The organism is Halorientalis marina (genome assembly GCF_023028345.1).
Taxonomy (GTDB): domain Archaea; phylum Halobacteriota; class Halobacteria; order Halobacteriales; family Haloarculaceae; genus Halorientalis; species Halorientalis marina.
Genome location: NZ_CP095487.1, coordinates 3,199,585 through 3,251,864, shown reverse-complemented (window position 1 = coordinate 3,251,864; position 52,280 = coordinate 3,199,585). Strand labels below are relative to the sequence as shown.

Sequence of the window (52,280 nt, the reverse complement as noted above, 5' to 3'; positions counted from 1 at the left end):
TGTTTAGGGGTGGGTGTGAGCGACAGCATAGCCCGGCAATCTACGCGCTACGACTCGTCTGGATGTTCCACCGCTTCCAACCCCGCTTCGATAATCTCCCGATAGGCTTCTTCGAGGCTCACGTCCTGCTGTTCGGCGTAGTCTTTCACACGCCCGTTCAGCGTGTGCGAGATGTCGATGTTCGGTCGCATTGTTTGTGTCCAAAAGACATTTAGACGCAGAACCACAAATGTCTGTTGTCGTGAGGCGAAGCAACACGTTCGCGGTGCGCCCGCTCTCCGAGCAGGACGAGCAACTGCTCCGCGACGTGTTGGACGCCTCCGCCAGCCTGTGGAATGAACTGAACTACGAACGTCGCCAGAACTTCTTCGACAGCGAGTCCGTGTGGGAGACCGCCGACTACCGCAAGCAGTACGTCGGTGTCCTTGGCTCCGCCACCGCTCAACAGGTCATCCGCAAGAACAGCGAAGCGTGGCGGTCGTTCTTCGCTGCCCGAGAGGACGGCGAGAACACCGCCCCGCCGGGCTACTGGGGCAACGAGGAGGACGGTCGGGAGTTGCGGACGTACATCCGCAACGACCAGTACACCCTCGAAACCGGCGGGCGGAGCCGGCTCGAAATTCCGGTCGGCCAAGACCTGAAAGAGAAGTACGGCCTTGGCTACCACGACCGACTGCGCCTCGAAGTCGCTGGTGACCCAAAATGGGAGGGCGAACAGGGCCGGTTGGAACTGTACTACGACGAGGTAGACGACACGTTCAGGGCCATTCAACCCGTCACCGTGCCTGATTCTCGACGGGATTCACCACTAGCCGACGAATCGGCTGCCTTGGACGTGGGCGCAAACAATCTCGTCGCCTGTACCACCACGACCGGCCAACAGTCCCTCTACGAGGGGCGCGACCTGTTCGCCCGCTTCCGCGAAACCACCGAGGAGATTGCCCGCTTGCAGTCCAAACTCCGCGAGGGTCGGTACAGTAGTCGCCGGATTCGATGCCTCTATCGAAAGCGGACACGACGACGCGACCATGCACAGGACGCGCTCGTCCGCGACTTGATGGAACGACTGTACGACGAGGGCATCGCCACCGTGTACGTGGGCGACCTTACCGATGTGCTGTCGGAACACTGGTCGGCGCGAGTGAACGAGAAAACGCACCAGTTCTGGGCGTATCGCTCGTTCATCGACCGTCTTGCCACGACCGCCGAGGAGTACGGCATCACGGTCGAAGTCGAGTCAGAAGCGTACACGACGGCGGAGTGTCCGGTGTGTGGTGAGCGAGACGATACAGAGCGGGACGGCGACGTGTTCCGGTGTTCGTGTGGCTACGAAGGTCACGCCGACCTCGACGCTTCGCGGACGTTCCTCGAACGACAGGCTGGCGAATCCGAAGTCGGGTCGATGGCACGGCCCGTGCGCCTCACGTGGGACGACCACGACTGGTCGGAGATACCACACTCTCCCGAGAGGGCAAGTCCCAACGAGGAGCGCACAAACCAGAGTACCGGCGACGGGAAACTTGCCTCCGTGGGGACGGCATAGCCAACATCTCCACCGGAGGAATCCCACCCCTTCACAGTAGTTGCTGAAGTAGGAGTGTTGCTAGTTTCTACTCCGATTCACACCGGTTCTGAGAGCCGTGCACCGGGTGCACGGCGATTTCACGTTCGTGAGTTCGCACGTCAACAGAGATAGCAGCCGAATCAGCAACAACTGTTCAGGGGTGGGAGGATGTCAAGAGCCGTCGCTCCACCTCCCGTCCGCCAGTTCGCACCCGCTGCCCGGCAGCGATGCTGCCCGCGCGAACAGCGGACAGGCCGTCACCCCCGCCCGCTCGCACTCGCCACTCACGAGCTGTTCCTCGCAGCAGTGCGCCGGCCGGGAATTGAACCGGATGGAGACGGTCGGCCTCGCCCTGCTCAGCCGCTGCGACTCCCAGGGTTCAATCCCTGGCCTGCTCGTAGACGACGCTCACGAGCGTTCGCGTCGGTACTGCGCCGGCCGGGAATTGAACCCGATGCCAGACCTCACTCCGTTCGGTCTGCCGTGATTCAATTCCCGGGAGCGCATCCGCTCCTCACGTTCGTTCGTCGCAGGATGCGCCGGCCGGGAATTGAACCCGGGCTATGAGCTTGGGAAGCTCATGTCCTACCACTAGACCACCGGCGCGCTCACTTCGTTCGCGCCCCGAGGCTCGCGTCACTGCGTTCCGCGAACCACCGGCGCTCGTCACTCTCGCGCCGAGCATCGACGGACTCCGTCCGTCTCAACACCGGCGCGCTCACTTCGTTCGCGCCCCGAGCCTCACCTCGCTCCGCTCGGTGAGACACCGGCGCCCGTGGACTCGTACCTTGCCATCGCACTTGAACGTAGCGCTTCGGGGACATCACCCCCGCTTTCGTCCGGCACTCGCACCCGTTCCCGAACTCGACGTGCGTCCAGAAACCGTCCCGTGACGGATGGGTATTTGTTCGTTCGGCCCCTGTCGTTGGATATGGCAGAGACCGTGAGTATTGCGCGCGCCGACGAACCGCTCGACCTCTCGCTCTCGGCGGCCGAACTCGAGGCACACACTGCCCACATCAGCGAGTTCATCGTCGAACGACTGGACGCCGCGGGGGTCGACGACGCCATCATCGCACTCTCGGGCGGAATCGACAGCACGACGACCGCCTACCTCGCGGTGGAGGCCCTGGGCGCCGACAGCGTCTACGGGCTGGTCATGCCGAGCGAGGTCAACCGCGACCGGAACATGAGCGACGCCGAGCGGGTCGCGGAGACGCTGGGTATCGCGTACGACGTGGTCGAGATCGAGCCCGTCGTCGACGCCGTCCTCGACGCGTTCCCGGGGGTGACGACCGACTCGGAGATCGAGACCGACCCGCTGAAAACCGCCGTCGGGAACGTCCGGGTCAGGGTTCGTGCGGTGGTGAACTATCTCGCCGCGAACCAGCGGGACGCGCTGGTGCTGGGGACGGGCAACCGAAGCGAGGCACAGGTCGGCTACTACACGAAGTACGGCGACGGCGCCGTGGACTGTCACCCCATCGCCAACCTCTACAAGGGACAGGTCCGCCAGCTCGCGAAACACCTCGGCGTCGAGGACGATCTCGCGGAGAAGACCGCGAGCGCGGAGATGTGGTCGGGCCAGACCGACGAGGAAGAACTCGGGATGGACTACCCGACGCTCGATTCGGTTCTCGCCCTCCACATCGACGGCCCGCTCTCGAAGTCGGCGACGGCGCGGGAGATCGGCGTTCCCGAGTCGGTCATCGACGAGGTCCGCGACCTCCACGCGGCGAGCGAACACAAGCGCAATATGCCGCCGGGGCCGGCCCCGCTCTACTGACTCGTCTCGTTCGTGCGGACGACGATCCGGACGTGGTCCCCGTCCTGGGCGTTGGCCGTGCTCTCGGTGCCCTGCAGTTCGTAGGTCGTCGGGTCGACCTCCTCACCGTTGACCGTCACGACGATTTCGGTCCCCGGGTCGCTCTCCGTGTAGAGTTCGCCGTTGTACAGGATCGCCGACTGGTTCATCTGGATGCCGAGGGTCTTCATCCCGTACTCGAGGGTGACGCCGCTGGCGTGTTTGTGCCAGACGTCGCCGTTCCCGCCCTCGAAGTGAAACGCCTGGTACTGCTGTGGGTTCTGGAAGCGCGCCTGGCTGAAATCGAGCGTCTGCCCGTCGATGGTGACGTTGATGGTCCCGTGTTCGTGGACCGCGCCGACGTTGTCGGCGGGCTCTTTGGCGACGCTCGTGATCTCGATGTTGTTCGGCGTGTCGTTCATGAAGATCGTCACGTAGCCGATCACGGCGGCGCTGAACAGGACCAGGCCGATTATGATCAGCGGCCCGGTCGGGAGCCCACCACCCTCGTCGTCGCTGTGTCCCTCGACCCGACGACGGTCGATACGACTGAGTTCCCCCCGCTCGTGGCTCGCGGCAAGGTGATCGAGGTACGCCTCCTCGTCCGCGAACGACTCTTCACAGTAGTTACAGTCCGGCATGGCTGTCCGTCTCGTGGGGCGGGCTACGCCACTCCCCAAGACAACGCTTTCGGTTCGACAGGTAGGCCCCCCGTCGAGCGCCGTCTCGCCGTCAGCGGTCGATGTCGGCCCCCTCGACGAGACGGCCGAACGCCGCGGCTTCGCGCTCCTTCTGCTCGGAGACGGGGGCGTCGTCGCGGAGTCGCGTCTTGAGGACGCGCAGGGTGTCGTGGTCGTTGTCGGCGAGTTCGGTGGCGACGCGCCGGGGGTCGTCGACGACGCGGGAGACCAGCCCCATCCGTAGGGCCTCGTCGGCGTCGACGACCCGTCCGGAGAGGGCGAGGTCCATCGCGTCGGCCTCGCCGACGACACGGGGGAGACGGGCGGTGCCGCCCCAGGCGCCGAAGAGACCGAGGGTGACGCCGCTCTCGGCGAAGGTGGCCCGGTCGGTGGCGATTCGGAGGTCACAGGCGAGCGCGAGTTCGACGCCGCCACCCCGGGCGGCGCCGTCGATCCCGGCGACGACGACGCTGTCGGCAGTCTCGATGGTACGGGCGACGCGCTGGCCGAGGCGGGCGAAGTCGGGGGCCGTCTCGCCGTCGAGGTCGGCGACGATATCGAGATCGGCGCCGGCACAGAAGGCGTCGCCAGCGCCCCGGAGGTAGACGACGGGTTCGTCGGCGTCGTCGACGGCGGCCGCGAGGTCGTCGAGGCCGGCTCTCGTGAGCGCGTTCCGGCGGGCGGGTCGGTCGAGCGTGACGACGCGGACGCCGTCGGCGGCCGCGGTGGTAATCATAGCCTGTCGTGGTTGGTCGTTTCCAAAGGTCTTTGCCTTTCGCTCCGCTAGGCGGTGGTAATGGAGGAAGCCGCTGCGGTCCGGCGAGCGGCGTTGGCAGCCGTCGACGATGTCGATCCGGAGCGTCTCCGCGAACGCATCGCCCAGCGGATCGAGGAGGGGTCGATGGCACCGGGTGCCCTGACACTGCTCAGTGCGGACGCCGTCGACGACTCCATCTCGCGTGACGGACTCGCGGAGCGTGCCGCGGGCGTGCAGTTGATCTACGAGGGGCTGCGGCTGACGCGGTCGCTGTCCCACGCCGAACCCTGGCTCGGGACCGCCGAGAGCGATGGCTGGCGGATAGCCGAGGCCGCCGCTGTCCCCGCCGGCAACGGCAAGGACTCGGCGGCGGCCGCGGCCGACCTCGACATCCTCGTGGCCGACATCCTCGTCGCACGCGGCTTCTACCTGCTCGCCCGGACGGAAGCCGCGGACGCCGCCGTCGGGGTCGTTCGCTCGTTCGGCCGCGACCAGACTGTCCGCCGGGAGACCGACGACCCGTCGCTCGACGGCAACCTCGAGACGGACGTGTTCGAGCTGGCCGTCGTCGCCGGCACGACCGCCGCCGGCGCGTCGGTGCCAGTCCAGGCCGGGGACTTCGCGACCGACCTCGCCGCGACCGACGGCGATCTCCCGCCGGCAGGGGTTGTACTTCCCGACGGCGTCGTCGAACGACTCCACGGGCTGGTCGGTGCCGAACCCACGACGACGGAAGGCGCCCGGACCTCCGCCGACCACTAAATCGAAACGCCTAAAGACAGTCTCCTGCAACCATCAGGTGCGCCTGGGTAGCTTAGCGGTAAAGCGCGTCCTTGGTAAGGACGAGACCCCGGATTCAAATTCCGGCCTAGGCTCTTCTCACGGCACCGACCCGCGAACAGTCGGTCGCCCTCCCACCTGTTTCAATCAGCGATAACGTCTCGAAAGATTCTTATTCTCTCCGGCGTTAGCCTGGAGTAGGCACCGACAAGGTGCCACCCCCTTTCCCCCCACCCCCACCGATCCCCCCACCTTTTCGCGCCACACGACACCGATAACCGATAGGTTCGCCCCCGTCGCGGCCGTGTTTCGGACCGACGCCGTCACCGACTAATTTCCATGCTAGAGAACCTCAATCCCTTATATTCGTTAACCAGGGTTAGGGTGACGGAGCGAATTAATGAGTATTAACATTATAGAACATAACATTTTTCTGTTGACGTATGGTGTGGTGAGGTGCACAGCGGAAGCGCCCTGCCACGGGCGGCGGAAACGAATGGCACTGGCTACCACCCGCGGCGCGACAGGACGAGTGGGTCGTCGAACGATTACGTCGGGTATCGTCCCGACGGCACGTGGTCGCGCGGTGCGTCGTCGCCGCGTAGCGGACGTCCGGTCCGCCGTCGGCAGTGCAGCGGGGGCCGCTTCCGGTCGAACCGATTCGACACACATAAATCGACCCTGCGGTAGAGTCTATACGCATTAACCATGGCACACGATTCAGACGGGGATGACCCCGTTGCGAGCAGTGTTCGGAGTACAGAACCGTTCCTCCGCGATGTCGACAACGAGTCGGCGCGCGAGCTGCGGGACATGCTGAACAACCAGGACTACGTCTTCGCGCCCGGTCTCTATCACGCGCTGGACGCCCGCCTGGCCGAGATGGCCGACCTGGACGCCGCGTACATGTCGGGCTACTCGACGGTCCTCGGTCAGTTCGGCTTCCCGGACCTCGAGATGGTCGACATGCGCGAGATGGTCGAGAACGCGAAGCGCATCGTCGAGGCGACCGAGCTGCCGGTCATCGCGGACTGTGACACCGGCTACGGTGGCATCCACAACGTCCGCCGTGCGGTGCGAGAGTACGAGAAGGTCGGCGTCGCTGCGGTCCACATCGAGGACCAGACGACGCCCAAGCGCTGCGGGCACATCGCCGGCAAGCAGATCGTCTCCCGCGAGGACGCCAAGGCCCGCTTCGAGGCCGCCGTCGACGCGAAGCAGTCCGAGGACACCGTCATCATCGCCCGGACGGACGCCTACGGCTCCGCCAACGGCGACTGGGAGGAACACCTCGAGCGCGGTCGGATGTACGCCGACGCCGGCGTCGACCTGGTCTGGCCCGAGATGCCCGACCCGTCCCGCGAGGACGCGGTCAACTACGCCGAGACCATCCACGAGACCCACCCCGACCTGAAGCTGGCCTTCAACTACTCCAGCTCCTTCGCCTGGAGCGAGGAGGAGGACCCGCTCACGTTCCAGGAACTGGGCGACCTCGGCTACAAGTACCAGTTCATCACGCTGTACGCCCTGCACTCGGGCGCACACGCGGTCTACGAGGACATGAAGAACATCGCCGAGAACGACGAAGAAGCGCAGTGGGACCTCGAGGACCGCTACCTCGGCCACGAGACCGAGAGCCACCACGAGCTTTCCTTCGTCCCGCGCTTCCAGAACATCGAGGCCAAGTTCGACCCCGAGGCCAAGGAGCGCCAGGAGGAGTCCGCCGGCTTCAGCGACGACGAGGAAGAAGCCGTCATCAAGTCCGACCAGGACGACGACTGATCGAGTCGCCTTCGCGGCGGACTTCCGCGTAATTACTCCTTTTTTCGCGCGCTATCCGGGAGCGACAGCTCTCGATCGAAGGGGCGTCGCGTCAGTCGTCGCCCGCGCGCTGGACGCTCGTCACGACCACGTCCCAGTCCGGATGATCGTCCGCGCCGTCGACCTCCCAACCGCCGTCGACGGAAACGCCGTTCCGGTGTGCCGACCGGATCAGTTCCGTGAGCCGCTCCTCGAACACCGCAGCGTCGTCTACGTCGAATTGATCGTCTGTCATCGTGTTTCTACGGCCGGCATCGAATCACGCGACGCCGCTGGCTCCGTCCCGAGAGACATGTAACGAGTACCGTACATCACAAAGGGGGCCTCTACATAAATGAACGACGATAAGCATGGTATGCCATGCTCGACGGTCAGCGCGACACGTGAACGGTCCGGAAACGGACAGATCGCCCCATCGTTTTCCGGCTTGATACCGTAGCCTCGTACACCAAGGCGGCCACATTAGCCCCCGGGCCGAGAACGGGGCCACAACACCGGATATGAGTGTCATCGTGGAACTGCAAGTCACCGCGAGCGCGTTCGAGTTAGGTCGTATTGTCGAAATCCCTCCCAGCACGCGCGTCGAGATGGAGACGATGGTCCCGGCCGGCGACAGGGCGGTGCCACTGTTCTGGGTCTACGACGCCAATGCCGAGGCCTTCGAGGAGAGCATCCGGGACCATCCGGGAGTCCACGACATCACGCGAGTCGACCTGTTCGAGGACCGGGCGCTCTACGCCATCGATTGACAGACGGAACTGGACCACCTGTTCAGCGCGGTCATCGACGCGAAGGGGTCGATCATGGACGCGACGGGCCACGCCGACCAGTGGCTGTTCGAGGTCCGCTTTCCCGACCACGAGTCGCTCTCGGCGTTCAAAACCGCGCTCGACGACGCGAACATCCCCTTCGAGGTGATTCGGGTCTACAACCCCACGAAGCCGGACGCCGGGCCGTGGTACGGGCTGACGCCGACACAGCGGGAGGCGCTCGTTCTCGCGACCGAGTCCGGGTACTACGACATCCCACGGACCTGCACGACGGTCGAACTGGCCGAGGAACTGGGCATCTCCGACCAGGCCGTCACCGAGCGGCTCCGCCGGGCCATCGTCAACCTCGTCTCCCACACCCTGCTCGTGGCCGAGGAGAACGACTGATCGCAGGGCAGGGCTGACGGGCGCGCGGAACGATTCGGTCAGGTTTAATAATCGTGGATGCGACCGTCCGAGTGACTCAGATGACTGAAATCGATACGCGCCTGCACGACCGGAAGTTCGTGCGGACGTTCTTTACGACACCGACGGCGGAGAAGGGAGTCGACGACTCTGCGAAGAAGCTTCGAAGCGCGATCGGCCTGCGCGGAATGCAGGCCCCCGACGTGTGGGTCCCGGACAACGAGGACGCCACCGCGCCGAACATGCGCGACGAGGGTGCCGAGAACATCGCCGAGGTCGTCGCCGAGGACGGGGACGACTTCCCCGGCGAGATTCACCCCCGCGTCGTCTGGCACCGCGACAGCCCCGAGACGCGCTACAAGGGCTTCCAGCACATGCTCGAGATCGCCGACCCCGAGAACGGCGCCGTCGAGAACATCGACGGCTTCGTCATCCCCGAGGTCGGTGACATCGACGACTGGAAGAAGGCCGACGAATTCTTCACCATCGTCGAGAACGAGCACGGCCTCGAGGAGGGCTCGCTCGCGATGTCCGTGATCATCGAGAGCGGCTCGGCCGAACTCGCGATGGGCAAGCTCCGCGAGGAGATGGGCAAGCCGACCAACAACCTCGAACGCATGTTCCTGCTGGTCGACGGCGAGGTCGACTACACGAAGGACATGCGGGCCATCACGCCGACGGGTGGCCTCCCCGAGTGGAAGGAACTGCGCCACAACACCTCCCGCGGCGCGAGCGCGGCCGGACTCATCGCCGTCGACGGCCCGTACGACGACATCCGCGACGTGGAGGGCTACCACGAGCGCATCACGGCCAACAACGCGATGGGCATGCTCGGTATCTGGTCGCTGACGCCGGGCCAGGTCGTCGAGGCCAACAAGAGCCCGCTCCCGCCGGAAGAGGGCTACTGGCTCATCGACGCCGACGGCCGCGAGGTCGAACTCGACAGCCAGGACGGCGTCGAGGTCTACAGCGGCGACCGGATCGAGCTCGAAGCGGAGGACGGCGGCTACGAGCTGGAAGTCGGGAGCGACGAAATCTTCGTCGAGTCCGAGGAGGACCTCGCCGCCGAACTGCTCGACCTCGTCGACTACGTCCCGAGCATGGACGACATCGTCGACTCCATGGAGGAGTTCGAGGCAGCCAAGGAGGCCGGGCAGGGTGCCATCGCGATGACCCGCGCGGCCACCATCGATATCGACGGTGTCCAGGTCGACGTCAGCTCCGACCGTATGTGGGACGAGGCGACCTACCAGGCCCTGATGACGCCGGTCAAGCTGTTCCAGGACGTCTACGAGAACCGGCCGGACCAGCACGAGGACCTCGCGGAGCTGTACAGCGAGGACGTCGTCGAGCGCGCGATGGAAGTCGGGAACTGACGACGCGACGCGGTCACCGTTTTTTCAGAGCCACTCGGAGAGGTCAGCCGCGGGTCCGCCGTTTGCGAACGGCGTCTCGTCGAAACCGACCGGCCGGGGATCCTCGCGGTCGGCGAGCATCGACACCGCCCTCGTGCGGTCGGCGGTCCCGGCGTCGACGACGCCCCAGGGCGGCCAGAACGCGGCATAGACGAACGCGCCGGCGCTGGCCTGCCAGCGCAGGTAGAGGTCGGCAGTGTCCTCGCTCGCGACGAGACAGACGTCGCCGTCGGTGACCCGTACTGCCTCGACGTAGTCGGCGAGGTCGATGTCGCCGGGGTCGGTCGACCCGTCGAGCGTCTCCCAGACCAGTCGACACGGCCGGCTGTCGGAGTGATCCAACAACGCATCGCGGACGGCATCCCGTGCCATGCTATCGTGAGTAAAGTGACCAGTACCCATAAGCCTCCGGGTCCGACCGACCTGCCCTGATCCCGTCCGGGGGATAGCGTTTTTAGGGGTGGTGACATACCACACACGCATGAAGTTCATCATCGTGGGAATCGGTCGAGTCGGGATGCGAACCGCGCGAACGCTCCAGCCGGAGGGACACGACGTGACTATCGTCGAGAACGCGTCACAGAAGATCGAACGCGCGGAGGCGGAGGGGTTCACCGTCGTCGAGGGCGATGGGGCCGAAGAGGACACGCTCGAAGCGGCCGGCGTCGCCGACGCCGACGCCGTCGCCGCGCTCACCGGCGACCTCAACACGAATTTCAGCGCGTGCATGGTCGCCAAACACCACGGCTGCCGGACCGTCCTCCGGATCGACGAGGACTACCGCGAGGAGATCTACGAGAAGTACGCCGAGGACGTCGACGAGATCGTCTACCCCGAGCGCCTGGGGGCGGCCGGTGCCAAGACCGCACTGCTGGGCGGGAACTTCAACGTCCTCGCGGACATCACGGAACAGCTCTCGGCGGCGAGCATCGAGATCCCCGACGGGTCGCCGGCTGTCGGGATGCGCGTCATCGAGGTGGAGCTGCCGGGCGACGCGCGAATCTACGCCCACGGCCGGGCCAACGAACCGATGACGATTCCGCTGCCACAGACCGAGATCGAGGGGGGCGACAGCGTGGCGATCATCGCGGATCCCGAGTCGGTGTCGGCGGCGCGAAAACAGTTACGCGACGAGGCGGCGGCGTGAACCGCGCCCCGGCGCGAACAGTCCGAGTGGGGTGGGGTGGGGGTCGTCGAAACCGGGCGCGCCGGTGAGGATGGGAGACTGAGGCCGTCCGGGGCACGCCCGTACACTCCCTGGCCCCGGATAGCACTTAAATTCACGTCAGACGTTCGCACGACAAAGGGACGACTACCGCCCAGCGACACACAACCGAGCGACACGCCGCCGGTCGCCCGGTTCCAGTGGAATAATCTATTTTGGTTAACGAACCCGTGTCGCGAGACCTGGATGGGTTTCGGACAAGCGTCATGTGGATCGCGTCCGTTAGTCCGTCTCGTGGCAGTTTCGGTCGATACGTGGCTCACCTCACGGTTCGAATTCACGGCGAGCGAGCTCACCGGCGCGCTGGGGGATTCGGTTACGGTCCTCCCGATAGCGGTCGCGCTCGGGGCACTCACGCCGGCCCCGCTAGCGCTCGTGCTCGCTCTCTTCGGCGTCTTCCAGATCGTCTGGGGGCTCCGGTACGGCCTGCCGGTGTCGGTCGAGCCGATGAAGGCGCTGGCGGGGCTCGCCATCGCCGGGACGCTGGCCTACGGCGAGTTCCTGGCGGCGGGGCTGCTCGCCGGCGTCGTCCTGCTCGCGGTCGGCGCGACGGGCACCCTCGGCCACCTCCAGCGGTACGTCGGCCGGCCGGTCGTCCGCGGCGTCCAGTTCGCCGTTGCACTCCTGCTGGCGAGCGCGGGACTCGACCTCGCCGCCGCCGACCTCCGGATGGCGGGACTCGGGGCCGTCGTCGCCGTCGCCGTCGTCGCCGCCGGCTACCGCCGGGCCGCCGCGCTGGCCGTTCTCGGGGCCGGAACCGGGTGGACGCTCTACGCCGGCGGCCTCCCGGCCGCGACCGTCCCCGCCGTCGGCGTGTTTCCGGTCGGGGTGCCCGCACTGACTGTCGGTGCCCTCGAGGGGACGGTCGCACAGCTCGCGATGACCGTCGGTAACGCGGCCGTCGCCACCTCGCTGCTGCTGGACGACCTCTTCGACGCCGAGGTCTCGCCCGACGAACTGGCGACGAGCATGGGCTCGATGAACCTCCTCGCGGTCCCGCTGGGCGGCCTGCCGATGTGTCACGGCAGCGGCGGCCTCGCCGGGAAGTACGCCTTCGGCGCGCGGACCGGCGGCGCGAACGTCATCCTCGGCCTGCTGTATCTCGGCGCGGCCCTCGTCGCCGGCGTCTGGATGGGCTTTCCCATGGCCGTCCTCGGCGTCCTGCTCGGCGTCGTCGCCCTCCAGCTGACCCGCGTGGCCTTCGAGACCGACCGTCCGTTCGTCGTCGGTGCCATCGGCCTGCTCGCCCTGCTGACGAACGTCGGCGTCGCCTTCGTCGCCGGCCTGGCCTACTGGCTCGCGGAGGGCTGGCTGGCCGACCGCTGGGTTTTCCTCGCCGGGGCGCGTGGCGACTGACGTGACCTGGGCCGACCTGTTCGAGCGCGCGAGCGAGTACGACACGAGCCGCGAGGCGATCCGCGAGGCACTGGCGGCCCGCCGCGAGGACGGCGACTGAGCCGTGTCCGACGCACCCACGCGCTTCGTCGCCGACGCGGACGTACTCGCCGCCGACCTCCTCCTCGTCGGTGCCGCCCGCGAGGCCGTCGACCTCGCCCGCGCCCACTCCTGGCTCACGCTCGTCGCGACCGACCCGCTCCTCGACGACGCCGCGGCCGTCGTCGCCGACTGCGCGGACCCCGCGCTGGCCGACGCGTGGCGGGAGAAGGCCGCGACCCTCGCCGATGTCGTCGACCAGCCCGCCGGTGACCACCCGGCGCTCTCTGCCGCGCACAACGGTGAGGCGACGCAACTGCTCTCGTACGACGAGGGGCTGGGAAGCGCGAAGACGGGCGCGACGCTCCGGAAGTACGTCGACGTGAGCGTCCGCACGCCCGAGGCGTTCGTCCGCCTCTTCGACCCCGAATCGATCTACGAGGTGGCCGTCGGCGGCGAGTATCCCGGCCCGGACCGGGACCCGCGGGCGTGAGAGAACGAGGGTCGAGTACTCGCGGTGCGCCCCGTCGTCCCGGTCCTCACCGGTCGGCGTTCTCGTACCACTCCGCGAACTCGGCCAGGGCCTTCCCCCGGTGGGAGACGGCGTTTTTCTCTTCGGGGCTCATCTCCGCGAAGGTCCGGCCGTCGTACTCGAAGATGGGGTCGTAGCCGAACCCCCCCTCGCCCCGCGGCGGGACGATGGTGCCGGGAACGTACCCCTCGAATATCTTCACGGGGTGGTCGCCGTCGGCGACCTGGTCGTCCGTGGTGGCGGTCGCCCGCGTGTCGGCGTCCTGGTCCTGGCCGCGGCGGTCGCGGTCGACCGGTTCGGGCGACGCCGCGAACTCCTCGCCGTCGCAGTAGGCGACGACGCCGCGGAAGGCCGCCCCGTGGTCGTCCTCGGGTTCGGTCAGGCGCCACAGTCGCTCGACGCCGACGGTGTCCTCGACGTACGACGAGTACGGCCCGGGGAAGCCGTCGAAGGCGTCGACGAAGAGACCGGCGTCGTCGACGAACACGGGTTCGCCCGCGTGCTCGTAGGCCTTGCGCGCGCCGTCGGCGGCGACGGTCGCGAGGTCGTCGGCCTGGACCTCCCGGTAGTCGAAGTCCAGTCGCGTGACCTCCTCGTCGAGGTACTCGCGGGCCTCCCGCACCTTCCCCGCGTTGGTGGTGACGAAACGGAGCATACACTGGCGGTGTGGCGGGCCGGAGAAAGGGCCGTCGGTGTTCAGTCGACGATGACTTCGACGGGTTCGTCGTCCGAGTCCGTGCGCTCGCCGTCCTCGCTGTTGCGCTGCTGGTAGTAGAGCCCGCCGGCGACGATGAGGACGAGCCAGGAGCGCCAGTTCGCCAGGTTCAGGGTGTAGCCGATGCCGAAGGGCTTCTCGACGAGCATCCCCTCGCCCGGGCGCCAGTACGACGACAGCAGCCGCTTGATCGACGGCCGCTCGAAGTTGTACGGCACCCCGAAGATCTCGCCTGACTGCGGTTTGTCAGCCATACGACCCGATACGAGCGGCTCCGGTAAGAGGTTTTCCGATACGGCTACCGCCTCGATGCCCTTCCGCCACCGTGGGGTGGAGATCGGCAGTCGGTCCGACAGTGCCCGCGCTCCCCCCGTCACTGGTAGCGCCCGCGCCCCTCGATCTCGCGCAGGTGGTCGACGACCGCGCCGTCGCCGACCGACCGGTAGGCTGTCTCGGCGGCGTCGAGGAGCGCCTCGGGGTCGTCGGCCGTCCCCGCCAGCGACTGGGCGAGGACGTGCAGGTCCATCGCGTAGTCCTCCACGTCGTCGGTGTAGTAGCCCAGCCCGAAGTCGATGAGGTAGGTCCGACCGCCGCCGTCCGCGTCGTCGCTCCCCGCGCCGCCGGTCGCTCCGCTGTCACCGCCGCCCACGCGCACGTTCCGCGTCGTCGGGTCGCCGTGGACGAACCCCGCCGCGTGGATCGTCGCGAGATGGCGGCCCACGTCCCGGACCCGCGACTCCGTCAGGGCGTCCCGGAGGTCCCGGTCCCCCACGTGCTCGAAGACCAGCGTCGTCTCCCGCACGTCCGCGTCGTACAGGACCGGCGTGGGCACACCGTGGCGGCGCGCCTCGCTCGTCAGCCGCGCTTCCTCGCGGGTCCGCTCGCGGCGCAGTCGCTCGTCCAGTCGCGGATGGCGGTAGCTCCGGGGCAGCCGGCGCTTGACCACCCGGTCGTCCGCGATGGTGACCGTCGCCTCCGCCCCCTGCACTTCCCGGTCGTCCCGCCGCCGCTTTCCCACGGCCTCGCCCGAGCGCCACGTCACCGGCACCTCGTCGGGGCGGAAGTCCGGGTCGATGGCCGAGTCCGCGACCGGGATGGTGTCGCCGGCCGCCAGCATCTTCGCGCCCAGCACCGCGATCATGCCGGCGTTGTCACGCAGGAAGCGGTCGTCGGGGGCGTAGAAGTCCGCCCCGCGCTGGTCGCACATCTCGCCGAGCATCGCCTGGAGGCGGCGGTTCTGCCCGACGCCGCCACCGAGTACGAGTTCGTCGCTGCCGGTCAGCGACAGCGCCCGCTCGGAGACCTCCGTCAGCATCGCGAAGACGGTTTCCTGGAGGCCGAAGCAGACGTCCTCGACCGTCTCCCCCTGGTCCACCGCCTGCTTCGCCGCGCTCATGATGCCGGAAAACGAGAAGTCCATCCCCTTGACGACGTAGGGGAGGTCGACGTACTCGCCGTCTCTCGCCGCCTCCTCGACCTTCGGGCCGCCGGGGTGTGACCAGCCCAGATGGCGTGTGAATTTGTCGATGGCGTTGCCGACGCCGGTGTCCATCGTCTCCCCCAGCACGCGGTAGCGGCCGTTCCGGTAGCCGAGCACGTGGGCGTTCGCGCCGCTGGCGTTCAGACAGACCGGCGAGTCGAACCCGGACTCGTGGCGCCCGATCTCCAGGTGGGCGACCATGTGGTTGACGCCGACCAGCGGCACGTCGAGTCGCTGCGAGAGCGCACGCGCGGCCGTGCCGACGATCCGCAGACAGGGGCCGAGTCCCGGCCCGCGGGAGAACGCGACGGCGTCGACGGGGGGGCCATCCCCGTCGTGCATCTCCCGGGCGATGGCGAGCGCCCGCTCGACGACTTCGGGAACCTGTTCGCCCATGTGTTCGGCGGCCTCGCGAGGGTGGATGCCGCCGCTCTCGGGTTGGTAGGCCTCGGTCTCGATGACCGTCTCGCCGGTCGCGGTGTCGTGGACGGCGGCGCTGGCGGCCCAGGCGGTGCCCTCGATGCCGAGAATCCGGACGTCGTCGGCCGCCATGTGTTACCCTGCGGTCGGTCGGCGAGCGGAATGAGGACTTCGGTCTGCGGTGGAGTGCCGACCGGCTGGCCGTGCCGTCAGCATCCGCGCGCCATCGGCGCGCGGTTCACCGGAAGTCGGTCCTGCTCGCTTCCTGCGGTCGCTCGCGGGCTTCCACTTCCGAGCCCACACTCGTTCCCTGCGGTCACTCGTGTGGACACCGCGAGCGCGGCCGAAGGCCGCGACTCGCGGCAGTTTTTCCCCAAGTTTTTGGAAACGGGGGTGCCCGCAGCGCCTTCGGCGCGAGGACACCCCCGTTTGTAAAAAGTGGGTTACTATTTCCACTCGGTGTAGTCACAGCGACCGCAGTGCTGGCGGTCGTCGTGGTCGGCGAGGAAGGTGTCGCCACAGCGCGGGCACTGCTCTTTGGCGGGCGTGCCGTCGTCGTCGTAGTACTCGTGGCGGGCCATCTATGCCTCCTCGGCCTCTTCCTCGGCCTCGTCGCCGTCGGCCGTGATCTTGTTCCGTTCGAGCATGTGGTCCTGCTCGACGTCCATCGCGTCCGCGGGGGTCTCGTAGACCTTCGCGCTGCCGACCGTCTTCCGCATCCCGTATTTCGTGTCGAGCTTGCGGATGACGACCTCCTCGGCGTCCTTGTTCAGTTTCGCCGCGAGGCTGTCGCGCACGGAGAGGCGGGAGGGGGTGGCGTCCTCGTGGATCACCTGGAACCGCACGTCGGTCCGGTGCAACATCGGGTTCTCGTCCTCGTTGATAATGTCGACGTCCATAGTTCGTTGGGTCTACCTCCCCGCGAAACGAGTAAAAGGATTTCGAAGAGCGGACCCCGGCGCTACCGGCCGAGCAGGGTCCACAGCCGCTCGGTGTCACCGTCCATCCGCTCCAGCAGGTCCGTGACCGTCGCGCGGGCCTCGCCGCCGGCGTCGACCAGGACCATTCCCTCGTCCGGCTGGCCGTAGACGACGCTTCCGCCCTCGGGCGCGGTCGCGATGGCCGGCAGGGCCGCCAGGTCCTCCTCGCCGTCGACGACGACGACCGTCGTCTCGCCCGCGGCGGCGTTGGAAAGCCCCTCGTGGAGCCCCGAGAGGAGCGCGGCCGAGAGCGTCGCCGGCGGGTTCGCGACCTCGATTTCGTTGTCGAACCGGTCGCCATCGATGGCGTCCTCGATGTGGTCCTCGACGGCCGCGCGCTTGGTCCGGCCGTCGACCAGCGCGACCGCGGGCGTGTGGTCGGCCGTCGTCAGGTGGTAGGTGACGATGTCGCCGACCGCGACGATGGGGGTGCCGGCGTCGGCGAGCAACGCCTCGGCGTCGGTGTAGATCGGCCCCATCGGTTCTTTCAGTTCCGGGCGGAGCGACTGCTGGAGTTCCACGACGACCTCGGACGCGCTCGCGGCGTCGTCCGTATCCTCCCCGGTCACGGGTTCACCGCACCTTCAGCGCGTACTGCCCGGGCTCGTCCACCTGCATCTCGGCGGCGATCTCGCTGTCCTCGGGGTGGGTGATGACGACGTAGCCGGCCCAGTCCTCGGTCAGCGAGGTCGAGCCACAGGAGACGCAGGCCTCCTCTTCACCGGCGTCCTGGACGCGGTGGCACTCGCGACAGACGAGTCGATCAGCCATCGTCACTCACCCGTCGCGGCTTCCCGCTTCTGTCGGTCCTCTTCGAGCCAGCCGTGTTTCCCGAGGCCGACCTGCTTCGCGGTGAGGCCGATCTTCGAGTCCCGCGGGTTGCGCTCGTCGATGCTCTTCGTGACGATGCGCGCCCGGACCGCGTCGCCGACCCCGAGCGTCCGGTTGGAGTCCCGGGACGCGAGCATCTGCCCTTCCTCGTCGTAGGCGAGGTACTCGTCGGAGATCTGGGAGACGTGGAGCAAGCCGTCGACCGGCCCGATACCCACGAAGGCACCGAAGTTGACCACCTCGACGACCTCGCCGTCGACGACCTCCTGCATCTGGGGATCGAAGGTGAGCGCGTCGAACTCTGCCTCGTAGTAGACACCGGGCTTGTTGGGCACGACTGCCCCGTCGCCGATGTCGTGGACATCGATGACAGAGACGACGCTGCCCACGTCCTCGTCCATCCGGCCTTCGAGTTTGTCCTGTAAGAGCTTCTTGACGAGATCCGGCGAAACGTCCGCGAGGTGCCGTGGCGGCACCTCGACCGTATCGCGAAGTCTGACCCGTTTGTACATATTATGGTTGAGTGATGGCGAGTTTGTTCCGGCCCCTTAAACCAATTACTGGAACGCCCTCGCCGAGGCAGCGTTCCTGCAGGGGCTGGTCGTTGGTGACGACGTACTCACAGCGGCCCTCGTGGGCCACCTCGACGAGCGCGTCGTCGGCGTACGATTCCTCGTGGTCCAGTACGGCACATCGCTGGGCCAGGTCCCGCCCGACGCTCGCGGCCGTCGCCTCCTCGCCACCGCCGTCGGCGAGGCCGTCGAGTTCCGTCAGTACGGCCCGCGGGACGACTGGCTCGTACCCGCCGAGCAGGCGGTCGAGTTCCTCGAACACGCGCACGTCGCATTCCACCGGCATCATCAGTGCGCTCGTGTCCATGCAGACTCTCATTCACGCAGCGTGCCGACGCCGATGAGCCGCCAGCGCGCGCCGACACGGCGGTTGATGGCGATCTTCGAGCCCGGCTCCGCACAGACCGGCCGTTTCAGCGCGACCTCACACTCGCCCTCGCGGGCGCTCGTGACCGAGCCGACCGTCGTCGCCGTCCCGACCGTCAGCATGAGCGGTTCGCCCGTCGAGATGGGCTCGATCTCGTCGGACTCGCCGACGATCCGCTCCAGCAGCTCCACGTCCATCGTGAACTCCTCGAACACCGGCGGCAGCGTCCCCGGCGGCCCGGCGACCTGCCCCGCGAGCGAGTCGCCCTTGGTCAGCGCCGGGTCCAGTCCCGTGCCGACGCCGAGCAGGCCGCCCGGCGTCGCTTCCTCGACGTCCTCGCCGCCGGCCTGGATCGAGCGGACGTTCGTCTCGACGGCCTGCCACTCGCTTTTGCCGCCCTCCTCGACCTCGCGGCCGGGGCGCAACTGCAGGTCCTCGTCCTCGTGGAGGCGGCCCTGGACGAGACTGCCGCCGATGACGCCACCCATCAGCGACTCCCAGGTCGTCCCCGGGCGGTTGATGTCGAAGCTCCGGGCGACGAGCATCCGTGCGTCCTCGTCGGGGTCGCGGTCAGGTGTCGGGATCTCCTCCTCGATGGCCTGGATGAGCAGGTCCATGTTGACGCCCTGCTGGGCGCTGATGGGGACGACCGGCGCGCCCTCGGCGACGGTCCCCTCGACGAACTCCTGGATCTGCTCGTAGTTCTCCTCGGCGCGCTCGCGGTCGACGAGGTCGACCTTGTTCTGGGCGATGACGATGTTGTCGATGCCGATGATGTCGAGCGCCATCAGGTGCTCTTCGGTCTGGGCCTGCGGGACGGGCTCGCTGGCAGACACCACGAGCACGGCGCCGTCCATGATCGCGGCCCCGGAGAGCATCGTCGCCATCAGCGTCTCGTGGCCCGGCGCGTCCACGAACGAGACTGTTCGGAGCGGCTCGCTCGGTGATCCGTCGGCACACTCCTCGTCGACGGTGTAGCGTTCCGGCTCCTCCAGGTCGGGACAGTGGCGGAAGGTCGCATCGGCGTAGCCCAGTCGGATGGAGATACCGCGTTTCATCTCCTCGGAATGCTGGTCGGTCCACTCGCCGCTGAGTGCCTGCACCAGCGTCGTCTTTCCGTGGTCGACGTGACCCACGAGGCCGATGTTCACCTCCGGTTGTCGGTGTTCGTCTGTCATTTCGAGAGTAATCTTACCATCCTTTCGCCGCCTGCGGGTGATAAAGTTGCTGTTCTCCGTTCCCTCACCCGCTTCGACTCGGATGGAAAAGGCCCAAGAAACGGGGTGCCGAACCCCGCCGTCGATGGCAGACCCCTCCACCCGACGCCGCGCCGTCCTCCGCGCGGCCGGCCTCACCGCCGCCCTGACCGGCCTCGCCGGCTGTAACACCCTCGGCGACGACGACACGTCGACGCCCGACGACCCGGACGTCGTCGAAACCGACGCGCGAACTACGGCGACGCCGACCGTCGCCGCGGAACGGCCGACCGAGACGACGGCCACTGAAACCGACGACCCACGGACCGAGACCGAAACGACCCCGCGGCCGGACCTCGAACCCCTCGAAGCCGACGGGTCATCGACCGTCTATCCGGTGTTGAACCAGGCGGCCGCCTACTGGAACGCTAACCCGCCGGCCGACGACGCCGAGTACTGGCCCCACGCCGAGTTCGGCATCGAGACTGACGCCAACCTCGCCGACTACTGGGCCGGGAAGTACGGCTTCCCGCCGGGCGAGCGGTCCGAGCCAGCTTTCCCGTTCGTCGTCGGACTCAGCAACTCCGGAACGGGACTGCAACGGCTCGCGTCGGGCGCGGTCGACATCGGTAACGCGAGCGCAACCGCCGAGCAGACGGTCCCCGACCGCGCCGCCGCCGACCGGTTCACGGACCACGTGGTCGGCGTCGACGCCGTCTCGGTGGTCGTGAGCGCCGCCCTCGCCGACGAGGGCGTCACCGAACTCACCGGCGAGGACCTCGCGGCCATCTACACCGGCGAGATCACGAACTGGTCGGCCGCCGGTGGCCCGGACCGCGAGATCGAGGTCTACGGCCGGCCCGCGGGCTCGGGGACGCGGACGGCGTTCGAGGCCGCGCTCCTCGACGGCCCCGACGCGGCGACGACCCCCGACGACACGTTCGGACAGAGCCAACAGCTCGCACAGGAGGTCGCCGAGTCGGCCGCCGCAATCGGCTACCTCGGGCTCGCCTTCGTCGGGGTGGACGGCGTCGAACCGGTCGATCTCTCGTGGCGCGGGACGACCTACAGCTACGAGGACGAGGGCGCGGGCTACGGCGCCACGGACTACCCGTTCTCGCGGGACCTCCACGCCTACACCTGGGACGGCACCTCGGAGAAAGAGGCCGCCGTCCTCCGGCTGGTCCTCTCGGCGTTCGGCCAGGAAACTTTCGTCGCCGGGAGCGGCTACGTCACGCTCCCCGAGTCGCGCCGGCGAGCACAGCGCGAGACACTCCCGCCGACGGTCGACGACGGGACCGGAACGCCGACCGCCGGAACGCCGGGGGACTGACCGACGCCGCCGACGAGGCTCCACCGAGCGCGACGCTTTTCCCCGCCGCGACCCTCCGCTCGTCCGTGCAGGAGTTCGGCTTCGAACTCGCGCTGTCGGCTCACCTCGAACGGGAGCGGGAGGCCGTCGTGAGCCGTCAGCTCGGCACCTCCCCCCACGGGAGCCGAGTGATGGACACCGTCCTCGTCGAACCCGGCCCGGGCTTCGACGACCGGGCGGCGGTCACGCCCCAGACCATCCCCGCCCCCGCCATCGAGAGCGACGTGGGGCCCGGGACGGCCCGCTACTGGAAGGACGCCTTCGACTGCCACCCCGACCGTGCCGAGACCGTCGTCGAGCGCGCGGTCGAACTGGGCTTCTTCGAGCGCGACCGCCGCAACGGTCGCACCTACGTCCGGCAGACGACACGCTATCCTCAGGACTGGTTTTCCCGCATCGTCGGGGTCGAGAACAAGCCCGACCTCGGCCGGCCAGGGGACCTCGAAACCCAGCTCCGGAAGGACGTGAGCCTCGGCCTGCTCGACGCCGTCGTCCTCGCCACCGAGTCCTACGTCACCGGCGCCCACCTGAACCGCCTCCCCGACCCCGTCGGAGTCTGGCGGTTCGACCCCGACACCGGCGAGCGCGAGGTGGTCCGGGAGCCGACGCCGCTGTCCGCCGACGAGGCCGGCATCGACGTGCTGGAGCGGCGGGCCGCCCGGACGGAGGTCCGGCCGGTCGACGCCGCCGCGAAGGCCCGCCAGCGGCGCCGGGTCGCGGAGCGGGCGTACGGCAAGGGCTGGCGGACCTACGAGTTCCCCGGCTGTGCCGAGGCCGCCGTCGGCGACCGCGATGGCGTCGGCGGGCTCCCCTACTGCGCGTGGAAGGGGCGGCTCGTCCACCCGGCCGCCGAGTGTGGGCCGGACTGTGACGGGTACGATCCGGCCGATCCGCCGGCGGTCGACCGCGACGCCGAACGCGCCGCCAATCAGCCCTGGCGGGCCGATCCCGAGGGACGAGCGCGCCGTCAGAGCGGACTGGACCGCTGGTCATGACCCGGCCTTCCCCGTCCCGATTTCCACTGTCGACACCGTCCGTCGCGGACGCCACTCACGCCGCCCGCCGCTCGGAGACGCGCCGCGCCACGACGACGGCCCCCATGTACAGTGCAGTGAACCCGACCGCGAAGGCGACGATCGGAACCGGCTCGACGGCCCGGCCGAAGAGGGCGGTCGGGACGGCGTAGCCGGCAGCCCCGACGACGGCGGTCACCGCGGTCGCGAGTACCGGGTGGTCGGCGGGGAGGTCGTCGGTGTCGGGCATCGTCCTCGCCAGGGGCTCGCCGGTATAAAGTCCCCGTCCGGTTTCGAGCGGCGACCTCACCCGCCGTTTCGTCTCGCGAACACGAGCGTCAGGACGGCGAAGGTACTGCCGAACGCGGCGGCGCCGACGAGCGGGACCGACCCGGACGCGACGTAGCCGGCCGCGGCGTAGGCGCCCCCGCCGAGACACCCCTTCAGGAGGCTGGCCGCTAGCGGGTGGTCGTCGAGGCGGTCCGTGAGCGAACTCATAGCTCGTACCGCTCGCCGTCGACCGCGAGCGGGTCTTCGAAGGCCTCCTCGACGGGCACGAAGTGGGCGACGTGGACGACTCGCGTCTCGTCGGCGTCGAGTTCCTCGCCCATCGCGACGGCGCCCTCGATGGTCATGTGTTTCGTGCCGAAGGTCCGGAACGTGCCGTCGGGTCCCTCGTGTTTCCCGCCGTAGGGGTGGTGTTTGCACAACTCCGCGGGGACGATGCCGTCGGCCAGGAGCAGGTCGGGGTCGGCCAGGACCTCGCGGGACTCCTCGGGGATGCCGAAGCTCGTGTCGCCGGTCAGCGAGAGTTTCGCGCCGGTCTCGGGGTCCTCGATGGCGAGGCCGTAACAGACCAGCGGGGGATGGTCGACGGGGACGAGCGTCACCTCGAAGCCGCAAACTTCGACGGGCTCGAAGGGCGCGGTCGCCTCGACGGTGACCGTATCGAGGTAGTCGTAGCGGCGCCGGACCGTCTCGGCGACGCTCTCGCCGGTCTTCGGGTCGGTCTCGTCGGCGGCGTACACCGGGAGGTCGGACACGAGCCGGTAGCTGTTCCCGAGGCCGTCGAGGTGGTCGAAGTGGATGTGGCTGATGACGGCGGCGTCGGGGAGGGGCACGTCGCGGTGGAGGAACTGGTAGCGGAAGTCCGGGCTGGCGTCGACCAGCAGCGACTGGCCGGTGCGCTCGTTGCGGACGTGGACCGAGAAGCGCGTCCGCTCGACTCCTTCTTCGTGGGCCCGCTCGCAGGTGTCACAGGAACACCCGGGCGTGGGCGTGCCGGTCGTGTCGCCGGTTCCCAGCAGCGTGACTTCCATCTATCGGCTCCCTGGGCCCGGGGCGGCCTAAAGGCCGCGGTCCCGCGACTCGGTCTCGGTCTGTGAGTACTGCGCGGACACGTTCGAGGTGGGCGACGCCATCGCCGAAGCCGAGCGGGTCGCCGTCCTCTCGGAGTTCGAGGGCCACCCCAGCATCCGCTCGCTCGTCGCCGACGACTACGAAATCATCACGTACTGACACAAAGCGGCACCGACGTCCGCGGCTCGCGCCAGTCAGTCGTGGGCGTGGTCGTGTGCGTGGTCGGTCTCCGCCTCGTCGTCCGACCCGGAGATGTCGCCGCCGGCGACCAGGGCGTCGGCGTCGCCGTCGATCATGTCGAGATTCTTGAGGTTGTCCCGCTCCTCGAAGTCCTCGACGGCCGCCTCCAGATCCGCCTGCGTGAGCGTCGTCCGCTCCTCGGTCAGCGCGTCCAGTACGGCCTCACGGAGGACGAGCCGGAGGTCCGAGCCGGTCAGCCCCTCGGTGATCTCCGCGAGGGTCGCGGGGTCGAAGTCGGTGATGTCCATGTCGCGTGTCACCACGCGGAGGATGTCGGCGCGCATCCCCGTGTCGGGCTTGGGGAAGTTGACGATCTCGTCGAAGCGCCGCCAGGCGGCGGCGTCGAGCTGGTCCGGGTGGTTGGTCGCGCCGATCAGGAGCACGTCGTCGTCGATGAGGCTGATCTCGTCGATGGACTTCAGGAGGGTGTTGACCGCGCGCTTGATGGCGGCGTGTTCGTCCGACGACCGGGTCTTCGCCACGAAGTCGAACTCGTCCATGAAGAAGATACACGGCGAGAGCCGGCGGGCCACCTCGAAGGACTTCTCGACGTTTTTGGCGGTCTCGCCGAGGTACTGGCTGGTGATCATCGACAGTTTCACCTCGACGAATGGCAACTGGAGCTCCTGGGCGAGCGCGCGGGCGACGCTCGTCTTCCCCGTTCCGGGCGGGCCGACGAACAGGAGTTTGCCGATCTCGCGCAGGCCGATCTGTGCGAGGTAGTCCCGGTGCTCGATGGCCTTGACGATCTTGTAAATCTCGTCTTCCTGGTCGGCCGTGAGCACCAGGTCGTTCATGGTCATATCGACCTCCTCGGGGGCCCGGATGTCGACGAGATCGAGCATCTCCTCTTCCTCCTCGTCGTCGAAGTACTCGTCGAGCATCGCGTCGATCCAGGCCCGGTCGGCCCGCGCCGGGCGGTTCCGTTCGCGCGCCTCGTCGAGGTCGACGCCGAACTCGTCGCCGAACGCGGCGGCGAGGACGGGGTTGTCGCCGATCCGGTCGGCGTCGACGCGGTCGAGGAACCACTCCTCGGCCATGTCGCGGTCGGTGAAGGAGATATCACCGCTGAACTCGTCGTGATCGGTGAACATCAGCCCCGAGACGGCCTCCCAGGGGCGGTCGACCCCGGTGGCCTCCGTTGCGGTCGTCGTAGTCGCCGACAGCGGCCGCTCGATTCGCCCGTCGCTCCAGAACACCCCGCGATAGTCCGCCGGGAGGTCGTCTTCGTCCAGGTCGCGGTCCCCGTTGTAGACCGCCACTGTCAGCAGGAACTCGACGACGTCCAGCTCGACGTTACTCATTCCCCACATGGTTCCCGTGGCAGCGATATAAGCACCTCGGACTCGACTCGACAACCGAATATACAGATCGTTACCTCTCGCCGCCCTATTCGTTTCAACTGTTAGTCCTAAAGAGGTTTTAGTTAACAACAGTGTGCTACTGGTCGCGCCGCGGCTCGGGCGCGTGTCGGGGCAGAAACAACGCGTCGTGCAGGTGCGACCAGTTCGACGGGATTTAACACTATCGACCATGTTGGGATATCTATGGCAGAACAAACACCTGTCGTAGTCAAAGCGTACCGAACGCCCCAGGGGAAAGAGGACGGCGTCTACTCGGAGGTCCGCAGCGAGGACCTGTCGATCCCGCTGATCAACGAGATGCTGGCCGAGACCGGCCTCAGCGGCGACGACGTCGACGACCTGCTGTGGGGCTGTGCACAGCAGCGCAGCGAGCAGGGCAACAACCTGGCCCGGGTCATCTCGCTGCTCTCCGATCTTGGCGAGTCCGTGCCCGCGACGACCATCAACCGCTGGTGTGCCTCCTCGGCCCAGTCGATCATCTCCGCGAGCGACGCCATCCGCGCCGGCCAGCGCGACGTGCTCATCGCCGGCGGCGTCGAGAACATGTCCCGCGTCCAGATGGGTCAGAACAACGCCATCCACCCGCGGATGAACGACGACTACAACGTCGCCGAACTCCAGATGGGGATGACCGCCGAGGCCGTCGCCGAGGAGTACGACGTGTCCCGCGAGGAGCAAGACGAGTACGCCGCCCGCTCCCAGCAGCGCGCCTGCGAGGCGACCGACGAGGGTCGCTTCGACGACGAGATCATCCCCATCGAGGGGCACGACGACGAGGGCAACCAGATCACCGTCGAGGAGGACGAGGGCCTCCGTCGCGGCACCACCGCCGAGAAGCTCTCCGGCCTGCCGACCGTGTTCAAGGCCGAGGGGACGGTCACGCCCGGCAACTCCAGTCAGATCTCCGACGGCGCCGCCGCGACGATGATCACGAGCAAGGCCTTCGCCGAGGACCACGGCCTGGACATCCTCGCCGAGGTCGGCTCCAACAACGTCGCCGGCGTCGACCCGCGCGTCATGGGCATCGGTCCCATCCCGGCCGTCGAGGGCCTCTGTGAGCGGACCGGCCGCGACCCCGAGGACTACGACCTGGTCGAACTCAACGAGGCCTTCGCCTCGCAGTGTTACTACTGCCAGCAGGAACTGGGCTTCGACGACGACATCTACAACGTCAACGGCGGCGCCATCGCCATCGGCCACCCGCTCGGCGCCTCCGGTGCCCGCCTGCCCGTCACGCTCGTCCACGAGATGAACAAGCGCGGCTCCGACCTCGGCCTCGCGACGGAATGTGTCGGCTTCGGCCAGGGCGCAGCTATCGAGTTCCGCCTGCCCTAGAGCAGTCACCGAAGACGAGCGAAGCGAGTCTTCGGCTTTTTCGCCCACGTTTTTGCGCGAGCGGTTCGCGCGGAGCGCGAACCCGAGCTGAAAAAGGTGGGGGTGCGGCCATCGAGTTCCGCCTGCCCTAGACGCGACGGCGAGCTTTTTCACCGCCTACTTTTTTCGCGACCCCGCTCCAGACTCCGGTATGCACCGCGTCGACGCCTACGATCATCGCCCCGGCGATCACTGTGGTTCGACCTCCCTGCGGAACCTCGCCGACCTGTACGACTGGGGGTACGACGAACCGACCGCGTTCGGGCTGGCCTCCGGACTCGGGTTCACCTACTACGAACTGCCGGACTCGCCCCACCGCGCCTTCTTCGGCCGCCCGCTCTTTCTGGAGGCGGCCTTCTTCGACCACTGCGGCATCGGGTACGAGCACCGCGCGGCCCCCGACTGGGAGACGGCGTGGGCGACCATTCGGGAGCAAATCGACGACGGCCGCCCCGTGCTGTGTTTCGGCGACATCTACTACCTCGATTACTACGGGAGCGACACCCACTTCGCGCCCCACTCGTTCCTGGCAGTCGGGTACGAGGACGATACTGAAAGGTCGGACGCTGAGGACGCGACCGTCCTGCTCTCGGACAGCGAGTTCCCCGAGCCACAGCGGCTCCCGGCCGACCGCCTCAGGGCGGCGATGACGTCCGACTGGATGCTCCCCCGACCGCTCCGACACCTCGTCGTCACCGACCCGGTACCGGACCGCTCCTTTGCGGCAGCGGTCGAGGCGGCCGTCCGCGAGACGGCGGCCTACGTCCGCGACCCGGCGACCGTCGACCGCGAACTCGGTCCCGGCGAGCACGGTCTGGCTGGCATCCGGGCACTGGCCGACGACCTCCCGTCGTGGACCGACCTCCCGGACCCGGGCTGGACGGTCCGATTCGCCTACCAGAACGTCGAGCGCCGCGGCACCGGCGGGGGCTGTTTCCGGCGGCTGTACGCCGACTTCCTCGGGGCCGCGAGCGAGGCCGTCCCCGCGCTCCCGGCCGATGCCGGCGAGCGGATGCACGACGTCGCCGACGACTGGACGGCGGCCGGCGAGACGCTGCAGGAAGCGAGCGAACGCGACCCCGCCGAGATGGGTCCGCTCCTCGAGGACGCCGCGGCGGCCATCCACGACCTCGCGGACCGCGAGGAACGACTGTTCGACGACCTCGCGGCCGCGCTGGACTGAACCCGGGCGGCCATCGGCCGGCACCGTGCGAATGGGCCGGCCCTACTGGACGACGCTGCCCATGATGTGGGCCTCGATGCGGGTGAGGTGTTCGCCGACGGTGCCGACGGTGCAGTCACAGACCTCGGCGATCTCCTCGTAGGTGGCCTGGCGGGGGACCTCGTAGTAGCCGAGTTCGACGGCGGCTTCGAGCACCTCGCGCTGGCGCTCGGTCAGGCGGGCGACGGCGCGGCCGTCGTCGGGGCGGTACTCGCCCATCTCCGTGGCCTCGGCGTTGACCGACGGGGGGACGTTCAGCAGGGCCTCCTTGATGTTGTCGTCCCGGCCGATGACGGTGACGCGCATGTGGCCCTCCGCGGTGAAGCGGATAGGGAGGTCGAGGACGAGCTGGTACTCGTCGAGCAGGCCCAACAGGCTCACGGCCGGCTCGCGGGCCGCGAAGTGGGCGTAGATGTAGAAGCCGGCGTCCCCGGGGATGAGTTCCCACTCCAGGGCGTCGTCGTGGCCGGTCAGCACCTCCGAGACGGCGGGCTCGCTCCCGCGGAGGCCAAAGAGCGCGACGCCGGTGTCGTCTTCCAGGAGATTGATGTAGGGTATCCCCTCGGGCCGGATGTCGGGGTGGGCCTGGAACGCGGCGGTCAGCGGGTGGAAGTCCCGCTCCTCAAGCGGGACGAGGGTGAACGTGAAGTACCGCATCGTCACGGCTGTTCACCTCGGTCCGGTCGTTGCTGTCCGTACGTCGCCGTGCTGGCGGCCGCAACGTCGGCTGTCCCGTTCCCGTCGGCCGCACGTGTCGTCCCCCGTGTCGTGTTCACTGGCATGTGGTCCCAACCTCGCGGTGGCGCGTGGTCCCGGTCCCCCCGAACCCGGCCCGCGCAGCGGGTCGCTGAACGGTCGTTCGGGTTCTGAAGGCTTATACTTCGGTGGTCGAACACTCGGTATGGACGTCAAGGAAGTCTTCTCGTATATGCCGTTCACGAACCTCGTCGGCATCGACATCACGGCCGTCGACGAGGGCTACGCCGAGGGGGAAGTCGAGATGCGCGAGGAACTGGCCTCCGTCCCGGGCGGCGGCGTCGCCCACGGCGGCGTCACCTACTCGCTGGCCGACACCGTCGGCGGCGCGGCCGTCATCTCCCTGACTCGCGACGTTGCCCCGACGATCGATATGCGGATGGACTACCTCGCGCCGGCGACCGACGACCTGTTCGCCGAGGCCGAGGTCATCCGGAAGGGCGGCAGCGTCGCCGTCGCGAGCATCGACGTGTACGACGTCGCCGACCATCACGTCGCGACCGCCCGCGGCGTCTACAAGACCGGCGGCGACAGCGAGGGGACGCCCTGGCTCCGCGACGACGAACCCGAAGAGGACGCCGAGACGTTCTGAGTCCGTCGGCGACTCGGGTCGCGCTCAGTCGCCGGCGGCTTCGCTCCCGCGCACGTTCGCGGCGGGCACCGTGCCGTCCTCGTTCCAGCCGCGCAGGTCGTAGTAGTTCGTGAGTTCGTCTTCGAGCCCCTCGATCTCGTAGGGAAGTGCTTCGTCGTCGGCCCGGTCCTTGCCGCGTTCGTTGTGGAAGTGCCGTTCGAGTTCGACGATCCGGGCGCCCACGTCGAGCAGGTGTTCGTAGTCGGTCTGGAACAGCGCCTCGTAGCGCTCCTCGCCCATGTTCGAGAACGAGAACTTACAGAGGACGCCGCTGTCCTTGACCGCGTTGAGGTTCTCGTGTTCGATGAGGGTCTCCGACTTCCCGTCGACGCCCTCCTTCGGGAGGGCCTCGTTGGGCGAGACCAGCGGGTACTCCAGGTTGTACATCTCGGCGTACATGTGGTCGGCCCCGCGGTTCGAGGTGGCGAAGGAGAGTCCCTGCCCGTTGAGCGTGCGGCCGTCGTGAGCCGAGAACTCCATGCCCTTCATCGTCCAGTTCTCGACGCCGAGTTCGTCGTGGATGCGGTCGATGCCCTCCGCGAGCAGGTCTCCCTCCTCCTCGCGGTAGGCGATCTTCTCGACCAGATCGAGCATCAGTTCCTCGTTACCGAACTCGTCGTTGGCCGCGAGATACGCCGAGATGGTGTCACCGCAGGAGATGGTGTCCATCCCCAGCTCGTCGCACTTGTCGTTCGCCTTCATGATATCGACGAAGTCGTCGACGAGGGCGTTCGAGCCGAAGGCCATCACCGTCTCGTACTCCGGCCCCTCCGTCGTGAAGCCCGTCTCCTCGTCTTTCGTCGGGAGTTTGCAGGCGAAGGCACACGACGAGCAGGTCCCTTTCTTGTACTTGTGGTCGATGACGGCGGAGGAGCCGATGTCCTCCATCTTGTCGTACGACAGTTCCTCGAAGTACTTCGTCGGGATCGCCTCGACGGCGTTGGCGTAGGACGACACCGAGACGGTGCCGGCGTCTTTCATCGGGCTGTCGGAGGTGGCGGCTTCCTGGTGGATCGCCTCCGTGACCTCCTCGTCGAGTTCGATCTCCGGCCGGGAGTCACCGTCGAAGGTGAGGAACTTCACGCCCTTCGCGCCGAGGACGGCGCCGAGACCGCCGCGTCCGAACGCGCGGTGTTCGGAGGTGATGATGGAGGCGAACCGGACCTCGTTCTCGCCGGCGGGACCGACGATGGCCGTGTTGCTGTCCTCCAGGTCGTGCTCCTCGTCGATGTACTCGATGACCTCGTCGACGGTCGCGCCCTCGAGGTCGTCGACCGCCTCGAAGGTGACGCCGTCGTCCCGGACGTGGACACCGACCAGGTCGTCGCTCTCGCCTGTGATCTCGACGCCCGCGTAGCCGGTGTCCGCGAACGGGCGGGACATGAATCCGCCGGCGTTCGACGACAGCAGGCCGTCGGTCAGGGGCGAGAGACCGGTACAGTTCATTCGGCCGGTGAAACTCATCGTCGAGGTCTGGAGCGGCCCGGTGGTGAAAATCAGCCGGTTCTCCGGCCCGAACGGGTCCGCGTCGAACGGAATCCGTTCGTGTCCCAGTTTCGTCCCCACACCGCGTCCGCCGATGAACGACTGCAGCGTGTCGTCGATGTTCTCCTCGTCCGTCGTCCGCTGCCCAACGTCGACGCTGAGCAGGGGCCCTTTCCCGTGGATCATTGACACTCTCGACCTAGGGTCCCGGGGTCATAAATAACCGGCAAGTCAACCGCTGTTGTTTAAGAACCAGGTCGGCAGACGCGGGTCGGTGCGAGTGGATACGCGTTCGGGGGGTCGCCGGTCCAGGGAGGGGGTCACCGCATGTCCGCGACCGACACGGTGTAGTCGGACTCGATCCAGCGGCTCGTGTCGTCGCGCTCGTAGACGATGAGCGCGTCACCGGCCCTGAACTGTGCGTACCTGGAACGCTCACTGTCCGTCTCGTCGCCGGTTGGGGGGGTAGGGCGCGTCATGTGGTCTTCGCACTCACTAGTAAGTTCTTCCGACTCCTATAAGCGTCCGATACTCCAGGCCAGTTCAGAACCGTTTGCGTTCATAGCAGTTTCTTTCGCCGGCCCCGACCCCAGAAAGTGGCTCGAAAACGCCCGAAACGACGTGAAAGCACGGAAGATATTTACAGGTCGGCGAGGGCGGCCATCGTCGTCTCCTTGTCTTCCTGGGTCATGCCGCCGACGAACCCGACCCGGACCGCGTCGACGCCGTCGACGGCCCCCATTCGCTCGATGCGCTCGCACACCTCGTCGGCGGTCCCGGCGGCGGCGAGTTCGTCCAGCGCCTCGTCGGTGAGCGCGTCGGCCATCGCGGCCGTGTCCCGGTCCTCCCAGGCCGACCGGATTTCGGCGACCATCTCCTCGTACCCCTGCTCGGCGACCGAGTCGCCGTAGAAGGGGCCGTAGGCGCCGATGAGGAACGCGACCATCTGCCGGGTGATCGCCCGGGCGTACTCGCGGTCCTCGCTGACGCAGGTGCGGACGATGGGGCTGACCCGCAGGTCGTCGGGGTCGCGGTCGCCGAGGTCCGCCCCGCGCTCCAGGTCCTCGAGGCGGTCGCGAAGGGCGTCGGGGGTGAACAGCTGTGGCACCCAGCCGTCGGCGAACCGCCCCGCGAGTTCGGTCGCTTTCGGGCCGAGCGTCGCGAGGTCGACCCCCGGCGGCTCGTCGGGCACGTCGCGGTCGTAGCTCAGGCCGCCCACGTCGTAGACCTCGCCGTCGTAGTCCACGTCGCCGCCGTCGTAGACCTCCCGGATCACGTCGACGGTCTCCCGGAGCCGGCGGAGCGGGCGCTCGAAGTCGCCGGCGTGCCAGCCCTCGGCGATGGCGGGGGAACTCGGGCCGAGGCCGAGGCGGAAGCGGCCGTCGGTCACGTCGTGGAGGGTGAGCGCGGTCTGGGCGAGCGTCGTCGGGGCCCGCGAGAACGGCGAGATGACGTCGTCCGAGATACCGATGTCGTCGGTGCGCTCGGCGATGACGGTCATGACGGGGACGATGTTCCAGCCGGTCGTCTCGCCCATCGAGACGCGGCCGAATCCGTGCTCTTCGGCGCGAACGGCCTGTTCGGCGACGCTGTCGACCGTGTCGTGGTCGCTGCTCATCAACACGAGATCGAGGTCGGTCATGGCCCCACAGAGTGGGGGGGAGGGCTTAAGCGTTGGAGTCGCCCCGACACATCTGCATGGCCTCGCGGACGGCCTCGCGGCTCCCGAGGAGGGTGATCCGGTCGCCCTTTTCGAGGGTGAACTCCGGACCCGGCACTTTGACCTCGCCGTCGCGGTCGACCAGCGCGATGAGACAGGTTTCGGGCAGGTCCGGGCCGACTTCCCTGACGGTCCGCCCCACGAACGTGCCGTTCGTGATTTCGACCTCCTGGACGTCGCCGTCCCGGCCGATGTCGGTCATCCAGTGGGCCAGCGCCGGCCGCTCGATCTGGTTGTCGAGCGCCCACGCGGTCGCCATCGCCGCGGAGATCGTTCGGACGCCCAGGTCCTCGAAGGCATCGACGTTGTCCGGGTTGTTCGCGCGTGCGAGGATGGTATCGACGTCGAACTTGGAGCTCGATAGCTGGGCGACGAGCAGGTTCACGTCGTCGTCCCCGGTGGCGGCGACGACCGTCTTCGCGTTGGCGACCCCCGCCTCGCGCAGGACGTCGGTGTCGGTCCCGTCACCCCAGGCGACGGTGTACCCCTCGTTTCGCGTCCGTTCGACTGCGTCCTCGTCCTGTTCCACGATGACGACGTTCTCGCCACGGTCTTGGAGGCGTTCGGCGAGCGCACGGCCCACCTGACCGCCTCCGACGATGATGACTCGCATTGGTATCACGTTGAGGTATTCGGCGATGTAACGCGCGAAGCCGCCCTCGAGGGCGACCGTCGCGAAGATGACCAGAAAGACGGTGCCGACGAGCAACTGTGCCTGTGCGTCGAAGGTCGCGGCCTCCGCACAGAGGGTGGCCGCCTCGCCGCTCAGGCCGCCGGTGCCACAGACGCTCCCGGCGTTGCCGCCCACTGCGGCTGCGGCCTCCTGTCGGAGGGTCTGGGCCTCACTCTGGAGTTCGACGGCAAAGAGGGTCGCGACCGAGGCCGGAATGATCCCCCGCGGGCCGACGAAGCTCATGAAGAACTTCTCGGGGGTGGTGAACCGGTCGCCGATGGTCGAGACGAAGACGAGTAGCGGCCGGATCACGAGCATAATCGCGGCGACGACTGCCAGCCCGGGGAGCCCGAGCCGGATGAGGTCCTCGAACTGCAACAGCGCCGCAAGCGAGATGAAAACGACCGAGAGGACGAGCAGCGTGATGTCGCCTTTGAACGCCGCGATCTCGTCCTCGTAGGGCACGTCGGCGTTGCCGAGCAGGAGCCCGGAGGTCGCGACGGCGGCGACGCCGGCCTCGCTGGCGATGCTGTTCGCGGCCGCGTACGACACCAGCGCGCCAGCGAGCACGAGCAGGCGTGCCAGCTGCGGAGCGTTCCCCCGCGAGAGGTCGACGTAGGTGACGACGTAGTACATGAGCCCGGCGACGACGGCACCGACGAGCAGGCCGATGCCGAGCCGGCTCGCGAAGTCGCGGACGAACGCCTGCCCGGCCTGGCCCCGGAGGATGACGACCTCGAAGACGACGACGGCGATGATCGCCGCGCTCACGTCGTTGATGATGCCCTCGGTCTCCAGGGCGGCCGCCACCCGGTCCCGGACCGGTACGACGTTCAGGATCGGCGTGATGACCGTCGGGCCGGTCGCGACCAGCAGGGCGCCGATGAGAAAGGAGATATCGAGGTCGGCACCGAGTACCAGGTGGACGACGCCGGCGGTCGCGACCAGTGCGATGGCCGCGCCGACGGTCACCAGCCGCAGGGTCGCCGCCGGGGCCTCCCGGATGCGGTCCAGCCGCAGGTGGAACGCGCCCTCGAAGACGATGATGGCGACCGAGAGCCCGACGATGGCCGGGAGGGCCTCGCCGAAGGTCGCTCGCGTGACCAGCCCCAACCCCTCCGGACCGAGGACGACGCCAGCGGAGATGAGGAAGATGATACTCGGGACCCGAAACCGGGACGCGAGCAACTGTGCCACGACGCCGATCCCGATGATGGCCGCGACCAAGACGATTATTTCACTGGCGGCCACGTCGATCCCTCCATCACCCCGGTCAACGAACGCCCTCGATTTAAGCCCACTCACTCGCTCCCGTGCCCGCTCCCTCGTTCCCGTGCCCGCTCCCCCGCCCCGTCTACGGTCGACGGTTCCCCCTCCGATATCGCCATCGATAATCAGGGGCTGACATATATATGCCGGGTTTGCTGATAGTTCTCGTATGAGTCTCCCGAGCCGTGTTCTTCGGGCTTTCGAGTCTCTGCGATCCGAGTGGACCGACGGGCGGGCCGGTGGCGAGTCGCCGGACCCGTCGGCGCCGAACCGCGTGGACCTGACCGACGACTCGGGGGCAAAGGCGACATCGTCACGCTCAGCAGACGCGGCCGCCGACGAGTCGGCGCCGGCCGAGGCCGAGTCGGGCCCTCCGGCCGACGAACCGCCGGACGCCGATTCGGCGGCCGGGGCGGACGACGCTGCCAGCGCGGACGTCACGGCGACGGACGAGCCCGGGGGCGACGACGCCACGGACGGGGACGAGACTCACATCGTCGAGGCGGGCGACGACGGGACGGGGATCGACGGTTCCGCTGCCGCCGACTCGGACGCGGAGTCGACCGGGCCCGGTCGGGACGCGGAGCCGCCGACCGACGTGGTGTCGGCGGACGGTGGGACCGAGTCGGTGGCGGCGGGGCCGAGCGCGGCGTCGGCGGCGGAGTTCCGGGACGCGATGCAGGCGGCGGCCGCGGGCGATCTGAGCCAGCGGCTGGACACCAACCGGGGAAGCGAGACGATGAGCGAGGCCGCCGAGGCGTTCAACGACCTGATCGCGGGCTTTGCCGACACCGTCGAGGAACTGGAGGCGTTCGCCGACGAGGTAGACGACACGACCGAGGAGATGACGGCGGCGACCCGGGAAGTCAAAGACGTCAGCGAGGACGTCAGCTCCTCGATGGACGAGATCACCGCCAACGCCAGCGAGCAGGAAGACCACCTGGGGGACGTCGTCGACCAGATGACGGACCTTTCGGCGACGGTTCAGGAGATCGCCTCGTCGGCCGACGAGGTCGCGACGATCTCACAGGAGGCCGCCGAGTTCGGCCGCGAGGGCAGCGACGCGGCCGCGGCGGCCATCGACGAGATGGACGGCATCGAAGAGACCGCCGACGATACCATCGAGCAGGTCGAAACGCTCGAATCCCAGATCGACGCGATCAGCGAGGTGGTGGAGGTGATCGACGACATCGCTGACCAGACGTCGATCCTCGCGCTGAACGCCTCTATCGAGGCTGCACGGGCCGGCGAGGCTGGCGAGGGCTTCGCGGTCGTCGCCGACGAAGTGAAACAGCTCGCCGAGGAGGCCGGACAGGCGACCGAGGACATCAGCGCCCGGATCGAGACGGTGCAAGACGAGACGGCGACGGCCGTCGACGGCGTCCGCGAGATGGGCGACCGCGTCTCCAGCGGGATGCAGACCGTCGACGAGGCCATCGAGGCCCTGGACGAGATCGCCGACCGCGTCGAGGACGCGAACACCGGCGTCCAGTCGATCAACGAGGCGACCGACGACCAGGCGGCGACGACCCAGGAGGTCGTCGCGCTGGTCGAGGACGTGGCCGACCTCAGCGAGGAGACCGCGAGCGAGACCAAGGAGGTCTCGGGCGCGACCGAGGAACAGGCTGCCGCCCTCTCCGAGGTGACCCACAACATGGAGGGTATCTCCGACCAGGCCACCGACCTCGCCGCGCTCCTGGCCGACTTCGACCTCGAAGGCGACGGCACGGACGCCGGCGGGAACGACGAGGACCTCTCGTGGGACGACGCGGTAGTCCACGATGCCACGGAGGACGGGAACGAAGGGGGAGACGACGAGGACCTCTCGTGGGACGATGCCGCCGTCCACGACGATGACGGCGCCGACGCGGGGCCGGACACGACCGACGACGTGGACAGTGCGGACACGGACGCCGGCGGGGACGACGAGGACCTCTCGTGGGACGACGCGATGGTCCACGACGGGGAGTAGGACCCATCTGCTATCAGTCCTGAAAACGACGGGGGAAGGGTTTTGTCGCAGTTCATTGATTGTTAACGTATGACAGACTGGGGACGGGACGGAACGAACTGGTCGGTGTCCATCGACGAGGGAACGAACCGACTGTACCTGGCTCTGACCGGCCACGTCGACGAATCACAGGCGGAGGCGGCGGCCGATGCGACCATCGAGGGCGCGAAGCGGCTCGACGAGGACTTCGAGGTGATCAACGACCTCTCGGAGTTCCAGCCGGGCGATCCGGCGGCGATGGAACACATCGAGCGCGGCAAGAAAGGTATCGCCAGCAACGGCGTCGCCGCCGTCGTCCGCGTGATGGCGGAGTCGACGACCGGCCAGATGCAGTTCGACCGCGCCGGCGAGGACGCCGAGAGCTACGCGGTCGCCAAGGCCGAAACCGTCGCGGAAGCCGAGAAACTGCTGGACAGCCGCCGCGAGTAGATCTTATCAACGCTGAAAACCGCACTGTAACGTTTATTCACCACGATCATCAGTAATCGCGTATGTCACACTGGGACATGGAGGTCGACGAGGAGAAACAGCGGGCCTACCTGACGCTGTCCGGCCGGATGGACGCGGAACAGCACGCCGCGGCCGCCGATGCCTGCGAGGAGGTCGCCGAGCGACTCGACGACGGGTTCGACCTGATCAACGATATGTCGGACCTCGTGCCGGCCGAGGAGGAGGCGATGAAACACACGGAACGCGGCAAGCGAGCGCTCGCCGACGGCGGTATGGCGGCCGTCGTCCGCGTGGTCTCGGAGTCGCCGACGGGGCAGATGCGCTTCGACCGCGCCGGCGAGGACGCCGAGGGCTACGCCGTCGCGAAAGCCGACTCCGTCGAGGAGGCCGAACAACTGCTCGAAAAGCGCCGTCAGCAGGCCTGACCACTGGCGTCGACGGCCGCAGGTGCCACGCCGGTGGCCCGATCGCGCCTGAACTTTCGCCACGCAAGCAAGTTTCTTGATGGTGTCCCCTGGACACCCGATATGGGCGAGTGGTCGATAGACGTCGACGAGTCAGCGAACAGGGTGTACATGGAACTCTCCGGGTTCTTCGAGGAGGAGGAGGCCGCCGAGGTCACCCAGGAGATAATCGACGCCGCGGGGGTCCTCGCGGAGGGGTTCGAGATGGTCAGTGACCTCCAGGAACTCCAGATCGGCGACCCCGGCGCCGCCGAGGAACTGGAACGCGGCAAACAGTACCTCGCCGACCAGGGGCTCGCGGCCGCCGTCAGGGTCCCGCCGGCGGCGGCCTCCAGCCAGGAACAGTTCGCCGAGGTCGGTGCCGAGGCCGAGTCCTACTGGCTCGACACCGCCGAGTCAGTGTCGGCCGCCGAGACACTCCTCGACGAGCGGTAACGGCGACGGAACGTGGCTTCGCTGGCCCCGGTGGCCTACCTCGTATGCGCCGCCGCCCGTTCGTCGAGGTATCTCACCACGCCCCGTGCGTTCAGCACGCCCTCGACACGGGAGCGGCGTTCGCCCCAGGAGGCGATCGTGGGTGCCGTCTCGCCGAAGTGCTCGACGACGGCCTCGTCGTCGTCGAGTTCCGCCCGCTTTGCCGCGACGGCGGCCACCCACGACGCGATGACGTTCGCGTACTCCCGCAGACGGTCGTCCGCCCGCGCCGCGCCGAAGTGGCCGTAACAGAGCACCTCCGGGTCGAGGCCGTCGATCATCGCGGCGTCCCCGAGTACCCTCTCGAGGTCGAAGTCCGACGGCGGCGAGGTCGGCCTGACCTCGTCGATCGCGGGGACGTAGATGCCGGCCGCGTCGGCCGTGAAGACCGTCGCCGAGGACGGTTCCTCGAAGACAGCCTGGTGGGGTGCGTGGCCGTGCGCCGGGTGGACGCGGAGTTCGCGGTCGCCGAGGTCGACGGTCCCGCCGGCGGCGACCTCCCGGAGTCGGTCGTCGGGAATCGGCTTCGGGTCGGCGTAGAACTCCCAGTTGTCGCCGACGACCGCCTTCGTGCCCGCGACGAGCCGGTCCGGGTCCCGGAGGTGGCCCGCGCCGCGCTCGTAGGCGACGACCGTCGCGTTCGGGCACTCCTCGAGGAGGTGGCCGGCGCCGCCGGCGTGGTCCAGGTGGACGTGCGTGAGCGCGATGACTTCGAGGTCGGTGGGCGCGATGCCGACCTCGCGCAGGCCGTCGAGGATCCGGTCGACGGTGGCGCCGGTCCCCGTGTCGACGACCGCCGGGCGCTCGGCGTCGAGGAGGTACACGGAACCGTACTCGGTCGTGTCGTACATCCCGGTGTCGACGTAGTGGAGGTCCGGCGTCGGCGGGACGCTGAAGACGTCTCCGGCTGCCATACCGGCACCGCGCTCCCCAGGGGCAAAAACCGTTCGGCGGTTACGTCCCGTCGGTCCCGCCGGGCGCGGCGTCCGACGCACCGCCGTCGGTCGCCGGCGTCGGCCGGTCGGCCGCCGCGTCCTCGGCGTCGACCTCGAACGTCGAGAGCATCGTCCGGAGTTCCCGCGTGCGTTCAGCGAGGTCGCTGGCGGCACCGGAGACCTCGTTGATGGATTCGGAGGCGTTTCGCGCGGCGCTCGTGACGGTGTCGGCCTGCTGGGCCGTCTCCTCGGAGACCGCGGCCACGTCGTCGACCATCGAGACGATCTCCTGTGCGCTCGCCGCCTGCTCGTCGGTCGTGTCGTTGATGTTCTGTAGTCCCTCGTCGACCCGGTCGACGCCGTCGACGATGGCTTCGAGCGACTCCGTGAGGTCCGCGACGGCCTCGGTCCCGGCCGCGACCCGCCGCTCGGTCTCGCGGACCCCCTCGGCGCTCTCGGCGGCTGTCTCCTGGACCGAACTCACCATCTCCTCGATGTCCGTCACGGCCGCCTGGGTCTGCTCGGCGAGGTCTTTCACCTCGTCGGCGACGACCGCGAAGCCCTCGCCCTCCCCGTCGGCGCGGGCGGCCTCGATGTTGGCGTTCAGCGCGAGGATCGACGTCTGGTCCGCGATGTCGTCGATGAGCTGTGTCACCTCGCCGATGGTCTCGATCTCGTCGGTCAGCGCCTCGATGGAGTCGACGACCGCCTCGGTCCGGGTCTCGATGGCGCGCATCTCGTCGATGGTTTCCTCGGCGCGCTCGCGGCCGTCGGCACCGAGTTCCGCGACGCGGTCGGACTGGCCCGCCACCTCGTCGGTCGTCGCCGCCACCTCCTCGACGGTCGCGGACAGCCCGTTGACCTCGTCGACGGTCGCCTGGAGGTCCGCGGTCTGCTCGCGGGCGCCCTCGGAAATCCCCTGGACCGAACTGCTGACCTCCTCGCTCGCGTCCTCGACGTCCGCGGCGCTCTCCCCGACGTCCGTGCTCGCGGCCGCGACCTCGTCGGCGAACTCGGTCACGTCAGCGACGGTCCGCTCGAGTTCGGCCACCATCTCGTTGAACGAGTCGGCGATGGACTCCATGGCCGCGCTGTCGATCTCGGGGTCGAGCCGACCCGTCAGGTCGCCGTCGGCACACGCCGCCATCGTCTCGCTGTACCGCTCCGCCTCGGCCTCCAGTCGCTCGTTGAACCGCTGGGTTTCGAGTTCCCGCGCCTCGGCCTCCTCGCGGGCCTCCTCGGCTTCTGCCCGGGCCGCCTGCGCTTCTTCGAGCGAGTCCCGAAGTGAGTCGCGCATCCCGGCAAACTCCGTGTACAGCGTCCCGACCTCGTCCTCGCGGTCCGTCGCCAGCTCCACGTCGAGGTTCCCGCCGCCGATCTCGCCCGCCCGCTCGGCCAGCCGCCGGAGCGCCAGCGCGAGGTTGCCGCCGACGGTGATCCCCAGCACGCCCAGGTTGACCGCGATCACGTACAGCAGGGCCACGATGGCCGCCGTCGCCGTCCCCTGGTCGTCGTACAGGACGCTCGTCGGTGCGTAGCCGACCACCTGCCAGTCCGCGCCCGCGACCGACGCCGCCGTCGCCGCGTACGTCTCCTCGCCGACGGCGCCCGTCGTGATCGCGCTCGCGTTCTCCGCGTCCGCGACCAGTCGCCGGGCCGCCGTGTCGTTCCCGTCGCCGTCCGACTCGACCGCCACCGCGTCGCCGGCGACGATGGCCGTCGCGTAGCGTCCGTCGCCCAACCGCTCGCGCAGCGACGCCGTGGTCGCCTCGACCACCACGCGGTGGTCGCCGTCCGCGCGTGCCGCGAACGGCACGACCCGCCCGTCGCCGGTCGGGCTCGCCGTCGGCTCGCCGGCCGTCACGCCCGCTCCGTCGGCGGCCGCTTCGACCGTCGTCCCGACCGCGCTCGCCCGGGAACTGGCTACCACCTCGCCGCTCTCCCGGTCGACGTAGTGGGCCGCGGCGACGCCGTCGCGGGCGGCCGCCGTCGCGAGCGCCTCGCCGATCCGGTCGGCATCACCGCTCGCGACGGCGGCCGACCCCGCGAGCCCGCCGGTCAGGTCCCCCTTCGACTCGACCCACAGCTCCGTCACCGTCGCGCCGTCGTCGACGTGGTCCCTGAAGTCGGCGTCGGCGGACGTCTGGAGTTCGTCGGCGACGTGGGCGTAGAAGAACACGCCCGAGGCCAGCGTGACGACGAGCACGAGGCCGAGCGTCGCCACCATCTTCAGGCTGTACCGCGACCTGATCCGCTCCGGGACGTAGTCGTCGAGGTCCACGTCAGTCACCCCCCTCCGGGTCCGTGTCGATGTCGATGTCCGCGTCCCCGCTCCCGCCCGACACCGCCGAGTGTCCGCCGCGGACGTACGCCAGCGGCGAGGCGCGGTCGGCGGCCAGTTCCTCCATGGCGTCCGCCGAGCGAAGGACGATCGCTGCGAAGCCGAGGTGCCCCATCACGTCGAGATAGCCGCCGACGTAGACGCCGGTGAAGGCGTCGAGCAGGCCCAGACCCTGCCGGGAGGTCAGCCCGACGACGAGATAGCCCAGGATGAGCAGTGCCATGAGGTTCCTGAGCTTGCCGAAGGCCAGCCGTCGCGGGCCCGAAACGTCGGCGGCGGCCCGGGTGAGTGGTCGGAACAGTATCCAGAGCAGACCCACGATACTGACCAGTGTCACCGCCTTTCCGACGGTACCGACTGGTGCCGGGAACAGCCAGTTGAGCATCGTCGCCAGCACGAACCCGACGATACACCCGCAGCCGAGCAGCGTCGTCCGGCGGTCGGCGTCGGCCAACAGCCCGACGTAGCCGACGACGACGGTGTAGGTCAGGAGGTACACCAGGAACCGCGAGACCGGGACCGGTCGGCCGTTCGCGGCGACCAGCGTGAGTACTTCGCCGGACATCCCGACGTATCCGAGCGCGAGAGCGCCGGTCACGTACGGGGCGACGAGCGTGTACCGCAACCGAGCGCCGGTGTGCCGCCGCGTCCAGAGGGCCGAGCCCACGAACGCGACCGCCGCGACGGCACCGACGAGTCCGTAGAAGGCGAGTTCTCCAATCAACATGATTTCTTTTCCACTTGACAGACCCTCCGAACGGGAGCGCCGTCGTGCTGCCGTCTCCGTTCGTTATGGCTCGATGAACTTCGGGGATAAACCTCCGGGTCGGTTCGAATCCTGTAGTCGCGGTCCACGCTGTCAACGGGTCGCGTTGACGGCGCTGTCGGGTCGCCCGCGCGTTCGCGACAGAGCGACACGGTTTTGCCACGGCACCGGGAACGTTGGCGCAAATGATCAGCAGGCAGTTCCTCCGCGAGAACCCCGACGCCGTCCGGGACGCCGTCGCGAAGAAGGGCGTCGAGGGCGTCGACGTCGACGAAATCCTCGCCATCGACGAGGAGTGGCGCGACCTGAAGGCCGAGGGCGACGACCTCCGCCACGAGCGCAACGAAGTATCCTCGAAGATCGGCGACCTCAAACGCGAGGGCAACGAGGAGGAGGCCCAGGACGCCATCGAGCGCTCCCAGGAACTGAAGGAGCGACTGGCGGAGATCGAGCAGCGGGCCGACGAACTCGAAGCCGAACTGGAGGACGCACTGCTCGAACTCCCACAGATTCCCCACGAGGACGCGCCCGTCGGCGACGACGAGAGCGACAACGTCGAGGCCTACCGCGAGGGCTTCTCCGACCTCCGGGACCTCCCCGCCGAGGTGACGCCCCACTACGACCTCGGCGAGGAACTGGGAATCCTGAACTTCGAGCGCGGTTCGAAGGTCGCCGGCGGCGGCTTCTACTTCCTGCAGGGCGACGGCGCCCGCCTCGAACACGCGCTCATCCAGTTCATGCTCGACCTCCACCGCGAGCAGGGCTACACCGACGTCTTCCCGCCCATCCCGGTCAACAGCGAGTCGATGGAGGGAACCGGCCAGTTCCCGAAGTTCGTCGAGGACGCCTACCGCATCGGCGGCGCCAACGAGGAGCCTTACGACGACGAGGACCTCTGGCTGCTCCCCACGGCGGAGGTGCCGGTCACCAACATGTACCGCGACGAGATCCTGCTCGACGACGACCTCCCCATCAAACATCAGGCCTACACGCCGAACTTCCGGCGCGAAGCGGGAGAACACGGCACGGAGACCCGCGGCATCGTCCGCGTCCACCAGTTCAACAAGGTCGAACTCGTCAACTTCGTCCGCCCCGAGGAGAGCTACGACCGCCTGGACGAGCTCCTCTCCGAGGCCGAGTCGGTCCTGCAGGAACTAGGGCTTCCCTACCGCGTCCTGGAGATGTGCACCGGCGACATGGGCTTCACGCAGGCCAAGAAGTACGACATCGAGGTGTGGGCACCCGGTGACGACATGGAGGACGGCCCCGAGGAAGGGGGCCGCTGGCTGGAGGTCTCCTCGGTATCGAACTTCGAGGACTTCCAGGCCCGGCGGGCCGGCCTCCGCTACCGCCCGGAACGGCACGAATCGGCGAAGTATCTCCACACGCTGAACGGGTCCGGCCTCGCCGTCCCGCGCGTGATGGTCGCCATCATGGAGTACTACCAGAACGAGGACGGCACCGTCACCGTCCCCGACCCGCTCCGGGAGTACATGGGCGGCACCGAGGTCATCGAGGGCCACGACCCCGTCGGCGAGAGCGCCGTCGGCGCCGGCGAGAAGGAGTGAGCGGCGTTCGGCGCGCCGCCCTCGGTCGCCCCTCAGTGGGTGTAGGTCCGCAGTTTCTCGATCTCGTCGCCGTCGAACGTGAACACGTCCACGAAGGAGACGAGTCTACTCCCGTCCGGTTTCAGCAGCCGCCCCTGAGCGGCGACCTCGGCGGTCCCGGCGGTCGCGTCGTCCGGGTCCCGCTCGTAGACTGCGTCGAGGGGGTGGGTCGTGTCCTTCAGCGGCCGCTCCTCGCGCATGAACTGGACGAACCGCTCGCGGCCGTCGAGTGTCATGTCCGAGCGCTCGTGGACGAACCCGGGCGCGAGGATGTCGGCGAGCAGGTCGTAGTCGTCCTCGTCGAGCGCGCGGTAGTAGTCCCGAACCGTCGCGACGTGGTCGGTCATATCCGTCGTTGGTGGGCCGGGGTAGAGAAAGCGGTGGTCCCGTCGACTCGCCCCGCGAGCGGTCACCCGCTCTCCGTCGGGTCGTTCAGATCGAGTTCGATCTCCTCGTCGTCATCGTCATCGCCGTCGTCGCCAGCAGGCCCGTCGTCACCGGCGTCGCCGCCCGGTGCGTCCTCCTCGGGTTCGACTATCGGGCCGTCGACCCGGCCGGTGTCTCCCTCCGACGTGGTCGGTTCGTTCGATCGGCCGGCCGGCGGGTCCGACGCCCCTTCGCCGTCCGTCGACGGGCCGCCATCCGACTCCTGTCCTGCGGGACGGTCGGCTCCCGACTCGTCGACAGCGGGGCGGCCCTCGGACTGCTCAGTGCCCGGTCCATCGGCTGTGTCCGTCGGTTCGGTGGCGTGGCCCGTCTCCGGGACGCTCCCGTCGTCGACGGCCGGCTCGTCGCTCCCCTGCGCGTCGCCCCTCGGCTCGTCCTCCGCGTTCGGGTCCTCGATTTCGACATCCTCGACGACGGCGTCGATGTCCTCGTCGCTGCTCTCTCCGGAGTCACCGGCCGGGGGGCCGTCCGTGCCGGCGGCCTCGTCGCTCTCGATGACCTCGTCGCTCTCCTCCTCGACTTCCACGCCCCGGAGCGCGGCGTCGATGTCGTCGTCGCTGCCCTCCCGTTCGCCCCCGCCGGGGCTGCTGTCGTCCTCGTCCTCGGCGGGGTCCGTGGGGGCTTCGAGGTCCGCGCCGTCGTCGCCCTCGGCAGTGGCTTCGGCGGCCGCCTCGGCGTCGGTGATCCTGTCGAGGTCGAAGTCGTCGGGGTCGGGCGGTTCGCCGATGTCGCGGGCGGTCTCCAGCGGCGCTTCGGCGTCTTCGCGGTACTCGGCGGCCGTCTCGCCGTCGCCGCTGGCGTAGGCGCTAGCCGAGTCCGAGAGCCACTCGGCGGCCTGCCAGAGCGACGTGGCCTTCTCCTGGGCGCGCTCGAACCCCTCCGCCAGCGGTTCGGACTCGGCGAATCGCACGGAGGACTGGAACTGGTCTGCGGCCTCCTGGAACTCCTCCATCGCGCGCTCGAAGTCGCCCTGGGCGATGAGCCAGTCGCGGTCCTCGTAGCTGTTCATGGCGCTCGTGAAGGCACGCCGCCCCTCGATGTAGTGGGCGTGGCCGACGCGGTAGCGCCCGACGGCGGTCGAGTCGCCGCCGATGGCGGAGACGGCCTCCCGGACCGCGTCCACGTCGGGGTGGGCCTCCAGGTCGTCGGTCTCCCAGGTGTACTGGACGACGCCGCGCTGGTCGATGACGTACACTGCTCGCCGGGCCAGGAGCCCGTCGTCGGTCTCGTAGCGTACGTCGTAGTCGTCGATTACCTCCCCGTGGGAGTCCGACAGGAGCGGGATCGACAGCGAGTACTGCTCGGCGTAGGCGCGATGGCTGTAGACGCTGTCCGGGGCGATCCCGAAGATATCCACGTCCCGCTGCATCGTGAAGAGGTCCAGTTCGGTCAGGTCGCAGTCGTCGTCTTTCGCGGCAGGGTTGAAGTCCGCGGGGTAAAACGCGAGGACGATGATCGATTCGCCGACGTAGTCACTGAGGTCGACTTGCCTGATCGCCCCGTCGACGACACCCGGCAGTGTGAACGTCGGCGCCTCCGTCCCTTCCGCGAGCACACTCGTGTTTTCCCGGAAGGACACTTAAACCCTGACCGCGTTTTGCTACACGATGGGCGAATACGGCCTTCACGTCCGGTACGAGGGCGACGACGACCCCGACAAGTGCAGTGCCCGCAAGCTCGCGCGGTTCGACCTCGCGGAACTGCACAACTCCACGCTCGCGACGCCGCCCGGGATCGTCCTCAACCCGTTCGCCGAGCAGGCGCTCTCCCCCGCCGACGGCCAGGGGTCCGGCGCCCGCCACGACCGACTCGTCGCGTTGGATTGCTCCTGGGAGACCGCCGAGCGCGAGGCGTTCGACCTGGAGGGGATTCACCGCTCGCTCCCCTTCCTCGTCGCCGGCAACCCCGTCAACTACGGGACGGCCTTCGAACTGAACACCGTCGAGGCCTTCGCCGCCGCGCTCTGTATCCTCGGCGAGCGCGAGCACGCCGAGCGCATCCTCTCGAAGTTCACCTGGGGCCACACCTTCCTCGAACTCAACGAGGAGCCGCTACGGCGGTACGCCGAGTGTGCCGATTCGACCGAAGTGCTGGCCGTGCAGGACGACTACCTCGTCGAGGAGTGAGGGGAAACCCTCAGGAGAGCGACGGCGACTCCCACCCCAGTCCGGCGGTCTCCGCGGGCGGTTCGAGCGGGCTCGCGGGGAGTCCCTCGGGGAGGGCGGGGTCGTTGTAGCCGCCCGGGGCCACGTCGTTGGGGCCGTCGGGGTAGAAGAGCGAGGCGAGCGCCTGGACGTGCTGGCGGCCGACGCCGAGTTCGAACTGGCCGCCGCCGTACAGCGTGATGTCCCGCTCCAGACAGTACTCGACGGTGTCCAGTACCGACTCGACGCTGCCGAACCGCGAGGGTTTGACGTTCAGCCAGTCGGGCTCGAAGGGGAGGGAATCGAGGCTGTCGATACCCCTGATCGGGAGGTCCCAGGAGACTCGTCCCTCGTGGCCGTCGAGGACGGCCTCGGTTTCGTCGGTCAGCGCCGGGTCCTCCAGGACGGCGTCGGGGAACCCCTCGACGACGCGGCGGTAGAGGTCGGGGTCGGCGGGCTGGTCCACGTCGGTTCCCTCGTACTGGCCCTTGAGGTCGAGAATGCGGACCTGGCCGGTGTCGGCGAGGCGCTCGATCAGGTCGTCGGTCCACTCGGGCGTCGGGTCGAGTTTGAGTTCGAGGTCGTCGTGGACGGCGAGCAACTCCTCGATCCGGTCGGCGGTCGGCGGGTCGCCGAGGCGGGTGCTGACGACGAAGCGGACGGGGTCGTACGAGCGGTCGAGCGCGCTCGCGAGGTCGGTGTCGGCCTGCCGGAGCGCCAGGTCGAGGGCGGCGCTCTCGACGCCCCAGCGCCGGTAGTGATAGAAGTCCTCCCGCTCGGGCGCCGTCGGGAAGAGCTCGTCCTCGTCGACGGTCTCGGCGAACTCCGCGAAGGTGTAGGACCCGGTCAGGTCCGGCAGGCCGGCGTCCTGGAGGTCGTGGTGCAGGTCGGTCTCGTAGGTCACGTCCTCGCCGCGGCCGGTCTCGCCGGCGCCGTGGAGTGCGACCGTCGTCGTCGCCCGGGTGAAGTCGCTGGTGGTCTCCCGTTCGCGGAGCGTGAGGTCCGCGCCCTCGATCTCGACGGGGAGTTCGGCGATCCGGTCGAAGAACATGTGACCCGATTGGACCGGTGGGGACAAAACCGTCGGGGGAACGACACCTGCCCCGACCGCTGGCGTTCGGTTCGGGCGCGGTCGGCTCCCGCCGACACGCACGACTCGGAAATCTTAAACTCCCCGAGGCGAAAAGCGGCGGTATGGCTTCGTTCGAGGCAGCGGAAGACCGGATTCTCGATAAGATGATCTGTATGCGGTGTAACGCGCGCAACCCTAACCGGGCAGAGCGCTGCCGGAAGTGCGGGTACGCGAAACTCCGGCCGAAGAACAAGGAACGAAACGCGGGCTAGCTCGATAGCTTCGTGATCGCGTCCCGGGCCGCGTCGCCCACCTCGGGACCGTGGTGTCGCCGGAGCTTCAGCAGGAGCGGCCGTGCTTCACTGACTCCGGCCGTACCGACCGCCCGGCAGAGCGCTGCCGCCTTCCGTTCGTCCAGTCGCACCTCGTGGCCCGGTTGTTCGTCCGCTCGGAGTTCACGCTCCAGTGACTCGACAAGCGCGTCGTCGTGTGCGGCCACGGCCTCCGGGTCGATCTCGGCGACCCGCTGGACCGCGACCCCGAGTTCGCCACGGTGGTCGGCGCCGACACCGTCGATGGTCGCCGCGCCGGCCAGGAGGGCAGGTACCTGTTCGGCCAGCCTGTCCGGTCGCTCGCGCGCGACCGCTTCGATCCCCTTCGCAGCCGTGCGGGCGACGCTGTCCGTCTCTGCCTCCCGGAACAGTTCGACGAGCCGTGCGGCGTCGACGGCATCGGGGTCGGAGAGCGCCTCGCCGCGGAGACGGTCGGCCGCCTCCTGCGGTGTCTCGCTCGACCCGGGGAGCCAGTCGCGGAATCCCATCGTCGTAGCGTAACGAGGGCGTGCCGCTTCATAATTCGTGTGGCGGTAGCAACCGCGGCCCGGGGACTTCCGGAATGGTCGCTCGGAGCTACGGGGGTGTCGTGCCGAAGCGGTCGTCCGCGTCGCTCGTGTCCGCGAGCGCCCGCTCGGCCGCGTCGGCGACGGCGGGATGGTCGTGGACGCGCAGTTCTTCGAGCGTCTCCCGCGCGGCCGCCGTGTCGGCGGCCGACAGCACCGCACAGAGGGCATCGACGGTCCGCTCGTCGATCGTGACGCCGACGGTCACCGCGCCGGTCGCCGCGACCTCCTCCCGCAGCGACTCGTCGACGGCGGGGACGTACTGTGTGACGCTGTCCGGGTGTGCCGTGACGACGTTTCGCAACGCCGCCGCCGCCGTCCCGCGGTGATCCGGGATCGGCCCCTTGACGCTCGTGGCGACGACCAGGTCCGGGACGACCGGCCGCAGGCGCTCCGGGTAGTCCTCGGCGACGGCCGCGAGCCCCTGGATCGCCAGCCGGCCGGCGTGTGCGCTCGGGTCGTCGTCGAGGATGCCGACGAGCGCCCGTACGTCGGCCCGCTTCGGGTTCGACACCGCTTCCGCACGCTTCTCGGCGGCGTGTGTCAACTCCCTCTCACGGCCCTGAAACAGCCAGTTACGCAATCCCATGCATTCCCCCACCTCCCAAATTGGTGTCCGACGTGACAATAAGGGTATTTGTTACCGCGTGCCACATTCCGGGTTGTATTATCAGCGACTGTGGCAGAAAAATTCGCCCGGGCCAGGTCTCGTCCCCGCGCCGTCGCCTATCCGTCGGGGTATTTCGGCTGGCGTTTCTCGGCGCGCTGGAGGGCTCGTTCGACCACGTCACGCACGTCGCCGTGGAAGACGCCGCCGTGGCCGGCGTACATGTGTTCGATGCCTTCCGGCATCCGGGAAAGCAGGTCCTCGATGCTCTCGATGAGCCGTTCGCGGGACTGGCCGGCCATGTCGGTGCGGCCGAAGGAGCCGTAGTCGAACGCGCCGTCGTCGTGGACGACCACGTCGCCGGAGAACAGCGAGTCCGGGCCGACGAAGGAGACGTGGTCGTCGGCGTGGCCGGGCGTGTAGACGACCTCACACCGCTCGTCGCCGACGAGTAGTTCGTCGCCGTCTTCGAGTTCGTGGGTCCGCCGGGCGTGGTCGGCGTAGGCGTACAGCTCGGCGTCGAAGGCGTCGAGGACGGCGTCGAGCTGTGCGACGTGGTCGCCGTGCTGGTGGGTGAGGTAGACGGCGTCGAGCGCGTCCGTGTGGTCCGCGACGACCGCTTCCACCCCGGCCATCGCCCCGGCGTCGACCAGCACCGTCCGCTCGCCGACGGCGAGGTAGGCGTTGCAGGTGAACGACTCCGCCTCCGCGGTGACGTTGTGGACGTCCATGTGCCAACGCTCGGGGGCCGAGTCCATGAGCGTGGCGGCGAGACACTTTTGCCCTTGCAACGGTAATAAACATACATGGGGTTCGGGAGCTACGACGAGTCAGAACAGGAAAACCAGGAGTACGACACCGACTTCGAGGACGAAGACGGTGTGAACACAGCGGAAAACACACACGACGGAGACATCGAGTACGAGTTCAGCGCCTCGAACGACGAACTTCTCGACAAGCTCAAAGACATCAAAGAGGAAGAACCGGATAACACGTGAAGTCCGGGGTTCGTGCCCTCGGGATCGCCGAATCCTTCCGCCACGAGACGAGCACGCTCGCCGGTGTCGTCGTCCGCGCGAGCCGTGTCGTCGACGGCTTCGTTTTCTCTTCTTGTACGGTCGGCGGCACTGACAGCACCGACGCCGTCGTCGACCTGTACGACCGACTCGACCGTGAGGACGTCCGTTACGTTCTGATCGCGGGCATCGCGCCCGCGTGGTTCAACGTCCTCGATCTCCACCGCATCCACGAGGCCGTCGACCGCCCCGCCCTCTCGGTCACCTTCGAGGGCAGCGACGGGCTCGAGGCTCCGCTCCAGGAGGCGTTCGACGGTGCGGCGCTGGAGCGGCGGCTCGATACGTATCGGGCACAGCCCGAGCGACGGGCGGTGACGGTCAACGGCGAGACGGTCTACGTTCGGAGCGTCGGGATCGACGACGGCGAGGCCGCCGACGCGGTCCGCGCGTTCACGCCGGAGGGCGGCCGCCCGGAACCGCTCCGGGTCGCTCGCCTCGCTGCGCGGGCGGCCGAGGCGTTCCGGGCTGACGACTGACCCCCCACGCGTCGCTGTCCGCGGACGGCGGATTCTTGTGCCATCCACGCGGAACCGTCGGCATGGACCACATGGACGGCCTGACCGTCGAGGGCTGTGAGCGATGCCCCGACCTCGTCGCGTCCCGGAGTCGAATCGTCGACGGCGTCGGCCCCGCGGACGCCGACCTCGTGTTCGTCGGCGAGGCACCGGGTGCGAACGAGGACGCGGAGGGCGAACCGTTCGTCGGCCGGAGCGGCGACGTGCTGGACGACGCGCTCCGGGACGCCGGCCTCGCCCGCGACGACGTCCGCATCACCAACTGCGTCCGCTGTCGCCCGCCGGACAACCGCGACCCGACGAGCGAGGAATTGGAAAACTGCCGCGGCTATCTCGAAGCGGAGATCGACCTGCTCGACCCCGAACTGATCGTCACGCTCGGGAAGGTCCCCGGCGAGCACCTGCTCGGCCGGGACGTGGCCGTCACGAGCGAGGCCGGCGACATCGTCGAGGCCGAGATCGGTGGCGAGTCCCGGCGCGTCATGCTCTGTGCGCACCCGGCGGCGACGCTGTACGACCCGAGCCAGCGCGACCCCTTCGCCGAGACCATCCGGGCGGCCGCCGAGTACGCCGCCGACGAGGGCGGCCAGTCACGACTCGGCGAGTTCTGAGCGGAAGGAAACCCACTTGGTCCCCGGCGGCGTCCGTTCGCGTATGAGCACCCAACGGGCGGCCGAGGTGGTCGTCGTCGACTACGGCCTCGGGAACCTCCGGAGCGTCACCCGCGGGCTGGAGCGGGCCGGCGCGGACGTCGAGTTGATCGACGACCCCGGCGCTATCGACACCGCCGACGGCGTCGTCCTCCCCGGCGTCGGCGCGTTCAGCGAGGGGATGGAGAACGCCGGTCCCTTCCGCGACGCGCTCGTCGACGCCGCCGGCGAGGGTCGCCCACTCTTCGGTATCTGTCTCGGGATGCAGATGCTCCTCACGAGCAGCGAGGAGTCCGACCACGCCGGGCAGGGCGAAGCCGAGGGCCTCGACCTGATCCCCGGGACGAACCTCCGGTTCCACGAGGGCCAGAAGGTGCCCCACATGGGCTGGAACGAACTCGACGTCCAGCGCGACCACCCGCTCGTCGAGGGCGTGAACGGAGAGTACGCCTACTTCGTCCACTCCTACTACGCCGATCCCGACGACGAGGACGCCGTCGTCACGACCACGGACTACGGCCTCGATTTCCCGAGCATCGTCGCGAACGAGGCCGGGAACGTCTTCGGCACGCAGTTCCACCCGGAGAAGTCCGGAGAGACCGGACTGCAAATCCTCCGGAACTTCGTGGACATCTGCGTGGAGTAAGAAGACGAGCATCCAGCGCGCGGAGCCACCGATAGACGCTCCGCGTCTATCGAGCCGTCACTCACTGCTTCGTGACGACGCCGGTTCTGCAGAACAAGCATCCGCCGAGGGTCGGGAGGCCCGAGGCGGTTCACCGTCAGAGCAAGCTCTGACGGGCCCACGTCCGTTCCCGGCGGTCACTCACGTGGATACCGAGCGCGAACGGAGTGAGCGCTCGGCCTTTTTCGCCACCGGAAGACTCGCTTCGCTCGTCTTCCGAGCCCTCGTTCACTCCGCTCACGAGGACCACGTTTTTGCCGCGAGTGGTGCGCCGCAGGCGCACCCGAGGAGGAAAAAGGTGGGTTAGTAGAAGGCGATCGGTCCGGTGTCCGTCCCGTCCTCTTCGGTCACCTTCTCGAGTGCGTTCTCGAAGTCCGCGGTGGTGACATCCGTGCGCTGGTCCCGGATGGCGAACATCCCGGCCTCGGTGGCGAGGCTGGCGAGTTCGGCGCCGCTGAAGTCGTCGGTCTGGGCGGCGATCTCGGCGAGGTCGAGGTCGTCGGCGAGGCTCATGTCCCGGGTGTGGATTTCGAGGATGCGCTCCCGGCCCTCGGCGTTGGGCTTGGGGACCTCGATGAGGCGGTCGAACCGCCCCGGACGCAGAATCGCGCGGTCGAGCATGTCGAAGCGATTGGTGGCGGCGATGATGCGGATTTCGCCACGCTCCTCGAAGCCGTCCATCTCGGAGAGGAGTTGCATCATCGTCCGCTGGACCTCGGCGTCGCCGGAGGTCTTGGATTCGGTGCGCTTGGCGGCGATGGCGTCGATCTCGTCGATGAAGATGATGGCCGGTTCGCGCTCCGACGCGAGCTCGAAGAGGTCCCGGACCAGTCGCGAGCCCTCGCCGATGAACTTCCGGACGAGTTCGGAGCCGGCCATCTTGATGAAGGTGGCGTCGGTGTGGTTGGCGAC

At 68.3% G+C, this 52,280-nt stretch carries 61 protein-coding genes and 2 tRNA genes (1 of these 63 running past the window's edge); 27 read left to right on the top strand and 36 right to left on the bottom strand.

Going from position 1 to position 52,280, the window contains the following annotated elements; translation table 11 throughout:
• Positions 1–47 precede the first annotated feature (47 nt).
• Entirely contained in the window at positions 48–191 is a 144-nt protein-coding gene (locus MUG96_RS16790) for a hypothetical protein (RefSeq protein WP_187695763.1), read from the bottom strand.
• 38 nt (positions 192–229) lie between these two features.
• Here MUG96_RS16790 and MUG96_RS16785 point away from each other — a divergent pair, with 38 nt between their 5' ends.
• Positions 230–1,543 (top strand): RNA-guided endonuclease InsQ/TnpB family protein, encoded by a 1,314-nt coding sequence (locus tag MUG96_RS16785; RefSeq protein ID WP_373221901.1) that lies wholly within the window; start codon positions 230–232, stop codon positions 1,541–1,543.
• 556 nt (positions 1,544–2,099) lie between these two features.
• Here the strand turns inward: MUG96_RS16785 and MUG96_RS16780 are convergent.
• Positions 2,100–2,170: transfer RNA gene (locus MUG96_RS16780), tRNA-Gly, on the bottom strand.
• A gap of 325 nt (positions 2,171–2,495) precedes the next feature.
• Between MUG96_RS16780 and MUG96_RS16775 the strand changes: the two genes are divergently transcribed.
• Positions 2,496–3,350: an NAD+ synthase gene (locus tag MUG96_RS16775; RefSeq protein WP_246984581.1), complete on the top strand. Its 855-nt coding sequence runs from the start codon at positions 2,496–2,498 to the stop codon at positions 3,348–3,350.
• Here the strand turns inward: MUG96_RS16775 and MUG96_RS16770 are convergent.
• Together MUG96_RS16770 and MUG96_RS16765 are read right to left on the bottom strand one after the other, a co-directional pair.
• Positions 3,344–4,009 carry a hypothetical protein gene (locus MUG96_RS16770; RefSeq protein ID WP_246984580.1) on the bottom strand — a complete coding sequence of 222 codons (666 nt, stop codon included), beginning with the start codon at positions 4,007–4,009 and terminating at the stop codon, positions 3,344–3,346. The genes MUG96_RS16775 and MUG96_RS16770 overlap by 7 nt on opposite strands.
• A gap of 91 nt (positions 4,010–4,100) precedes the next feature.
• Positions 4,101–4,784 carry an enoyl-CoA hydratase/isomerase family protein gene (locus tag MUG96_RS16765; protein WP_246984578.1) on the bottom strand — a complete coding sequence of 228 codons (684 nt, stop codon included), beginning with the start codon at positions 4,782–4,784 and terminating at the stop codon, positions 4,101–4,103.
• Positions 4,785–4,844: 60 nt separating this feature from the next.
• Here MUG96_RS16765 and MUG96_RS16760 point away from each other — a divergent pair, with 60 nt between their 5' ends.
• The 3 genes from MUG96_RS16760 (at position 4,845) to aceA (ending at position 7,367) form a co-directional block, all read left to right on the top strand.
• Entirely contained in the window at positions 4,845–5,567 is a 723-nt protein-coding gene (locus tag MUG96_RS16760) for a DUF7114 family protein (protein WP_246984576.1), read from the top strand.
• 41 nt (positions 5,568–5,608) lie between these two features.
• A tRNA-Thr gene (locus MUG96_RS16755) sits at positions 5,609–5,680 on the top strand.
• Positions 5,681–6,293: 613 nt separating this feature from the next.
• Entirely contained in the window at positions 6,294–7,367 is a 1,074-nt protein-coding gene (gene aceA / locus MUG96_RS16750) for an isocitrate lyase (RefSeq protein ID WP_246984574.1), read from the top strand.
• Positions 7,368–7,458: 91 nt separating this feature from the next.
• On the opposite strand, the gene MUG96_RS16745 is transcribed toward aceA, so the two are convergent.
• Positions 7,459–7,641, bottom strand: coding sequence for a hypothetical protein (locus MUG96_RS16745; RefSeq protein WP_246984572.1), 183 nt, complete (start codon positions 7,639–7,641; stop codon positions 7,459–7,461).
• Between the two features lie 265 nt (positions 7,642–7,906).
• Between MUG96_RS16745 and MUG96_RS16740 the strand changes: the two genes are divergently transcribed.
• The 3 genes from MUG96_RS16740 (at position 7,907) to aceB (ending at position 9,957) form a co-directional block, all read left to right on the top strand.
• Positions 7,907–8,155, top strand: a complete 249-nt coding sequence (locus MUG96_RS16740) for a bacterio-opsin activator domain-containing protein (RefSeq protein WP_246984570.1) — start codon at positions 7,907–7,909, stop codon at positions 8,153–8,155.
• Positions 8,156–8,209: 54 nt separating this feature from the next.
• Complete coding sequence (locus MUG96_RS16735; protein WP_246984568.1) at positions 8,210–8,563, top strand: helix-turn-helix domain-containing protein; 354 nt, start codon at positions 8,210–8,212, stop codon at positions 8,561–8,563.
• Between the two features lie 80 nt (positions 8,564–8,643).
• A complete protein-coding gene (gene aceB / locus MUG96_RS16730; protein ID WP_246984566.1) occupies positions 8,644–9,957 on the top strand; it encodes a malate synthase AceB in 1,314 nt (437 codons plus the stop codon).
• 24 nt (positions 9,958–9,981) lie between these two features.
• Here aceB and MUG96_RS16725 read toward each other — a convergent pair whose 3' ends face one another.
• The gene (locus MUG96_RS16725; RefSeq protein ID WP_246984564.1) at positions 9,982–10,368 is read right to left on the bottom strand and encodes a hypothetical protein; all 387 of its coding nucleotides are present in this window, start codon (positions 10,366–10,368) and stop codon (positions 9,982–9,984) included.
• A gap of 109 nt (positions 10,369–10,477) precedes the next feature.
• On the opposite strand from MUG96_RS16725, the gene MUG96_RS16720 reads away from it, so the two are divergent.
• From MUG96_RS16720 to MUG96_RS16710, 3 genes are all read left to right on the top strand, one after another.
• Positions 10,478–11,143, top strand: coding sequence for a potassium channel family protein (locus MUG96_RS16720; protein WP_246984562.1), 666 nt, complete (start codon positions 10,478–10,480; stop codon positions 11,141–11,143).
• Between the two features lie 312 nt (positions 11,144–11,455).
• Positions 11,456–12,577, top strand: coding sequence for a putative sulfate/molybdate transporter (locus MUG96_RS16715; protein WP_246984560.1), 1,122 nt, complete (start codon positions 11,456–11,458; stop codon positions 12,575–12,577).
• Positions 12,578–12,680: 103 nt separating this feature from the next.
• Positions 12,681–13,148, top strand: a complete 468-nt coding sequence (locus MUG96_RS16710) for a DUF7384 family protein (RefSeq protein ID WP_246984558.1) — start codon at positions 12,681–12,683, stop codon at positions 13,146–13,148.
• A 46-nt stretch (positions 13,149–13,194) separates the two neighbouring features.
• Here MUG96_RS16710 and MUG96_RS16705 read toward each other — a convergent pair whose 3' ends face one another.
• From MUG96_RS16705 to MUG96_RS16660, 10 genes are all read right to left on the bottom strand, one after another.
• Positions 13,195–13,842, bottom strand: coding sequence for a non-canonical purine NTP pyrophosphatase (locus MUG96_RS16705; RefSeq protein ID WP_246984556.1), 648 nt, complete (start codon positions 13,840–13,842; stop codon positions 13,195–13,197).
• A gap of 41 nt (positions 13,843–13,883) precedes the next feature.
• Positions 13,884–14,156 carry a DUF5808 domain-containing protein gene (locus MUG96_RS16700; protein ID WP_246984554.1) on the bottom strand — a complete coding sequence of 91 codons (273 nt, stop codon included), beginning with the start codon at positions 14,154–14,156 and terminating at the stop codon, positions 13,884–13,886.
• Between the two features lie 119 nt (positions 14,157–14,275).
• Positions 14,276–15,934 (bottom strand): bifunctional N(6)-L-threonylcarbamoyladenine synthase/serine/threonine protein kinase, encoded by a 1,659-nt coding sequence (locus MUG96_RS16695; protein WP_246984552.1) that lies wholly within the window; start codon positions 15,932–15,934, stop codon positions 14,276–14,278.
• Positions 15,935–16,248: 314 nt separating this feature from the next.
• Positions 16,249–16,383 carry a 30S ribosomal protein S27ae gene (locus tag MUG96_RS16690; RefSeq protein WP_246984550.1) on the bottom strand — a complete coding sequence of 45 codons (135 nt, stop codon included), beginning with the start codon at positions 16,381–16,383 and terminating at the stop codon, positions 16,249–16,251.
• Positions 16,384–16,701: a 30S ribosomal protein S24e gene (locus MUG96_RS16685; RefSeq protein WP_246984548.1), complete on the bottom strand. Its 318-nt coding sequence runs from the start codon at positions 16,699–16,701 to the stop codon at positions 16,384–16,386.
• Positions 16,702–16,763: 62 nt separating this feature from the next.
• Positions 16,764–17,261, bottom strand: a complete 498-nt coding sequence (locus tag MUG96_RS16680; protein WP_246988700.1) for a GTP-dependent dephospho-CoA kinase family protein — start codon at positions 17,259–17,261, stop codon at positions 16,764–16,766.
• 94 nt (positions 17,262–17,355) lie between these two features.
• A complete protein-coding gene (spt4, locus tag MUG96_RS16675; protein WP_246984545.1) occupies positions 17,356–17,553 on the bottom strand; it encodes a transcription elongation factor subunit Spt4 in 198 nt (65 codons plus the stop codon).
• 2 nt (positions 17,554–17,555) lie between these two features.
• Positions 17,556–18,125 carry a DNA-directed RNA polymerase gene (locus tag MUG96_RS16670; protein WP_246984543.1) on the bottom strand — a complete coding sequence of 190 codons (570 nt, stop codon included), beginning with the start codon at positions 18,123–18,125 and terminating at the stop codon, positions 17,556–17,558.
• A 1-nt stretch (position 18,126) separates the two neighbouring features.
• Positions 18,127–18,504 (bottom strand): type II toxin-antitoxin system VapC family toxin, encoded by a 378-nt coding sequence (locus MUG96_RS16665; RefSeq protein WP_246984542.1) that lies wholly within the window; start codon positions 18,502–18,504, stop codon positions 18,127–18,129.
• The gene (locus tag MUG96_RS16660) at positions 18,501–19,730 is read right to left on the bottom strand and encodes a translation initiation factor IF-2 subunit gamma (RefSeq protein WP_246984540.1); all 1,230 of its coding nucleotides are present in this window, start codon (positions 19,728–19,730) and stop codon (positions 18,501–18,503) included. Before MUG96_RS16660 ends, MUG96_RS16665 begins: the two co-directional genes overlap by 4 nt.
• A gap of 124 nt (positions 19,731–19,854) precedes the next feature.
• Between MUG96_RS16660 and MUG96_RS16655 the strand changes: the two genes are divergently transcribed.
• Both MUG96_RS16655 and MUG96_RS16650 read left to right on the top strand, forming a co-directional pair.
• Positions 19,855–21,081, top strand: a complete 1,227-nt coding sequence (locus tag MUG96_RS16655; protein WP_246984538.1) for a PstS family phosphate ABC transporter substrate-binding protein — start codon at positions 19,855–19,857, stop codon at positions 21,079–21,081.
• A gap of 65 nt (positions 21,082–21,146) precedes the next feature.
• Positions 21,147–22,115 carry a DUF5787 family protein gene (locus MUG96_RS16650; protein ID WP_246984536.1) on the top strand — a complete coding sequence of 323 codons (969 nt, stop codon included), beginning with the start codon at positions 21,147–21,149 and terminating at the stop codon, positions 22,113–22,115.
• A 55-nt stretch (positions 22,116–22,170) separates the two neighbouring features.
• On the opposite strand, the gene MUG96_RS16645 is transcribed toward MUG96_RS16650, so the two are convergent.
• From MUG96_RS16645 to MUG96_RS16630, 4 genes are all read right to left on the bottom strand, one after another.
• Positions 22,171–22,383 carry a hypothetical protein gene (locus MUG96_RS16645; protein WP_246984534.1) on the bottom strand — a complete coding sequence of 71 codons (213 nt, stop codon included), beginning with the start codon at positions 22,381–22,383 and terminating at the stop codon, positions 22,171–22,173.
• Positions 22,384–22,439: 56 nt separating this feature from the next.
• Entirely contained in the window at positions 22,440–22,631 is a 192-nt protein-coding gene (locus tag MUG96_RS16640) for a hypothetical protein (protein ID WP_246984532.1), read from the bottom strand.
• Positions 22,628–23,452: an MBL fold metallo-hydrolase gene (locus MUG96_RS16635; protein ID WP_246984530.1), complete on the bottom strand. Its 825-nt coding sequence runs from the start codon at positions 23,450–23,452 to the stop codon at positions 22,628–22,630. The genes MUG96_RS16640 and MUG96_RS16635 overlap by 4 nt, the downstream gene beginning before the upstream one ends.
• A 234-nt stretch (positions 23,453–23,686) precedes the next feature.
• Complete coding sequence (locus MUG96_RS16630; protein ID WP_246984528.1) at positions 23,687–25,036, bottom strand: ATP-binding protein; 1,350 nt, start codon at positions 25,034–25,036, stop codon at positions 23,687–23,689.
• A gap of 243 nt (positions 25,037–25,279) precedes the next feature.
• Between MUG96_RS16630 and MUG96_RS16625 the strand changes: the two genes are divergently transcribed.
• Together MUG96_RS16625 and MUG96_RS16620 are read left to right on the top strand one after the other, a co-directional pair.
• Positions 25,280–26,431, top strand: coding sequence for a thiolase family protein (locus MUG96_RS16625; RefSeq protein ID WP_246984526.1), 1,152 nt, complete (start codon positions 25,280–25,282; stop codon positions 26,429–26,431).
• Positions 26,432–26,621: 190 nt separating this feature from the next.
• The gene (locus MUG96_RS16620) at positions 26,622–27,653 is read left to right on the top strand and encodes a BtrH N-terminal domain-containing protein (protein WP_246984525.1); all 1,032 of its coding nucleotides are present in this window, start codon (positions 26,622–26,624) and stop codon (positions 27,651–27,653) included.
• 42 nt (positions 27,654–27,695) lie between these two features.
• On the opposite strand, the gene MUG96_RS16615 is transcribed toward MUG96_RS16620, so the two are convergent.
• Positions 27,696–28,349 carry a helix-turn-helix domain-containing protein gene (locus tag MUG96_RS16615; protein ID WP_246988698.1) on the bottom strand — a complete coding sequence of 218 codons (654 nt, stop codon included), beginning with the start codon at positions 28,347–28,349 and terminating at the stop codon, positions 27,696–27,698.
• A gap of 2 nt (positions 28,350–28,351) precedes the next feature.
• Complete coding sequence (locus MUG96_RS24175) at positions 28,352–28,474, bottom strand: hypothetical protein (RefSeq protein ID WP_256465394.1); 123 nt, start codon at positions 28,472–28,474, stop codon at positions 28,352–28,354.
• A 119-nt stretch (positions 28,475–28,593) separates the two neighbouring features.
• Here MUG96_RS24175 and MUG96_RS16610 point away from each other — a divergent pair, with 119 nt between their 5' ends.
• Positions 28,594–29,040, top strand: a complete 447-nt coding sequence (locus MUG96_RS16610; protein WP_246984523.1) for a PaaI family thioesterase — start codon at positions 28,594–28,596, stop codon at positions 29,038–29,040.
• A 24-nt stretch (positions 29,041–29,064) separates the two neighbouring features.
• Here the strand turns inward: MUG96_RS16610 and MUG96_RS16605 are convergent, their stop codons facing one another.
• The 4 genes from MUG96_RS16605 to MUG96_RS16590 form a co-directional block, all read right to left on the bottom strand.
• Entirely contained in the window at positions 29,065–30,750 is a 1,686-nt protein-coding gene (locus MUG96_RS16605) for an aldehyde ferredoxin oxidoreductase C-terminal domain-containing protein (protein ID WP_246984521.1), read from the bottom strand.
• 134 nt (positions 30,751–30,884) lie between these two features.
• Entirely contained in the window at positions 30,885–31,043 is a 159-nt protein-coding gene (locus MUG96_RS16600) for a hypothetical protein (RefSeq protein WP_246984519.1), read from the bottom strand.
• A gap of 161 nt (positions 31,044–31,204) precedes the next feature.
• Positions 31,205–32,206, bottom strand: a complete 1,002-nt coding sequence (locus MUG96_RS16595; RefSeq protein WP_246984518.1) for a TIGR04024 family LLM class F420-dependent oxidoreductase — start codon at positions 32,204–32,206, stop codon at positions 31,205–31,207.
• 25 nt (positions 32,207–32,231) lie between these two features.
• On the bottom strand, positions 32,232–34,208 hold the full coding sequence (locus MUG96_RS16590; RefSeq protein WP_246984517.1) for a cation:proton antiporter domain-containing protein: 1,977 nt from the start codon (positions 34,206–34,208) through the stop codon (positions 32,232–32,234).
• A 187-nt stretch (positions 34,209–34,395) separates the two neighbouring features.
• Here MUG96_RS16590 and MUG96_RS16585 point away from each other — a divergent pair, with 187 nt between their 5' ends.
• The 4 genes from MUG96_RS16585 (at position 34,396) to MUG96_RS16570 (ending at position 37,586) form a co-directional block, all read left to right on the top strand.
• Positions 34,396–36,198, top strand: a complete 1,803-nt coding sequence (locus MUG96_RS16585; RefSeq protein WP_246984516.1) for a methyl-accepting chemotaxis protein — start codon at positions 34,396–34,398, stop codon at positions 36,196–36,198.
• A gap of 69 nt (positions 36,199–36,267) precedes the next feature.
• The gene (locus MUG96_RS16580; RefSeq protein WP_246984515.1) at positions 36,268–36,666 is read left to right on the top strand and encodes a hypothetical protein; all 399 of its coding nucleotides are present in this window, start codon (positions 36,268–36,270) and stop codon (positions 36,664–36,666) included.
• Between the two features lie 62 nt (positions 36,667–36,728).
• The gene (locus MUG96_RS16575; protein ID WP_246984514.1) at positions 36,729–37,112 is read left to right on the top strand and encodes a hypothetical protein; all 384 of its coding nucleotides are present in this window, start codon (positions 36,729–36,731) and stop codon (positions 37,110–37,112) included.
• A 102-nt stretch (positions 37,113–37,214) separates the two neighbouring features.
• Positions 37,215–37,586 (top strand): hypothetical protein, encoded by a 372-nt coding sequence (locus tag MUG96_RS16570; protein ID WP_246984512.1) that lies wholly within the window; start codon positions 37,215–37,217, stop codon positions 37,584–37,586.
• 35 nt (positions 37,587–37,621) lie between these two features.
• On the opposite strand, the gene MUG96_RS16565 is transcribed toward MUG96_RS16570, so the two are convergent.
• Genes MUG96_RS16565 through MUG96_RS16555 form a run of 3 tightly spaced genes read right to left on the bottom strand, consistent with a single transcriptional unit; the run spans position 37,622 to position 41,628 of the window.
• Positions 37,622–38,539 (bottom strand): MBL fold metallo-hydrolase, encoded by a 918-nt coding sequence (locus tag MUG96_RS16565; RefSeq protein WP_246984511.1) that lies wholly within the window; start codon positions 38,537–38,539, stop codon positions 37,622–37,624.
• Between the two features lie 40 nt (positions 38,540–38,579).
• A complete protein-coding gene (locus MUG96_RS16560) occupies positions 38,580–40,850 on the bottom strand; it encodes a methyl-accepting chemotaxis protein (protein WP_246984510.1) in 2,271 nt (756 codons plus the stop codon).
• Entirely contained in the window at positions 40,843–41,628 is a 786-nt protein-coding gene (locus MUG96_RS16555; RefSeq protein ID WP_246984509.1) for a bacteriorhodopsin, read from the bottom strand. Before MUG96_RS16555 ends, MUG96_RS16560 begins: the two co-directional genes overlap by 8 nt.
• Positions 41,629–41,852: 224 nt before the next feature.
• Here MUG96_RS16555 and serS point away from each other — a divergent pair, with 224 nt between their 5' ends.
• Entirely contained in the window at positions 41,853–43,235 is a 1,383-nt protein-coding gene (gene serS, locus MUG96_RS16550; protein ID WP_246984508.1) for a serine--tRNA ligase, read from the top strand.
• Between the two features lie 32 nt (positions 43,236–43,267).
• On the opposite strand, the gene MUG96_RS16545 is transcribed toward serS, so the two are convergent.
• Both MUG96_RS16545 and MUG96_RS16540 read right to left on the bottom strand, forming a co-directional pair.
• Positions 43,268–43,621, bottom strand: a complete 354-nt coding sequence (locus MUG96_RS16545; RefSeq protein ID WP_246984507.1) for a nuclear transport factor 2 family protein — start codon at positions 43,619–43,621, stop codon at positions 43,268–43,270.
• 62 nt (positions 43,622–43,683) lie between these two features.
• Complete coding sequence (locus MUG96_RS16540; RefSeq protein ID WP_246984506.1) at positions 43,684–45,276, bottom strand: redoxin domain-containing protein; 1,593 nt, start codon at positions 45,274–45,276, stop codon at positions 43,684–43,686.
• A gap of 52 nt (positions 45,277–45,328) precedes the next feature.
• On the opposite strand from MUG96_RS16540, the gene MUG96_RS16535 reads away from it, so the two are divergent.
• The gene (locus MUG96_RS16535; protein WP_246984505.1) at positions 45,329–45,847 is read left to right on the top strand and encodes a DUF367 family protein; all 519 of its coding nucleotides are present in this window, start codon (positions 45,329–45,331) and stop codon (positions 45,845–45,847) included.
• Positions 45,848–45,857: 10 nt separating this feature from the next.
• On the opposite strand, the gene MUG96_RS16530 is transcribed toward MUG96_RS16535, so the two are convergent.
• Positions 45,858–46,916 (bottom strand): enolase-like domain-containing protein, encoded by a 1,059-nt coding sequence (locus MUG96_RS16530; RefSeq protein ID WP_246984504.1) that lies wholly within the window; start codon positions 46,914–46,916, stop codon positions 45,858–45,860.
• 143 nt (positions 46,917–47,059) lie between these two features.
• Between MUG96_RS16530 and MUG96_RS16525 the strand changes: the two genes are divergently transcribed.
• A complete protein-coding gene (locus MUG96_RS16525; protein WP_246984503.1) occupies positions 47,060–47,209 on the top strand; it encodes a 50S ribosomal protein L40e in 150 nt (49 codons plus the stop codon).
• Here the strand turns inward: MUG96_RS16525 and MUG96_RS16520 are convergent.
• The 3 genes from MUG96_RS16520 to MUG96_RS16510 all read right to left on the bottom strand — a co-directional run bounded on the left by MUG96_RS16520 (position 47,206) and on the right by MUG96_RS16510 (position 49,173).
• Complete coding sequence (locus MUG96_RS16520; RefSeq protein ID WP_246984502.1) at positions 47,206–47,757, bottom strand: hypothetical protein; 552 nt, start codon at positions 47,755–47,757, stop codon at positions 47,206–47,208. The genes MUG96_RS16525 and MUG96_RS16520 overlap by 4 nt on opposite strands.
• 88 nt (positions 47,758–47,845) lie before the next feature.
• Entirely contained in the window at positions 47,846–48,424 is a 579-nt protein-coding gene (locus tag MUG96_RS16515; RefSeq protein WP_246984501.1) for a hypothetical protein, read from the bottom strand.
• Positions 48,425–48,561: 137 nt separating this feature from the next.
• Positions 48,562–49,173 (bottom strand): MBL fold metallo-hydrolase, encoded by a 612-nt coding sequence (locus MUG96_RS16510; RefSeq protein ID WP_246984499.1) that lies wholly within the window; start codon positions 49,171–49,173, stop codon positions 48,562–48,564.
• Positions 49,174–49,248: 75 nt separating this feature from the next.
• On the opposite strand from MUG96_RS16510, the gene MUG96_RS16505 reads away from it, so the two are divergent.
• From MUG96_RS16505 to hisH, 4 genes are all read left to right on the top strand, one after another.
• On the top strand, positions 49,249–49,440 hold the full coding sequence (locus MUG96_RS16505; protein WP_246984497.1) for a DUF5786 family protein: 192 nt from the start codon (positions 49,249–49,251) through the stop codon (positions 49,438–49,440).
• Positions 49,437–49,994, top strand: a complete 558-nt coding sequence (locus tag MUG96_RS16500) for an endonuclease dU (protein WP_246984495.1) — start codon at positions 49,437–49,439, stop codon at positions 49,992–49,994. Before MUG96_RS16505 ends, MUG96_RS16500 begins: the two co-directional genes overlap by 4 nt.
• A gap of 62 nt (positions 49,995–50,056) precedes the next feature.
• Complete coding sequence (locus MUG96_RS16495; RefSeq protein ID WP_246984493.1) at positions 50,057–50,644, top strand: uracil-DNA glycosylase; 588 nt, start codon at positions 50,057–50,059, stop codon at positions 50,642–50,644.
• Positions 50,645–50,687: 43 nt separating this feature from the next.
• The gene (hisH, locus tag MUG96_RS16490) at positions 50,688–51,329 is read left to right on the top strand and encodes an imidazole glycerol phosphate synthase subunit HisH (protein ID WP_246984491.1); all 642 of its coding nucleotides are present in this window, start codon (positions 50,688–50,690) and stop codon (positions 51,327–51,329) included.
• A gap of 342 nt (positions 51,330–51,671) precedes the next feature.
• Here hisH and pan2 read toward each other — a convergent pair whose 3' ends face one another.
• Positions 51,672–52,280, bottom strand: the 3' portion of a protein-coding gene (gene pan2 / locus MUG96_RS16485; protein WP_246984489.1) for a proteasome-activating nucleotidase Pan2. It continues 612 nt past the right edge of the window; the window shows 609 of its 1,221 coding nt (coding positions 613–1,221); the start codon falls outside the window, past its right edge; the stop codon is at positions 51,672–51,674.

Excerpts from the sequence above, each read along its gene's own strand:
- MUG96_RS16545 (WP_246984507.1), bottom strand. The coding sequence starts at position 43,621 with ATGACCGACCACGTCGCGACGGTTCGGGACTACTACCGCGCGCTCGAC.
- MUG96_RS16580 (WP_246984515.1), top strand. The coding sequence starts at position 36,268 with ATGACAGACTGGGGACGGGACGGAACGAACTGGTCGGTGTCCATCGAC.
- MUG96_RS16595 (WP_246984518.1), bottom strand. The coding sequence starts at position 32,206 with ATGACCGACCTCGATCTCGTGTTGATGAGCAGCGACCACGACACGGTC.
- MUG96_RS16575 (WP_246984514.1), top strand. The coding sequence starts at position 36,729 with ATGTCACACTGGGACATGGAGGTCGACGAGGAGAAACAGCGGGCCTAC.
- MUG96_RS16645 (WP_246984534.1), bottom strand. The coding sequence starts at position 22,383 with ATGCCCGACACCGACGACCTCCCCGCCGACCACCCGGTACTCGCGACC.
- MUG96_RS16635 (WP_246984530.1), bottom strand. The coding sequence starts at position 23,452 with ATGGAAGTCACGCTGCTGGGAACCGGCGACACGACCGGCACGCCCACG.
- aceA (WP_246984574.1), top strand. The coding sequence starts at position 6,294 with ATGGCACACGATTCAGACGGGGATGACCCCGTTGCGAGCAGTGTTCGG.
- MUG96_RS16630 (WP_246984528.1), bottom strand. The coding sequence starts at position 25,036 with ATGAGTAACGTCGAGCTGGACGTCGTCGAGTTCCTGCTGACAGTGGCG.
- MUG96_RS16565 (WP_246984511.1), bottom strand. The coding sequence starts at position 38,539 with ATGGCAGCCGGAGACGTCTTCAGCGTCCCGCCGACGCCGGACCTCCAC.
- MUG96_RS16745 (WP_246984572.1), bottom strand. The coding sequence starts at position 7,641 with ATGACAGACGATCAATTCGACGTAGACGACGCTGCGGTGTTCGAGGAG.
- MUG96_RS16740 (WP_246984570.1), top strand. The coding sequence starts at position 7,907 with ATGAGTGTCATCGTGGAACTGCAAGTCACCGCGAGCGCGTTCGAGTTA.
- serS (WP_246984508.1), top strand. The coding sequence starts at position 41,853 with ATGATCAGCAGGCAGTTCCTCCGCGAGAACCCCGACGCCGTCCGGGAC.
- MUG96_RS16660 (WP_246984540.1), bottom strand. The coding sequence starts at position 19,730 with ATGACAGACGAACACCGACAACCGGAGGTGAACATCGGCCTCGTGGGT.
- MUG96_RS16790 (WP_187695763.1), bottom strand. The coding sequence starts at position 191 with ATGCGACCGAACATCGACATCTCGCACACGCTGAACGGGCGTGTGAAA.
- MUG96_RS16690 (WP_246984550.1), bottom strand. The coding sequence starts at position 16,383 with ATGGCCCGCCACGAGTACTACGACGACGACGGCACGCCCGCCAAAGAG.
- MUG96_RS16585 (WP_246984516.1), top strand. The coding sequence starts at position 34,396 with ATGAGTCTCCCGAGCCGTGTTCTTCGGGCTTTCGAGTCTCTGCGATCC.
- aceB (WP_246984566.1), top strand. The coding sequence starts at position 8,644 with ATGACTGAAATCGATACGCGCCTGCACGACCGGAAGTTCGTGCGGACG.
- MUG96_RS16700 (WP_246984554.1), bottom strand. The coding sequence starts at position 14,156 with ATGGCTGACAAACCGCAGTCAGGCGAGATCTTCGGGGTGCCGTACAAC.
- MUG96_RS16665 (WP_246984542.1), bottom strand. The coding sequence starts at position 18,504 with ATGAGAGTCTGCATGGACACGAGCGCACTGATGATGCCGGTGGAATGC.
- hisH (WP_246984491.1), top strand. The coding sequence starts at position 50,688 with ATGAGCACCCAACGGGCGGCCGAGGTGGTCGTCGTCGACTACGGCCTC.
- MUG96_RS16705 (WP_246984556.1), bottom strand. The coding sequence starts at position 13,842 with ATGCTCCGTTTCGTCACCACCAACGCGGGGAAGGTGCGGGAGGCCCGC.
- MUG96_RS16695 (WP_246984552.1), bottom strand. The coding sequence starts at position 15,934 with ATGGCGGCCGACGACGTCCGGATTCTCGGCATCGAGGGCACCGCCTGG.
- MUG96_RS16735 (WP_246984568.1), top strand. The coding sequence starts at position 8,210 with ATGGACGCGACGGGCCACGCCGACCAGTGGCTGTTCGAGGTCCGCTTT.
- MUG96_RS16785 (WP_373221901.1), top strand. The coding sequence starts at position 230 with ATGTCTGTTGTCGTGAGGCGAAGCAACACGTTCGCGGTGCGCCCGCTC.
- MUG96_RS16670 (WP_246984543.1), bottom strand. The coding sequence starts at position 18,125 with ATGTACAAACGGGTCAGACTTCGCGATACGGTCGAGGTGCCGCCACGG.
- MUG96_RS16725 (WP_246984564.1), bottom strand. The coding sequence starts at position 10,368 with ATGGCACGGGATGCCGTCCGCGATGCGTTGTTGGATCACTCCGACAGC.
- MUG96_RS16770 (WP_246984580.1), bottom strand. The coding sequence starts at position 4,009 with ATGCCGGACTGTAACTACTGTGAAGAGTCGTTCGCGGACGAGGAGGCG.
- MUG96_RS16495 (WP_246984493.1), top strand. The coding sequence starts at position 50,057 with ATGGACCACATGGACGGCCTGACCGTCGAGGGCTGTGAGCGATGCCCC.
- MUG96_RS16685 (WP_246984548.1), bottom strand. The coding sequence starts at position 16,701 with ATGGACGTCGACATTATCAACGAGGACGAGAACCCGATGTTGCACCGG.
- MUG96_RS24175 (WP_256465394.1), bottom strand. The coding sequence starts at position 28,474 with ATGCCAGTGAACACGACACGGGGGACGACACGTGCGGCCGACGGGAAC.
- MUG96_RS16775 (WP_246984581.1), top strand. The coding sequence starts at position 2,496 with ATGGCAGAGACCGTGAGTATTGCGCGCGCCGACGAACCGCTCGACCTC.
- MUG96_RS16525 (WP_246984503.1), top strand. The coding sequence starts at position 47,060 with ATGGCTTCGTTCGAGGCAGCGGAAGACCGGATTCTCGATAAGATGATC.
- MUG96_RS16510 (WP_246984499.1), bottom strand. The coding sequence starts at position 49,173 with ATGGACGTCCACAACGTCACCGCGGAGGCGGAGTCGTTCACCTGCAAC.
- MUG96_RS16535 (WP_246984505.1), top strand. The coding sequence starts at position 45,329 with ATGGGCGAATACGGCCTTCACGTCCGGTACGAGGGCGACGACGACCCC.
- MUG96_RS16625 (WP_246984526.1), top strand. The coding sequence starts at position 25,280 with ATGGCAGAACAAACACCTGTCGTAGTCAAAGCGTACCGAACGCCCCAG.
- spt4 (WP_246984545.1), bottom strand. The coding sequence starts at position 17,553 with ATGGCTGATCGACTCGTCTGTCGCGAGTGCCACCGCGTCCAGGACGCC.
- MUG96_RS16765 (WP_246984578.1), bottom strand. The coding sequence starts at position 4,784 with ATGATTACCACCGCGGCCGCCGACGGCGTCCGCGTCGTCACGCTCGAC.
- MUG96_RS16570 (WP_246984512.1), top strand. The coding sequence starts at position 37,215 with ATGGGCGAGTGGTCGATAGACGTCGACGAGTCAGCGAACAGGGTGTAC.
- MUG96_RS16520 (WP_246984502.1), bottom strand. The coding sequence starts at position 47,757 with ATGGGATTCCGCGACTGGCTCCCCGGGTCGAGCGAGACACCGCAGGAG.
- MUG96_RS16680 (WP_246988700.1), bottom strand. The coding sequence starts at position 17,261 with ATGGGGCCGATCTACACCGACGCCGAGGCGTTGCTCGCCGACGCCGGC.
- MUG96_RS16515 (WP_246984501.1), bottom strand. The coding sequence starts at position 48,424 with ATGGGATTGCGTAACTGGCTGTTTCAGGGCCGTGAGAGGGAGTTGACA.
- MUG96_RS16620 (WP_246984525.1), top strand. The coding sequence starts at position 26,622 with ATGCACCGCGTCGACGCCTACGATCATCGCCCCGGCGATCACTGTGGT.
- MUG96_RS16555 (WP_246984509.1), bottom strand. The coding sequence starts at position 41,628 with ATGTTGATTGGAGAACTCGCCTTCTACGGACTCGTCGGTGCCGTCGCG.
- MUG96_RS16600 (WP_246984519.1), bottom strand. The coding sequence starts at position 31,043 with ATGACGCGCCCTACCCCCCCAACCGGCGACGAGACGGACAGTGAGCGT.
- MUG96_RS16720 (WP_246984562.1), top strand. The coding sequence starts at position 10,478 with ATGAAGTTCATCATCGTGGGAATCGGTCGAGTCGGGATGCGAACCGCG.
- MUG96_RS16505 (WP_246984497.1), top strand. The coding sequence starts at position 49,249 with ATGGGGTTCGGGAGCTACGACGAGTCAGAACAGGAAAACCAGGAGTAC.
- MUG96_RS16530 (WP_246984504.1), bottom strand. The coding sequence starts at position 46,916 with ATGTTCTTCGACCGGATCGCCGAACTCCCCGTCGAGATCGAGGGCGCG.
- MUG96_RS16605 (WP_246984521.1), bottom strand. The coding sequence starts at position 30,750 with ATGATCCACGGGAAAGGGCCCCTGCTCAGCGTCGACGTTGGGCAGCGG.
- MUG96_RS16655 (WP_246984538.1), top strand. The coding sequence starts at position 19,855 with ATGGCAGACCCCTCCACCCGACGCCGCGCCGTCCTCCGCGCGGCCGGC.
- MUG96_RS16640 (WP_246984532.1), bottom strand. The coding sequence starts at position 22,631 with ATGAGTTCGCTCACGGACCGCCTCGACGACCACCCGCTAGCGGCCAGC.
- MUG96_RS16610 (WP_246984523.1), top strand. The coding sequence starts at position 28,594 with ATGGACGTCAAGGAAGTCTTCTCGTATATGCCGTTCACGAACCTCGTC.
- MUG96_RS16760 (WP_246984576.1), top strand. The coding sequence starts at position 4,845 with ATGGAGGAAGCCGCTGCGGTCCGGCGAGCGGCGTTGGCAGCCGTCGAC.
- MUG96_RS16615 (WP_246988698.1), bottom strand. The coding sequence starts at position 28,349 with ATGCGGTACTTCACGTTCACCCTCGTCCCGCTTGAGGAGCGGGACTTC.